Below are 56,919 nucleotides of genomic sequence, written 5' to 3'. Positions count from 1 at the left end.
GTGAGCATGGTGGCGAGCTGCAGTTCTTCGAGCGTACTGTGCGGGCTGACCAACGTGCCGATGCTCTGCGCGCCATGGTCGGCCTTGATCTGCTTCAGGCCGTTGGCAACGTACTCGAGCGCCGTCTGCCAGTCGACCTGCTGCCATTGGCCGCCCTGCTTCAGCATGGGCTGCGTCAGGCGTTCGGTGCCGTTGAGCGCTTCGTAGGAGAAGCGGTCGCGGTCGGCGATCCAGCATTCGTTGACGTCTTCGTTCTCGAGCGGCACCACGCGCATCACGCGGTTGTTCTTGACCTGGACGATCAGGTTGGCGCCGGTGGAGTCGTGCGGGCTCACCGACTTGCGGCGCGACAGTTCCCAGGTGCGGGCGCTGTAGCGGAAAGGCTTGCTCGTGAGCGCGCCGACCGGGCAGATGTCGATCATGTTGCCCGACAGCTCGGAATCGACCGAGTCGCCCACGAAGGTCTCGATTTCGGAGTGCTCGCCGCGATTCGACATGCCGAGCTCCATCACGCCGGCCACTTCCTGGCCGAAGCGGACGCAGCGCGTGCAATGGATGCAGCGGCTCATTTCTTCCATGCTGATCAGCGGGCCGACGTCCTTGTGGAAGACGACGCGCTTTTCCTCTTCGTAGCGCGAAGAGGAACCGCCGTAGCCCACGGCCAGGTCCTGCAGCTGGCATTCGCCGCCCTGGTCGCAGATCGGGCAATCCAGCGGGTGGTTGATCAGGAGGAACTCCATGACCGACTGCTGCGCCTTGATGGCCTTTTCGCTCTTGGTGCGGACGATCATGCCCTGCGTGACGGGCGTGGCGCAGGCCGGCATCGGCTTGGGCGCCTTTTCCACGTCAACGAGGCACATGCGGCAGTTGGCCGCGATGCTGAGCTTCTTGTGATAGCAGAAGTGCGGGATGTACGTGCCCGCCTTGTCGGCCGCATGCATGACCATGCTGCCTTCGGTCACTTCGACCTTCTTGCCGTCGAGTTCGATTTCGATCATGAGTATGTTTCTTCTCGCGCTCAGGCCTTGACGGGCGCCGTCGGAACGTGGCCCGGGATCAGGGCCTCGAACTCGTGACGGAAGTGCTTGATCATGGCGCGCACGGGCATGGCCGCGGCATCGCCGAGCGCGCAGATCGTGCGGCCCATGATGTCGCCGGCGACGGAGTCCAGCAGCTGCATGTCGCTGGGCTTGCCCTGCCCGTTGTGGATACGGTCCACCACGCGGTAGAGCCAGCCCGTGCCTTCGCGGCACGGCGTGCACTGGCCGCAGGATTCGTGCATGTAGAAATACGAGAGGCGCTTGAGCGACTCGACCATCGAGCGGCTGTCGTCCATGACGATCACCGCGCCCGAGCCGAGCATCGAGCCGGCCTTGGAGATGGAGTCGTAGTCCATCGTGCAGTCCATCATGATCGACGCGGGCAGCACCGGCGCCGACGAGCCGCCGGGAATCACCGCCTTCAACGTACGGCCCTTGCGCACGCCGCCGGCCAGCTCGAGGAGCTTGGAGAAAGGGGTGCCCATCGGGATCTCGTAGTTGCCGGGCATCTCGACGTCACCGCTCACCGAGTAGATCTTGGTGCCGCCGTTGTTCGGCTTGCCGCACTCGAGGTAGGCCTGGCCGCCGTTGCGGATGATCCAGGGCACCGCCGCGAAGGTCTCGGTGTTGTTGATGGTGGTCGGCTTGCCGTACAGGCCGAAGCTCGCGGGGAACGGCGGCTTGAAGCGCGGCTGGCCCTTCTTGCCTTCCAGCGATTCGAGCAGTGCGGTTTCCTCGCCGCAGATGTAGGCGCCGAAGCCGTGGGCCGCGTGCAACTGGAAGTTGTACGTGCTACCCATGATCTTGTCACCGAGGTAGCCGGCGGCGCGTGCTTCTTCGAGAGCTTCCTCGAAGCGGTCGTAGGTCTGAAAGATCTCGCCGTGGATGTAGTTGTAGCCAACGCTGATGCCCATCGCGTAAGCGGCGATGGCCATGCCTTCGATCACGATGTGCGGGTTGAACTGCAGGATGTCGCGGTCCTTGCAGGTACCCGGCTCGCCTTCGTCCGAATTGCAGACGAGGTACTTCTGGCCCGGGAACTGGCGGGGCATGAAGCTCCACTTCAGGCCGGTCGGGAAACCCGCGCCGCCACGGCCGCGCAGGCCCGAGGCCTTCACTTCGGCGATCACCTGGTCGGGCGTCAGACCCTCGGTGAGGATCTTGCGCAGGGCCTGATAGCCACCGCGCGCTTCGTAGTCGGCCAGGCGCCAGTTGGTGCCATTGAGGCCCGCATAGATCTGCGGCTCGATGTGGCGGTCGTGGAAGCAGGTCTGGACGCCAGTCGCCTGGAACTGCTGGAGAACTTGCTCGGGTGACATCAGGAAGCCTCCCCCTTGGTAGCCGGCACGGCGCCGCGCAGGCCGTCGATGAGCTGGTCGAGCTTCTCTTTGCTCATGAAACTGCACATGGTGCGGTCGTTGACCAGCATCACGGGCGAATCGGCGCAGGCGCCGAGGCATTCGCTCTGCTGCAGCGTGAACACGCCGTCAGCGGTGGTCTCGCCCATCTTGATGCCGAGCTTCTTCTCGAGGTGCACTAGGGCGGTGACGCCGTCGCGCAGCTGGCAAGGCAGGTTGGTGCACACGTTGAGCTTGAACTTGCCCACCGGGTGCTGGTTGTACATGTTGTAGAAGGTCGTCACTTCATGCACGGCGATGGGCGCCATGCCGAGGTACTCGGCGATCTCGCGTTCGCGCTGCAGGCTGACGTAGCCCTCGTCCTGCTGGACGATGGCAAGGCAGGCCATCACGGCAGACTGCTTGCCTGCTTCGGGGTACTTGGCCACCTCGCGCGCAAAGCGCTCGAGGATCGCAGGCTTCAAAGGGGAAGAAGGCGCCGAAGGCGCCGAGTGATGGTGGGTCGAGGAAGTCATTCGCTCTTTCTCACCTGTCGATCTCGCCGAACACGATGTCCATCGTGCCGATCACCGCGACAGCGTCGGCGATCATGTGACCGCGCGACATTTCGTCGAGGGCGGCGAGGTGCGGGAAACCAGGGGCGCGGATCTTCAGGCGGTACGGCTTGTTGGCGCCGTCGCTCACGAGATAGATGCCGAACTCGCCCTTCGGATGCTCGACGGCGGCATACGCCTCGCCTTCGGGCACGTGGAAGCCTTCGGTGAAGAGCTTGAAATGGTGGATCAGCTCCTCCATGTTCGCCTTCATCGATTCGCGCGCAGGCGCGGCCACCTTGTGGTTGTCGGTGATGACAGGACCGGGGTTGGCGCGCAGCCAGGCCGAGCACTGCTGGATGATCCGGTTGGCCTGGCGCATTTCTTCCACGCGAACCAGGTAGCGGTCGTAGCAGTCGCCCGTCTTGCCGACGGGCACGTCGAACTGCATCTGGCCGTAGACATCGTAGGGCTGCTTCTTGCGCAGATCCCATTCGATGCCCGAGCCACGCAGCATGGGGCCCGTGAAGCCGAGGTTCAACGCACGCTCCGGCGTGACCACGCCGATGCCCACAGTGCGCTGCTTCCAGATGCGGTTGTCGGTGAGCAGCGTCTCGTATTCGTCGACCATCTTCGGGAAGCGCTTGCAGAAGTCGTCGACGAAGTCGAGCAGCGAGCCCTGGCGGTTCTCGTTGAGCTTCTCGATGGCCTTCGCGTTCTTGATCTTGCTGACCTTGTACTGCGGCATCGCGTCAGGCAGGTCGCGGTACACGCCGCCCGGACGAAAGTACGCCGCATGCATGCGCGCACCGGACACGGCCTCGTACATGTCGAACAGGTCTTCGCGCTCGCGGAAGCAGTAGATGAGCATGTTCATCGCGCCGCAGTCCAGACCGTGCGCGCCGAGCCACAGCAGGTGGTTCAGCAGGCGGGTGATCTCGGCGAACATCACGCGGATGTACTGCGCGCGAATCGGCACTTCGAGGCCCATCATCCGCTCGATGGCGAGACAGTAGGCGTGCTCGTTGCTCATCATCGACACGTAGTCGAGGCGGTCCATGTACGGCAGCGACTGGATGAAGGTGCGCGATTCGGCGAGCTTCTCGGTCGCGCGGTGCAGCAGGCCGATGTGGGGATCGGCGCGCTGGATCACTTCGCCGTCCAGCTCGAGCACCAGGCGCAACACACCGTGCGCTGCAGGGTGCTGGGGACCGAAGTTGAGTGTGTAGTTCTTGATTTCGGCCATATCTGTCAGTGCAAACCGCCGCCGTAGTTGTCTTCGCGGATCACGCGCGGGGTGATTTCTCGCGGCTCGATCGATACCGGCTGGTAGACGACACGCTTCTGCTCTTCGTCGTACCGCATTTCGACATGACCCGACACCGGGAAGTCCTTGCGGAACGGGTGGCCGATGAAGCCGTAGTCGGTCAGGATGCGGCGCAGGTCATCGTGACCCTCGAACACGATGCCATAGAGATCGAAGGCTTCGCGCTCGAACCAGGTGGCGGCATTCCAGACGGGCTGCAGCGATTCGACCACAGGGAAGTCGTCGCTCGGCGCGAACACCTTGAGGCGCACGCGCTGATTCAGACTCACCGACAGCAGGTGCGAGACGACACCATAGCGATCGCCCTGCCACTCGCCTTCGCGGTAGTCGGAATAATCCATGCCGCAGAGATCGATCAGCTGCTCGAAACGGCAACCGGGCGCGTCACGCAACAGCAGCGCTGCCTCGATGTAGTCAGCAGCGCCAACCACGACAGTCACCTCTTCCAGGGCAACGGTCACGCTCCTGGCCTTGGCACCGAGCGTCTCGGCAATGGTGGCGCGCAGCACCTCCGGCGAAATTGCAAAGTCAGTCATCGTCGGCAATCCCTCAGGCGCGGGCAATGGTGTTGGTGCGGCGAATCTTCTGCTGCAACTGGATCACGCCATAGAGCAAGGCCTCGGCGGTGGGCGGGCAACCCGGAACGTAGACGTCGACCGGCACAATGCGGTCGCAGCCGCGCACGACCGAATAGCTGTAGTGGTAATAGCCACCACCATTCGCGCACGAACCCATCGAGAGAACCCAGCGCGGCTCGGGCATCTGGTCGTAGACCTTGCGCAGGGCCGGAGCCATCTTGTTGCACAGCGTACCGGCCACGATCATCAGATCGGACTGACGCGGGCTGGGACGGAACAGCATGCCGAAGCGGTCGATGTCGTAGCGGGCAGCGCCCGCATGCATCATCTCCACCGCACAGCATGCGAGGCCGAAAGTCATCGGCCAGAGAGAACCAGTCTTCGCCCAATTGACGACCGAGTCATAGGTCGTGGTGACGAAGCCTTCCTTGAGAACGCCTTCAATGGCCATCGTGTTTCTTCCTTGTCATTCCCAGTCGAGCGCGCCTTTTTTCCACTCGTAGGCGAAGCCCACGACGAGGATGGCGAGAAAGATCATCATGGCCCAGAAGCCGACAGCACCAATCTCCTTGAGCGCAATGGCCCACGGAAAGAGAAAGGCAATTTCGAGATCGAACAGGATGAAGAGAATCGCGACGAGGTAATAGCGCACGTCGAACTTCATGCGCGCATCCTCGAAGGCTTCAAAGCCACACTCGTAGGGAGCGTTCTTTGCGGCGTCGGGCCTGTTGGGGCCGAGAATGTATCCGATGACCTGAGGGGCGACGCCTACGCCGACTCCGACCAGAATGAACAAAAGGACGGGGAGGTAGGAGTCGAGATTCATCGAGAGTTTTTCACCGCTTGCCACCGGCAAGAAGAACCTCTGGATGAGGTTTTCTGCCGATGAGATTTGGTGCGGTCGGCGAGACTCGAACTCGCACAGCTTTCGCCACTACCCCCTCAAGATAGCGTGTCTACCAATTTCACCACGACCGCGGTTTTTTCTGTTCGGATGGCATGAGGTACCTGCAAGAGGAATTTGGCTTTCCGAACAGATTTAGAGTTTACCCTGAAATGGAGCCATTTCTCACGGGCAACTCATGAAAACGAGTTGATTACTTGCTCGGAATCTGGCCCGGAGCCGAAACAGGGGCTGCAGGAGCCGAAGCAGGCGCGCTGGGAGCCGCTGCACCAGGAATTTCGCCTGCTGCACCAGAAGAAGCCGGCGCTGCCGGCGCACCCACCGCGGCACGCTCCAGAAGGCTGCCGCCGCCCGCAGGACGTGCATGGCTGAAGTAGGCCAGCAGCAGCGTGCATGCGAAGAACACTGCGGCGAGCACAGCCGTGGTGCGCGAGAGGAAGTTGGCACTGCCGCTTGCACCGAACAGGCTGCCTGCACTACCGCTGCCGAAGGCCGCGCCCATGTCGGCACCCTTGCCGTGCTGGATCAGGATGAGGCCGATCATCGCGAGGGCTGCCAGCATCTGCACGCCGACCAGAAGATTGAGGACCAGGTTCATTCGTTCTTACTCCTAATTTGATACAGCCGTTGCGCGTTCAGCGCGCAGCGGCGGAAATGATCTGCAGAAAGTCGGGGGCCTTGAGCGACGCACCACCAATGAGGCCGCCATCGATGTCGGCCTGCGCCAGCAGCTCGGCGGCATTGGCCGCGTTCATGCTGCCGCCATAAAGAATCTTGATGCCGGCGGCATGCTCGCTCGCCGCGTGATGCAGCTGCGCACGCAGCACCGCATGCACCGCTTGCGCCTGCTCCGGCGTTGCCGTCTTGCCCGTGCCGATGGCCCAGACGGGCTCGTAGGCCACAACGATCTCGCTGATGCAATGGCCATTCACATGAATGACCGCAGCCAGCTGGCGCTTGACGACTTCTTCGGTCTGCCCTGCTTCGCGCTGCGCCAGCGTTTCGCCGACACAGACGATCGGCGTGATGCCGTTGGCCAGCGCTGCAGCCGTCTTGGCCGCGACCGCTTCATCGGTCTCGCCGTGGTACTGCCGACGCTCGGAGTGACCGACGATGGCATAGCGCACACCGAAGTCCTTCAGCATCGCAGCCGATTGCTCACCAGTGAATGCACCCTGCGGATGCGCCGAAATGTCCTGCGCACCGAGAGCCAGCGAAGACGAGCCCGCCAGCAGCGATTGCAGTTGTGCAAAGTACGGCGCAGGCGCACACAGCGCCACGTCGCAAGCCGCCGGGCTTGCAGCCAGCCCCTGCTGCAGGGCCTTCACCAGCGCTTCGTTGGCAGCAAGGCTGCCGTTCATCTTCCAGTTGCCGGCGATCAGCTTCTTCTTGGTTGTCATCGCGTTCTTCTTTTCGTCACTCACCATGTCAGCACGATCTTGCCGATGTGCTGGTTCGATTCCATCAGCGCATGGGCCTGGGCCGCGCCGCTTGGCTCACCCGCTGCAGCAAAAGTACTGTGGATCACGGGCTTGATCGCACCGCTTTCCAGCAGCGGCCACACCTTCTCGCGCAAGGCCTTGGCAATGGCGCCCTTGAACGCCACGGGCCGTGGACGCAACGTCGAGCCGGTGATGGTGAGCCGCCTGCGCAGCACGAGGCCCGCATTGATCTCGCTCTTCACACCGCCCTGCACCGCGATGATGACCAGACGGCCATCCTCGGCCAGGCACTCGACCTCGCGCGCCACGTAGTCGCCGGCAACCATGTCCAGCACCACATCCACGCCCTTGCCACCGGTGAGCTTCTTCGCCTCTTCGACGAAGTCGCTCGTGCGGTAGTTGATGGCGTGGTCGGCACCGAGCTTGCGGCAGGCTTCGCACTTGTCGTCGCTGCCGGCCGTGACGATCACGATGGCGCCGAGCGCCTTGGCGATCTGGATCGCCGTGACGCCGATGCCGCTCGAGCCGCCCTGGATCAGCAGCGTCTCGCCCTTCTGCAGGCGGCCGCGCTCGAACACGTTGCTCCAGACGGTGAAGAAGGTCTCGGGCAGCGAGGCTGCCTCGAGATCGCTCCAGCCCTTGGGCACCGGCAGGCACTGAGCCACGGGCGCCACGCACAGCTCGGCATAGCCGCCACCGGCGATCAGCGCGCAGACGCGGTCGCCGACCTTGAAGCCCGCCTCGGCCAGCGCCGCAGCGTCGCCCGAAACGATCTCTCCTGCCACTTCAAGGCCCGGCAGATCGGAGGCACCCGGCGGCACGGGGTAATGCCCCTTGCGCTGCAGCACGTCCGGACGATTGACACCACTTGCCGCAACGCGGATCAGCAGTTCGCCCGCGCCCGCCACCGGGTCGGGACGCTCCGCGACGCGCAGCACCTCGGGGGCGCCGTACGAAGTGATTTCAATGGCTTTCATGGTCTTTCGGCCTCCAACGCCCACAGATGGGGCGAAGCTTGACGTTCAAAAGATAGCAACGGCGGCCACGAGAGCCACCGCTGCGCCCTTCTTACTCCTGAGGCTCGCGCGGAGCTTGCTGCTGCTCGCCGGCCGGAGCCTCGCTGCGCGGCTGTTGCTGTTGCTCGTTGTTGAAGCGCGGTGCGCGCTCGCCACGGTCGCCACCACGGTCACCACGGTCACCCCGTTCGCGGCGCTCGCCACGGTCACCGCGGTCTTCGCGCGGCGGGCGCTCGCTGTATTCCATGCCGGCCGGACGCTCGGTCAGGGCCTTCATGGACAGCTTGACGCGGCCCTTCTCGTCCGTTTCCAGGACCTTGACCTTCACGATCTGGCCTTCGCTCAGATAGTCGGTCACCTTCTCGACGCGTTCGTGCGCGATCTGGCTGATGTGCAGCAGGCCGTCCTTGCCGGGCAGCAGGTTGATGAGCGCGCCAAAGTCCAGGATCTTCGTGACCGGGCCTTCGTAGACCTTGCCGATTTCGACTTCGGCCGTGATCTGCTCGATGCGCTTCTTGGCCAGCTCGGCCTTTTCCGGATCGGTCGAAGCGATGGTGATGGTGCCGTCTTCGTCGATGTTGATCGTCGTGCCGGTTTCTTCCTGCAGGCCGCGGATGACGGCGCCGCCCTTGCCGATCACGTCGCGGATCTTTTCGGGGTTGATCTTCAGCGTGGTCAGGCGCGGCGCGAACTGCGACACGTCGGACTTGGCTTCGCCCATCGCTTCCTGCATCTTGCCGAGGATGTGCATGCGCGCTTCCTTGGCCTGCGCCAGTGCGACCTGCATGATTTCCTTGGTGATGCCCTGGATCTTGATGTCCATCTGCAAGGCGGTGATGCCGTTGGTCGTACCGGCCACCTTGAAGTCCATGTCGCCCAGGTGATCTTCGTCGCCCAGGATGTCGGTCAGCACCGCGAAGCGGTTGTCTTCCTTGATCAGGCCCATGGCGATGCCGGCCACGTGCGCCTTCATGGGCACACCGGCGTCCATCATCGAGAGGCAGCCGCCACACACCGAAGCCATCGACGACGAGCCGTTCGATTCGGTGATTTCCGACACCACGCGAACCGTGTACGGGAACTCTTCCTTGTTCGGCAGCACGGCAACGAGTGCGCGCTTGGCCAGGCGGCCGTGGCCGATTTCGCGGCGCTTGGTCGAGCCCATGCGGCCCACTTCGCCGGTGGCAAAGGGAGGCATGTTGTAGTGGAACAGGAAGCGGTCTTCGTACTCGCCGGCCAGCGCGTCGATGCGCTGTGCGTCGCGCTCGGTGCCGAGCGTGGTGATGACCAGCGCCTGGGTTTCACCGCGCGTGAACAGGGCCGAGCCGTGGGTGCGGGGCAGCACCGAGTTGCGGATCTCGATGGGGCGCACGGTGCGCGTGTCGCGGCCATCGATGCGGGGCTCGCCCGACAGGATCTGGCTGCGCACGATCTTCGATTCGATGGCGAACAGCAGGTCGCTGACCTTGCCGGCGTCGAATTCGGCGCCTTCGGCCTTCAGTGCCTCGAGCACGCTGGCGTTGGCTTCACGCAGGGCTTGCGTACGGGCCTGCTTGCTGCGGATCTGGTACACAGCGCGCAGCTTGTCTTCGGCCAGGCCCTTGACCTTGGCGACGAAGGCTTCGTCTTCGGCGGGGGCCTTCCAGTCCCACACCGGCTTGCCGGCGTCGCGCACGAGTTCATGGATCGCGTTGATGGCGATGTTGGCCTGTTCGTGGCCGAACACCACGCCACCCAGCATGATTTCTTCGCTGAGCTGCAGGGCTTCGGATTCGACCATCAGCACGGCGGCTTGCGTGCCGGCGACGACGAGGTCCATCTGCGAATCCTTGCGGGCAGTCTGGCCTGGATTCAGCACGTACTGGCCGTTGATGTAGCCCACGCGGGCGGCACCGATCGGGCCGTTGAACGGCACGCCGGAGATCGACAGCGCGGCGCTCACGCCGATCATGGCGGCGATGTCGGCGTCGACTTCGGGGTTCAGCGAAATCGTGTGGATGACCACATGCACTTCGTTCAGGAAACCTTCGGGGAACAGCGGGCGGATCGGGCGGTCGATCAGGCGGCTGGTCAGCGTTTCATGCTCGCTGGGCTTGGCTTCGCGCTTGAAGAAGCTGCCGGGGATCTTGCCGGCGGCGTAGGTCTTCTCGATGTAGTCGACGGTCAGCGGGAAGAAGTCCTGGCCGGGCTTGGCCGACTTGGAGGCGACCACGGTCGCGAGGATGACGGTGCCGTCGATGTCGACGAGCACGGCGCCGCTGGCCTGGCGGGCGATTTCACCCGTTTCCATGACGACGGTCTTGTCGCCCCATTGGAACGACTTGGTGACTTTATTGAAGAGGCTCATGTTTTGCTCCTGTTTTGATAGCGAACTACACGGAGTCCGCAGGTGACGGAGGCTTCTCAGAACACGATGCCATTCCAGCGAAGCTCGGGGCGAACTTCATTGGAATGACACAGCTTCGCTCTGTTTGGGCACTCCGAAAGTGGATCGCGAAGTAAAAAACGCCTGAGCTAGCGGACTAACCCAGGCGTTTTTTCATGCGATTCGATTTACTTGCGCAGACCCAGCTTGGCGATCAGCGCGGTGTAACGGTCGGCGTCCTTGGACTTGAGGTAGTCGAGGAGCTTGCGGCGGCGGCTCACCATGCGCAGCAGGCCGCGACGACCGTGGTGGTCCTTGGCGTGCGTCTTGAAGTGAGGGGTGAGCTCGTTGATGCGGGCGGTCAGCAGTGCGACTTGCACTTCGGGGCTGCCGGTGTCGTTGGCGGCGCGGGCGTTGTCCTTGACAACTTCGGCCTTGATGGAGGCTGCGATCATGTTGATTTCCTTGTTCCGGGATGTTTGACTTGCGGTGTGCGCTGGAACTGCACCCACCGTGCGCCTTGCGGCATGCAAAGCCTTGGAATTATAGCCCGACCGTCCTGATCGGGCTTTCAGGCCCCTTTGAGGGCCTTCCATCGAGTGAAGCCAGCCCCACGGCGCCCAGCACGCAGGCCGCACCGCCGATCTGCGCCAGGCTGATGCTTTCGCCCAGCCAGAGCGCCGCCAGCACCAGCGCCGAGACCGGCAGAACGGCGGTGAAGAGCGCCGCCTCGGCCCCGTTCAGCCGGGAAGATCCGGCAAACCACAGCACGAAGCCCAGCACAGTGGGCACCAGGGCGTAATAGGCCACGCCGGCCAGTGCCTCCACCGGCACGAGATGCTCCCAGGCCCGCTCGAACAGGGCGGGCACCACTGAAAGCAGCAATCCGAAGGCCGTCATCAGCGTAGACAGCGCCAGTGGACGCACCGGCACCCGCAGGCGCTTGTTGAGCAGGATGAACATCGCCTCGCAGATGACCGCGCCCAGTACCAGCAGGTTGCCGGCCAGCGCCGCGGGGGATTTTGAGTCCCCCGCCGAAACCGCCCCCGCCCCTGGCCAACTGATCGCCAGCACCCCCGCCGTCGCCAGCACGATGCTGCCGATCAGGTACCGCCCCGGCCGCTCGCGCAGCGCGATCACCGCGACCAGCGCCGCCACCGCCGGCAAGGTGCCCGCCACCACGCCCGCGCTGGCGGCCGGCGCCCAGCGCACGCCGAGGATCAGCAGCACGGTGTAGCCCACGCTCCCCAGCCCCGCCTGGCACACCAGCAGCGCCAGATCGCGCCGGCCGGGCCGCGGCCACTGCGTGCGGGTCAGCCGCATCAGCACCAGGAACACCGGCAGCGCCATCGCGAACCGCAGTGCGGTCGCGGTGAACGGCGGCAGCCCGCCCGCGATGACCTTGCTGGCCACCACCGTGCTACCCACCGTGACCATTGCCAGCGCACACAGCGCCATGCCCTTCAACCGTTGCGACATCCAGGACCTTCCGCTTTCGAGAAAAGTCCTAGCTTCGCGGCCCGGGCGCGCCGCGTATTGAACGAAATTGCAGCCGACTCAGCCCTTGCCGGACTGCTGCTGCTCCGCCAGCCAGTTGCGCAGCCGCTCCACGCCCTTCACCAGCCGCTGCGGGTCTTTCGACGCGAAGCACCAGCGCAGCCAGCCCTGCGCCTCGGGCGCGAAGGCATTGCCCGGCGCGAGCCCGAGGCCCGCCTCGGCCACCAGCCGCTTGGCCACCTCGAGCGAATCGCCGAAGCCCTCGAGGCGGAAGAAGGCGTACATGCCGCCCTTGGCCGGAGCCACCTGCACACCCGGCAGAGCCGCGAGCAACGGCACCAGCGTGTCGCGGCACTGCTTCAGGTGAGCCACCACCCGCGGCGTGATCTCGGCCGTGTGCTCGATGGCTGCAATGGCGGCGCGCTGCGTGAACACGCTGGCGCACGAGGTGTTGAACTCGATCAGCTTGCCGATGCCGTCCACCATCGACGGCGGCAGCACCAGCCAGCCCAGGCGCCAGCCGGTCATCAGGAAGCTCTTGGAGAAGCTGTGCGTGACAACCAAGCGGTCGGCGGGCTTCGAGATATCGAGGAAGCTCGGCGCGCAGGCGTTGGGCGTCGGCTCGAAGTAGAGCCGCTCGTACACCTCGTCGGCCAGGATCCAGGTGCCGGTCTGGCGGCAATGGTCGAGCACGGCCTGCTGCTCCTCGCGGGTCATGGTCCAGCCCGTGGGGTTGTTCGGCGCATTGACGATCAGCAGCTTCGTCTTCGACGTGACGGCCGCGCGCAGCGCCTGCAGGTCGAGCGTCCACTGGCCGTTCACCGGCACCAGCGGCAGCGTGCGCACGCGTGCACCCATGATCGCGGGCTGCGCCGTGAGGTTGGGCCACACCGGCGTCACGGCGACCACCTCGTCTCCCGCGTCGACCAGCGCCTGCACCGCGAGCATCAGCGCGCTCACGCCGCCCGAAGTGACTGCAATGCGCGATGCATCGACCTTCGGATGCAGCCCGCTGGTGTAACGCGCGATGGCTTCGCGCAGCTCGGGCAGACCGAGGTTGTGGGCGTAGAAGGTCTCGCCGCGTCGCAGCGATTCGATAGCCGCCTGGCGGACCACCTCGGGAGTGACTTCGTCGCTCTCGCCGAACCAGAAGGCCAGCACGTCGTCGCGGCCCATGCCGGCGTTGGCAACTTCGCGGATCTTCGAGGCTTCCAGGTTGTGGATGGCTTCACGCATGTCTGATCGTCCTGTTCATCGTCATCAAGGTCTCTTCATCTTGCACGAGGTCGGCAGTTCGGCGCGTTCGGGGGCGATGGTCTTGACCACGCGGAAGCCGTAGCCGGAGCCCTCGACGTCGAACTGCACGCCCGGCTTGCCCTGCCTGTCCATCACGCCGACCACGAGCTGCTGCTGGAACTGGTGATCTGCCGCGCGCATGCGCCCGCGCTGGCCGTAGAGGCTCACGTCGGCCTGCTCCAACGCGCGCGCAACCGGCACCGCATCGGCGCTGCCCGCCCGCTCGATGGCCTGCACCAGCGCCTCGATCATCAGCTGCAACCGCATGTGCACATAGTCGTCGGCCGGTTTCGGAAAGCGCGTTCGGAAGGCCCGGTAGAAGGCTTCGGACTGGGCCGTCTGCACGTTCGGCAGCCAGTCGGCCACCGCGACCACGCGCCCGATGCCCGCGTCTCCGATGGCCGCCGGCGCGCCCAGCGCATTGCCGTAGAAGGTGTAGAAGCTGCCGTTGAAGCCCGCCTCGCGCGCGGCCTTCACCAGCAGCGTGAGGTCGTTGCCCCAGTTGCCCGTGACGACGGCTTGCGCGCCGCTCGCGATGATCTTGGTGGCATATGGCGCGAAGTCCTTCACCTTGCCCATCGGATGGAGTTCGTCGCCGACGATCTCCACGTCGGGCCGCTGCGCACCGAGCTGCCGGCGCGCTTCGCGCAGCACGGCCTGGCCGAAGCTGTAGTCCTGACCGATCAGGTAGACGCGCTTGAGCGCCGCGTCGTCCCTCACCACGTCCATCAGCGCGGCCATGCGCATGTCGGCATGCGCGTCGAAGCGGAAGTGCCAGAAGCTGCAGCGCTCGTTCGTGAGCGACGGATCGACCGCCGCGTAGTTGAGGAAGATCGCGCGCCGCGAAGGATCGCGCTCGTTGTTCTTGTCGATGGCATCGACCAGCGCCGCGGCCGTGGCCGACGAGTTGCCCTGCAGCACGATGCGCGCGCCATCGTCCAGCGCCGCACGCAGCGCGGAAAGCGCTTCCTCGTTCTGCCCCTTGCTGTCGTAGCGGTCGAGCTGCAGGGGCCGCGCGCCACCCGCCAGCTTGACGCCGCCACGCGCATTCACACGCTCCACCGCCCACAGCAGGTTGCGGAACACAGCCTCGCCGGTGTTGGCGAACGGGCCGCTCATGCTTTCGATGAGGGCCAGGCGGATGGGCGCCGGAGGCGTTTGCGCGAGCGCCGCGAAGGGCTTCGCGCATAGCGCCAGCACCGCGAATTTCAAGGCCTCGCGACGCAAATTAAAGGGGGGATTCATTGTCTTGAAACGCGTGCCGCTGCGCCTAGATGAGGTCTCAAGCGGCACTCACGATTGAACGGCCGCGCAGTGTAAGGGACACACATTCCTTGTCCCGATTGTGTTGATTCAGGAGTTCTTCATCATGTTTTTCGCCCCTACCCTTCGCACCGCCCGCTTTGCTCCCCGCGCCTATGACCGCGCATTCGAGCGCTTCGCCGCGGAGGCCCTCGCCGGCACCCGCCGCTCGCCCCTCGTGGAGCAGGACGAAAAGAGCTGGACCCTCTCGCTCGACGTGCCGGGCTTCGCACGTGAAGACCTCGCGATCAGCATCGAAGGCGCCGTGCTGCGCATCGACAGCAAGGCCGAAGCCAAGCGCCAGTTCAAGGCCGCCTACGAGCTGCCGCAGGACATCGACGTGGCCGCGAGCGAAGCAAAACTCGAGAACGGCGTGCTTACGCTGAAGCTCGGCAAGCTGGTGCCCGTGAGCCAGGCCACGCAGTTGCAAATCAACTAATTCGGCCTATGCCCACAAGAGGAAAATGTTAGTTAAGGCCTCGTTTTGACTTTAAACGAGCACCTTATTCACAATAGCGCTGGATAACGTCACATGATGTGACGTTTTCTTAGAACTTTCTTCTTCGTGGGCGTCTTGTAAACGCACTGAACTAGCTACGGTGCGGTTCGGGTGCCCCCAAAAGGCACCATGAAAACGCACCTTCAACCCGCCAATCCCAACGAACAGTCCGACACGCTCCTGGTGTTCCTCCCCGGGGCATATCTGAAGCCCGACGAGTTCGAACGCGAGGGATTCATCGCCGCAGTGCGCGAACGTCACCTGGCGGCCGACGCCCTGCTGGTGGACGCGGACGTCTCCTACTACTACGAGCAGACGCTGAGCGATCGCCTGCACACCGAAGTGATCGAGCCGCAGCGCGCCAAGGGCTACAAGTCGATCTGGCTCGTCGGCATTTCCATCGGCGGCTTCGGCGCGCTGATCCACGAACTGGCACGGCCAGGCTCCGTGGACGGCATCGTGGCCCTCGCACCCTACCTGGGTCGCCGCGTGCTCGGCGCGGAAATCAAGAAGGCCGGCGGCCTTCGCGCCTGGCAGGCGCCTACCGGCCCCCAGCCCGACGAGGAGCCCGACCGCAAGCTCTGGCCCTTCTTCCAGCAGTACCTGTCGGCCAAGCCTTCGAAGAACCTGCCGCGGCTCTACCTGGGCTTCGGCCTGGATGACCGCTTCGCCAGCAACCACAAGCTGCTCGCCGACGCGCTGCCGCCGGAGCAGGTCTTCACGATCGAGGGTGGCCACGACTGGCCGCAATGGCGCCAGCTCTGGCGCAACGTGCTGGACGTGCTGCCGCTGCCAGCCATCGGCCGGCCGTCAAAGCAAACGATTACGCAGTCTCAGGTAACGCGGCCTCAGGCAGCGAAAGCGACGCCATGGGCCATCGCGGCCTGACGTCGAAGGCATAGCGCTCGCTAGCCTGCGACAGGCCCGACTGCAGGCGCATCGCGGCGGCCATGGCGATCATGGCGCCGTTGTCGGTGCACAGGTGCAGCTCGGGGTAGTGCACGCGCACCTTGCGCTTCGCACACGCGGCATTCAGTTGCTCGCGCAGGCTCCTGTTGGCCCCCACCCCACCGGCCACCACCAGCCGCTTGAGGCCGGTCTGGTCGAGCGCGGCAAGCGATTTCTTCAGCAGCACCTCGACGATGGCCGCCTGCGTGGACGCGGCCAGGTCCGCCTTGCGGGCCTCGAGCTGGTCGCCGAGCTTCTTGGCCTGCGTGAGCACGGCCGTCTTCAAGCCGGCAAAGGAAAAATCGAGATCGCCGCTGTGCAGCAGCGGACGCGGCAGCTTGAAGGCCACGGCATCGCCGCCTTCAGCCAGCTTCGCCAGCCACGGCCCGCCGGGATACGGCAGGCCCATGAGCTTGGCGCTCTTGTCGAATGCTTCGCCAGCAGCATCGTCGATGGTCTCGCCAAGCAGCTCGTAGCGGCCCACGCCGTCCACGCGCATCAGCTGCGTGTGGCCGCCCGAAACCAGCAGCGCGACGAACGGAAACTCCGGCGGATCGGCGCTCAGGAACGGCGACAGCAGATGCCCTTCGAGGTGATGCACTCCAAGCACCGGCTTGCCCAGCGCAACGCCCAGCGCGCAGGCCACGCCGGCGCCCACCAGCAGAGCGCCCGCCAGCCCGGGCCCGCGCGTATAGGCCACCACGTCGATCTCTTCGAGCGAGCGCCCTGCTTCGGCCATGACGGCCTCGGTCAGCGGCAGCACGCGACGGATGTGGTCGCGGCTCGCCAGTTCGGGCACCACGCCGCCGTAGGCCTGGTGCATGGCGATCTGGCTGTGCAATGCGTGCGAACGCAGCAGCGGCAGCGCGTCGCCTTGCGACTCGACCAGCGCCACGCCGGTTTCGTCGCAGGATGATTCGATTCCCAACAAGAGCATGCCGCCGAGTGTAGGCGGCACCCCCTGCCGGCGCCCGCGAAGGGGCAAGCGACGACGATTTCCGCGTCCCGAGGCACGGATGTTGCAGTGACGGAGCCAGAGCCCCGCGCCCCCACCATGAAATCCGGACTGAGCTTCCTCATCGCTGCCCGCCGCTGCGAAATCGACGAGCTGGACCGGCTCGCCCGCACCAGCGAGCTGGTGGGCGTGATCGGCCGGCTGGTTCACGCGCTGCAGCGCGAGCGCGGCATGTCGAACATGTTCCTCACCTCGCGCGGCGGCCGCTTCGCCGACCAGCGCGGCCCGCAGATCGCCGAATGCATGGCGCTCGAGCAGGAGGTCCGCACCTGCTTCGACCAGCTCGAGGCCGACAACTACCACCGCGGCTCGGACGCGGGCAACAACGCACGCCTGTTCAGCCGAATCGCCTGGGTGCTGCCGGGCCTGGACGCCCTGCCCGGCCTGCGCCGCCGGATCGATGCGTTCGAGCTGAAGCCGGCGCAGTCGACCGCTGCCTTCGCCAAGCTCGTCGCCGGCCTGCTCTCGGTGGTGTTCGAGGCGGCCGACGGCGCCACCGACCCCGAGATCTCGCGCCTGCTGGTCGCGATGTTCAACTTCATGCAGGGCAAGGAGTTCGCCGGCCAGGAGCGCGCCTTCGGTGCCGCCACGCTCGCCCTGGGCCGCAGCGAAGACGCGCAGCGCCTGCAATGGCTGCACCTCATCGAATCGCAGGAGCGCTGCTTCCAGGTGTTCACCGATTTCTCGGGCGAGGCCGTGCTCGCGCTCTGGCGCGAAAGCCAGCCCGACACCGAAGTGGCCGAGCTCGAGCGCATCCGCCGGCGCGGCACCGTCTCCGCGCCGGCCGACGTGCCGCTCAGCCAGGCCTGGTTCGACTGCTGCACCCGCCGCATCGACGCCATGAAGACCGTCGAGGACCGCCTGGCCGCCGACCTGCGCGCGCTGTGCGAGCACAAGACCGCGCAGGCCCGCAGCGAGTTGCGCGAATACCGGCAGCTGCTCGACACGCTGACGCCGCAGGCCGGCGCCCTCTTCTTCGACGATGCCGACGCGCAGGCGGCCGCGCCCGCCCAGTTCGGCCGCCACCTCGAGCGCTCGGTGCTCGACATGGTCCAGGAGCAGTCGCACCGCCTGCAGGCCATGAGCGACGAGCTCGAGACCGTGCGCGCCTCGCTCAACGAACGCAAGATCGTCGAGCGCGCCAAGGGCCTGCTGATGGCGCATCGCCGCCTCAGCGAGGAAGAAGCCCACAAGATGCTGCGGCAGACCGCCATGAACCAGAAGCGCCGCCTGGTCGACGTGGCCGAGTCGATGCTGGCGATGGCCGACTACCTGCCCATGCTCGACCGCGCACCGCCGCGTTGAGGCGGCCGCGCCGTTCAACTTGGTGCACCGCACAACAACCGTGCCATCGGCACCTGCCGGCCCGATCGGTCCTTCACCCGCGAAGCCCTGCCGCATCCAGCTACTTTCCTGATAGCAGCCGGTATATCGCAGAGCTGGCACACCGCTTGCAAGCAACAAGTTCACAGGCCCTCGATGGGCCTTCAGGCAGGCGGCACCCAACGGCGGGTGTCTCCCACCGAACCGGACAAAGGCGTCCCCATCCCGCAAGGGCTCGTTTTCGAGCAGCCCCTGCGCGGTGCGGACGCCTTTTCGTTTTTGCATTTCTTGTTTGTTGTTTGTCTTCAACCGGAGCCCCGCCCCATGACCGACCTGCTCAAAACCCGCCTCAGCCGACGCCGCGTCCTGCAAGCCGCAGCCATCGGCGCAGTGGGCATCGATCCCGCCCTGCGCGCGGCCGTCTGGGCCCAGGGCTCGGACAAGCCCGAGAAGGAAGAAGTGAAGATCGGCTTCATCCCGCTGACCGACTGCGCCAGCGTGGTGATGGCCTCGGTGCTGGGCATCGACAAGAAGTACGGCGTGAAGATCGTGCCCAGCAAGGAAGCCAGCTGGGCCGGCGTGCGCGACAAGCTGGCCAACGGCGAGCTGGATTTCGCCCACGTGCTCTACGGCCTGGTCTACGGCATGCACCTCGGCCTGAGCGGCCCGAAGAAGGACATGGCCGTGCTCATGACCCTCAACAACAACGGCCAGGCCATCACGCTGTCGAAGAAGCTCGCAGACAAGGGCGCGGTCGATGCGGCCTCGCTCGCCAAGCTCATCGCCAGCGAGAAGCGCGAATACACCTTCGCGCAGACCTTCCCCACCGGCACGCACGCCATGTGGCTCTACTACTGGCTCGCGTCGGCCGGCATCGACCCGTTCAAGGACGTGAAGAACATCACCGTGCCGCCTCCCCAGATGGTGGCCAACATGCGCGTGGGCAACATGGACGGCTACTGCGTGGGCGAGCCCTGGGGCCAGCGCGCCATCATGGACGGCATCGGCATCACGGCCATCACCACGCAGGACATCTGGAAGGACCACCCCGAGAAGGTGCTCGGCACCACGGCCGAGTTCGCGAAGAAGTACCCGAACACCGCACGCGCCGTGACCGCCGCCATCCTCGAGGCCAGCAAGTGGATCGACGCCGGCCTGCAGAACAAGAACAAGATGGCCGAGACCATCGCCGACAAGAGCTACGTCAACACCAGCGTGGACGCCATCAACCAGCGCATCCTGGGCCGCTACACCAACGGCCTCGGCAAGAGCTGGGACGACCCCAACCACATGAAGTTCTACAACGGCGGTGCCGTGACCTTCCCGTACCTGTCTGACGGCATGTGGTTCCTCACGCAGCACAAGCGCTGGGGCCTGCTGAAGGAGCACCCCGACTACCTGAAGGTGGCCACCGAGATCAACCGCATCGACATCTACAAGCAGGCCGCCGCCGCCACGCAGACGCCGGTGCCCAAGGAAGTCATGCGCACCAGCAAGCTGTTCGACGGCTCGGTCTGGGACGGCAAGGACCCGAAGAAGTACGCCGAGTCGTTCAAGCTCCATGCATAGGGAGAACACCATGGTCAGCGCAGTCTTTCACTCACCGCTGGAGGTAGCCGCCGCACAGGTGGCCCCTTCCGTCGCGGCCAGGCCGGCAGCCCCTGTTGCGGCCGCCCCCCAGCCCACGCCCGCCCCGGCACCCGAGCCGCGGACGCGCACACCCATCGACCTGCGCGCCTTCTGGATGTGCGTGCTGCCGCCGCTCGCCGGCTTCGGCCTGCTGCTGCTGATCTGGGAGGTGGTGGCCATGAAGAGCACCACCGGCTTCCCCACGCCCGCAGCCACCTGGCAGCAGGCCGTGACGGTGTTCAGCGACCCGTTCTACAGCAAGGGCCCCAACGACCAGGGCGTGGGCTGGAACGTGCTCTCGTCGCTGCAGCGCGTGGCGCTGGGTTTCGGGCTCGCGGCGCTGGTCGGCATTCCGGCCGGCTTCGCCATCGGACGCTTCGAGTTCCTCTCGCGCATGTTCAATCCGCTGATCAGCCTGCTGCGCCCCGTGTCGCCGCTGGCCTGGCTGCCCATCGGCCTGCTGGTGTTCAAGGGCGCCAACCCGGCGGCCATCTGGACCATCTTCATCTGCTCGATCTGGCCGATGGTCATCAACACCGCCGTGGGCGTGCAGCGCGTGCCCACCGACTACATGAACGTGGCCAAGGTGCTGAACCTCAGCGAATGGAAGATCCTCACCAAGATCCTCTTCCCCGCCGTGCTGCCCTACATGCTGACCGGCGTGCGGCTGGCCGTGGGCACCGCCTGGCTGGTGATCGTGGCGGCCGAGATGCTCACCGGCGGCGTCGGCATCGGCTTCTGGGTGTGGGACGAGTGGAACAACCTCAACGTCGCCAACATCATCATCGCGATCTTCGTGATCGGCATCGTGGGGCTGGTGCTGGAGTTCGCGCTCATCAAGCTGGCAACGGCATTCACGTTCGAAGAGGTGAAGTCATGACCGACGACAGCAAGTACATCGAGATCCACGGCGTCGAGCAGGCTTTCAAGACGCCCAAGGGCCGCTTCGTCGCACTGCGCGACGTGAACCTGAACGTGGCCAAGGGCGAGTTCATCACGCTCATCGGCCACTCGGGCTGCGGCAAGTCGACGCTGCTGAACCTGATCGCCGGGCTCACCACGCCCACCGAAGGCTCGCTGTTGTGCGCCAACAAGGAGATCAAGGGCCCCGGCCCCGAGCGCGCGGTGGTGTTCCAGAACCACTCGCTGTTGCCCTGGCTCACCTGCTTCGAGAACGTCTACCTCGCGGTCGAGCGCGTGTTCGCGGCCACCGAGAGCAAGGCGCAGCTTCGTGCTCGCACCGACGCCGCGCTGGCGCTGGTCGGCCTCACGCCCGCCGCGCAGAAGCGCCCCGGCGAAATCTCCGGCGGCATGAAGCAGCGCGTGGGCATTGCGCGCGCGCTGTCGATGGAACCCAAGGTGCTGCTGATGGACGAGCCCTTCGGCGCGCTCGACGCACTCACCCGCGCCAAGCTGCAGGACGAGCTGCTGGCCATCGTGCAGAAGACGCACAGCACTGTCGTCATGGTCACGCACGACGTCGACGAGGCCGTGCTGCTGAGCGACCGCATCGTGATGCTGACCAACGGGCCGGCAGCCACCATCGGCGAGGTGCTTTCGGTGGACATTCCGCGCCCGCGCAACCGTGTCGAGCTGGCCGAGGATCCGGTCTACGTGCACGCCCGCAAGGCGGTGATCGACTTCCTCTACACGCGCCAGACGCACGTGGAGAAGGTCGCGGCCTGACGCTGTACGCGCGCCAGCACCAACGGCGTCAAGACATGATGACCTGGAGGCTGTGCTCGTACGACGCCGTAAGGCGCTCGAAGGTGTCGACCAGCACCTCGCTGGAACGCACCAGCGTGGCGCGGCCGTCGGCGCTGTCGAGTGCCTGCACGCCGCCGACCAGCCGCAGCCATTCGTCGCGGGCGCTGGCCAGCGCGGCGCGGATCTCGGTGGTGCTGAGCGGCGCGTGCTCCAGTTCGAGCAACGCGGCCTCGAACTCGGCCATGGTCGGCACCAACCGCGCGTTCGCGGCTTTCTCTTTCAGCGCGGCGGCCAGCAGCGCGTCCTTGGCCAGCCGCTGCGCACGCATGCGCTGCCGCCCGCAGATGTTGACGATGCGCAGCGCGCGCCGCGCCCCCGAGGTTTCGAGCGCCTCGGTCAGGGCTTCGGCGGCGGCCAGCAGCACGTCGGCGCGCCGGTCGATGTCGGCCAGCCCTTCCGCCGTGGGCCGTGCCGTCAGCGCGGCGGCGAGCCCGCTCCATGCCGCTTGCGCTTCCTCGAGCGCCTGCGCACCAGCCGCACCGAGCCCGAGGGTCGCCAGGTGATCGAGGTTCTGCTGCACCCGCTCGGCCGACTGCGTGCGCAGCACCCTCGCCCGCTGCGCATCGATGCCGCCCAGCAGTTGCGCAGCCACGCGCACCAGCCGCTGCGAGAGCATGCGCAGCTGCCCGGCGCGGTTGATCGCATCGGCCCACTGCGCCGCCTCGATGACCGAGCGCGACACCTCGCCAAGCCGCAGGTTGGCATGCATCGCGGCGCCACGCAGCAACCCGAAGGCCTCGTCCTCTCCGATGCCGCGCGCGGACATCAGCAGGCCCTTGGCGCGGTCGACCCACTTGCGTTCGTCCATGCGGGTGCGCAGGCTCTCCAGTTCGGTGCGCAGGGCGGCCTCGCGCTGCCAGCGAGCTTGGGCGCGGGCGGTCAAAGCGGCGATCGATCCGGCATCGAAGGCGTCGATCTGCATCCACGCATCGACGCCGAGCCCGACCAGTTCTTCGTGCTGGGCACCGCTCAATGGCGCGCTGGCAAGGCTCAGCGCGCACGGCGGCAGGCCGGACCATGCTCGCAAGGCATCGAGCAACGCAGGCGTAACCACGGGCAACCAGATCAGCGCCTGCCGGGGAGCCAGCGCCTCGACCTGCCGCGCGAAGCCGCCGCAGTCCGCAAGGCCCAGCACCTCGAGCCCGGCGCCGGACAGCGCCTGCGCAAGCGCCTCTGGCAGCACGAGGCCGGCGGGTTCATCGGGCAGGACAACAAGAAGCGACATCTTCGTGGGAAAGCGGTGTGGGAACGCACCGCGAGCATAGGCCACGCCAGCGCGAACCCGCGGGCACGCCTCTTGCATGAAACAGGGCGCGGTGTAACGAAGCACCGCTTTGGTGAAGAGGCTGCAGGCTCCTGCATCCGGCTCGGTCTTGCACAGGCCGCGCGCACCTCCACGCCGACAGCGTCCGCTGCCGGCACTCCGCCCCCAACCCCGTCCGTCGACACGACCTCTCCAGGGTCGCGCCGCGGCTTTTCGCATCTTTGAACGCCATGTCCGGTTTCAGGAATTTCTTGCAGTCAGGCCACAGTCCGACACTGTTCGCGGCCTTCCTGTACTTCTCGTTCTCCTGCTGCATCTGGGTGCTGAACGGCGCCATGGCGCCCTTCATCGGCGAGACCTTCAACCTCTCGCCGGCGCAGAAGGGCCTGATGCTGTCGGTGCCGATCATCGCGGGCGCACTCATGCGCTTTCCGCTGGGCATCCTCTCGCAGTACATCGGCCGCAAGAAGGCCACGCTGGTCGAGATGGCGCTGATCGCGGTGGCGATGCTCTTCGGCTTCTTCTTCGTCAAGAGCTTCAACGACCTGCTCGCCATGGGCGTGCTGCTGGGCATCGCGGGCGCGAGCTTCGGCGTGGCGCTGTCGCTGGGCTCGGGCTGGTTCCCGCCGCAGCACAAGGGCCTGGCCATGGGCCTGGTGGGCGCGGGCAACGTGGGCACGGCCGTGTCGGTGCTGGTGGCGCCGCCGCTGGCGAACTGGCTGGGCTGGCAGGCGGTGTACGGCGTGGCCGCCATCGCCATCCTCATCCCGATGGTGGTGATGGTGCTCTTCGCCAAGGAGCCGCCGGATGTGAACGCCCATTCGAGCTTCCGCGAGCACATCGCCTGCCTGTTCGAGAAGGACGGCTGGGTGTTCAGCCTGATCTACGGCGTGACCTTCGGCGGCTTCATCGGCCTCACGACCTTCCTGCCCTCGTACTACTACGACCAGTTCGGCGTGAGCAAGGTGCAGGCGGGCCAGCTGACCATGCTCGCGGCCTTCATGGGCGCGGCGGTGCGCATCGTGGGCGGCTGGATCTCCGACCGCTGGGGCGGCGTCAACACGCTCACCGTGGTGCTGCTGGTAGTGGCCGTGAGCCTCGTGCTGGTGGGTTTTTCTTCAGGCTCGCTGACCGTCACCACGCTGGTGCTCATCGTGTGCTTCGCCGCGCTGGGCGCGGGCAACGGCGCGCTGTTCCAGCTGGTGCCGCTGCGCTGGCCCGCGAGCACGGCGGTGGCCGGCTCGATGATCGGCGAGATCGGCGCGCTGGGCGGCGGCCTCGTGCCCAACGCCATGGGCCTGTCGAAGCAGTACCTGGGCAGCTACCTCTGGGGCTTCGTCTTCTTCGCGGCGCTGTCGCTGGTGATGCTGGGCGTGATGCGCGTGATGCAGATCCGCTGGACCCGCACCTGGGCCGAGAAGGGTGGCCGTGCGCGCGTCGCTCCGGCGCACAGGCCCGGTTCGCAACCTGCGAGGCGCTCCGCATGAATCCGCGTGCCCCTATGCCAGGAACACCGTGGAACCGGCTTTGCCGGGCCACCGGTGTTGCCCCCGGCGAGGGGGGTGGCGGCCACACGCAGTGGGCAAGCCTGGGGGTGAGCTCAATGCGGCAGGAACAGCAGCCACACGATGAGCAGCACGTTGAACAGCACGGACACGCCCAGCGCCAGCTGGTAGAGCGCCAGCGGATCGCGGCGGATCAGCGGCGTGGCGGCGGGCGCGCTCACCGGGCGGGATGCACCGCGTTCGAGCGCGAGCAGAAGCTCCTCGGCGGTCTCGAAGCGTTCGCGCGGATCGCGGGCCACGGCCTTGCGCACCAGATGGTCGAGCCAGATCGGCACGTCGGGTCGCAGGCGCGAGAGCGCGACCGGGTCGCGTCGGTAGCGCGCCACCTGGTAGGGCTCGATCTCTCCGTAGGGCAGATGGCCGGTGAGCCACTGGTACAGCGTCACGCCGAGCGCGAACAGGTCGCTTCCGGCGTCGGCTGTGCCGCCCTCCTCCCACTGCTCGGGGTTGATGTAGCTGGGCGTGCCCGCATGCAGCTCTCGCTGGGCCGCGCCCTCCCGGCCGGACAGCGCCACGCCCAGGTCGAGGATGCGCCAGCGCCCGTCTTCGCCCAGGTGCAGGTTGCCGGGCTTGATGTCGCGGTGGATCACGCCCTGCCGGTGCAGCCGGCCGAGCGCACGGCTCAGCTCGATGCCGGCGGCCACCACCTCGGCCACCGCGCCGCGCGGGTTGGCCTTGCGCAGTTGCTCCAGCGTGCGTCCGCCGTGCCAGTCGAACACGATGTACAGCGCGCTCGCGTTCTCGGCGCGCTCGTGCACGCGGACGAAGCCACCGCCGCCAACACCTCCGACACGCAGCCCCAGCCACGCCTCGTGCGCCAGCATCGCGCGTTCCTGCGGGTCACCGGCGCGCGAGGGATGCAGCGTCTTCAGCGCGACCAGCTCTCGCGTAACAGGATGGCGCGCCTGGTAGAGCAGGTGCACGCCGGTGTCGGCCACCAGCGCGGTGACGGCGTAGCCGTCGAGCAGGTCGCCCACCTTCAGCGCGGGCGGCGGTGCGAGCCGGCGGCCGTCGCCGAGTTCGTCGTCGAGCTGTCGGGCGTCGAGCCCCACCACGCGAATGACCAGCGCGGTCGCGTTGTCGCGCGTGCCGGCATCGAGCGCCGCATTCACCAGCGCCTCGCTGGCCGCCTCGGCGTCGCCCTGCAGGGCCAGCGCGGCCACCTGCTGCGGCTTGAGCACGCCGTGCACGCCGTCGGAGCTCAGCACGAAGCAGTCGCCCACGCGGACATCGCCCTGCACGTAGTCGACGCGCACCTGGTCGTCGAGGCCGATGGCGCGCGTCAGCCGGCTGCGCATGTCGGGATGGTCGAAGGCATGGTCCTGCGTGAGCGGCACGGCCGGCTCGCCATCGGCGCGCACGCGCCAGGCGCGGGTGTCTCCCACGTGGGCGAGCGTGTAGCTCTGGCCGTGCAGCACCAGCGCGGTGAGCGTGGTGAGCGCGGTGCCGCCCTCTTCCCTGCTCTGGCGGCGGCGGTTGTGATCGGCCAGCCAGCCGTTCTGCGCGGCGATCAGCCGGTCGAGCGCGGCGGTCGGCTCCCATGTGGCGGGCGTGGCGAAGTAGTCGGCCAGCAGCCCCATCACCGTGGTCTGCGCCGCCTCGCGGCCGTGGCCGCCGCTGGACACGCCATCGGCAATGGCCGCGATGAGCCCGCGCGCCTCGTCGCCCGGCGGTGCATGCACCGCACCGGCGAAGTCTTCGTTCACCTCGCGCGGTCCGCGCCGGCTGCTGTAGCCGATGTCCACTTCAAAGCTCATGGCGCGATTCTCCACGCGCGCCGCGGGCACACGTTTGCTTGATTCCAGGAAAGGCGGAGCCCCATGAAGAAAATGAAACTCGTGATGGTCGGCAACGGCATGGCCGGCGTGCGCACGCTCGAAGAGCTGCTGAAGATCGCGCCCGACCTGTACGACATCACCGTCTTCGGCGCGGAGCCGCACCCCAACTACAACCGCATCCTGCTGTCGCCGGTGCTCGCGGGCGAGCAGACCATCGACGAGATCGTGCTCAACAGCTGGGAGTGGTACTCGGAGAACAACATCACGCTGCACGCAGGCAAGAAGGTGGTGGAGGTCGACCGGGTCAAGCGCATCGTGCGCGCCGAGGACGGCACCGAGGCCGCCTACGACCGCCTGCTGATGTGCACCGGCTCCAACCCCTTCATGCTGCCGGTGCCCGGCAAGGACCTGAAGGGCGTGATCGCCTACCGCGACATCGCCGACACCGACTACATGATCGAGACCGCGCGCACGCACAAGAACGCGGTGGTCATCGGCGGCGGCCTGCTCGGCCTGGAGGCCGCCAACGGCCTGATGCTGCGCGGCATGAACGTGACGGTGGTGCACGTCATGCCCTGGCTGATGGAGCGCCAGCTCGACGACGTGGCGGGCAAGCTGCTGCAGAAGTCGCTGGAAGACCGGGGCCTGAAGTTCCTGATGGGCGCGCAGACGCAGGATCTGGTCGGTGGTGAAGACGGCCGCGTCAAGACCATCCGCTTCAAGGACGGCACCGAAGTCGCGGCCGACCTGGTGGTGATGGCCGTCGGCATCCGCCCCAATGTGGAGCTGGCCGAGAAGATGCGCCTGCACTGCAACCGCGGCATCGTCGTCACCGACACCATGCAGACGGTGACCGACGCGCGCATCTACTCTGTCGGCGAATGCGCGGCGCACCGCGGCATCGCCTACGGGCTGGTGGCTCCGCTGTTCGAGCAGGCCAAGGTGGCGGCCAACCACCTGGCGCAGTTCGGCATCGGCCGCTACCTGGGTTCGCTCACTTCCACCAAGCTGAAGGTGACGGGCATCGACCTGTTCTCGGCCGGCGAGTTCATGGGCGGCGAAGGCACCGAAGAGATCGTCATGAGCGACCCCTTCGGCGGCGTCTACAAGAAGCTGGTGATCAAGGACGACAAGCTCGTGGGCGCCTGCCTCTACGGCGACACGGTGGACGGCAGCTGGTACTTCAAGCTGCTGCGCGACGGCCGCAGCGTGCACGACATCCGCGACAAGCTGATGTTCGGCGAATCGAACATCGGCGACACCGGCCACGAGGGCCACAACAAGGCCGCGAGCATGCCCGACGACGCCGAGGTCTGCGGCTGCAACGGCGTGAACAAAGGCACCATCTGCAAGGCCATCAAGGAAAAGGGCCTGTTCACGCTCGACGAGGTGAAGAAGCACACCAAGGCCAGCGCGAGCTGCGGCTCGTGCACCGGGCTGGTCGAGCAGATCCTGATGTTCACCGCTGGCGGCGACTACTCCGCCACGCCGAAGAAGAAGGCCGTGTGCGGCTGCACCGACGCGAGCCACCAGGACGTGCGCGACGCGATCCGCAAGGAGCACTACCTGACGCACGACGAGGTGTACCGCAACCTCGGCTGGCGCACGCCCAACGGCTGCGCCACCTGCCGCCCGGCCATCAACTACTACCTGATCAGCACCTGGCCCAAGGAGGCGAAGGACGATCCGCAGAGCCGCTTCATCAACGAGCGCAGCCACGCCAACATCCAGAAGGACGGCACCTACTCCGTCATTCCGCGCATGTGGGGCGGCCACACCACGCCCGACGAGCTGCGGCGCATCGCGGATGCGGCCGACAAGTACAAGATCCCGACCGTCAAGGTCACGGGCGGCCAGCGCATCGACCTGCTGGGCGTGAAGAAGGAAGACCTGGAGAACGTCTGGAAGGACATCGGCATGCCCAGCGGCTTCGCCTACGCCAAGTCGCTGCGCACGGTGAAGACCTGCGTGGGCAGCGAATGGTGCCGCTTCGGCACGCAAGACTCCACGCAGATGGGCAAGGACCTGGAGCGCGCGCTGTGGGCCATGTACTCGCCGCACAAGGTCAAGCTGGCCGTCTCGGGCTGCCCGCGCAACTGCGCCGAGGCCGGCATCAAGGACGTGGGCGTGATCGGCGTCGATTCGGGCTGGGAGCTCTACGTGGGCGGCAACGGCGGCATCAAGACCGAGGTGGCGCAGTTTCTCGTGAAGGTGAAGACCGCCGAGGAAGTGATGGAGTATTCGGGCGCCTTCCTGCAGCTCTACCGCGAGGAAGGCTGGTACCTGGAGCGCACGGTGCACTACATCGGCCGCGTGGGCCTGGACTACGTGAAGAAGAAGATCCTGGAAGACGCCGAAGGCCGCAAGGCGCTGTGGGAGCGCCTGCAGTTCGCACTCGACGGCGAGCCCGATCCGTGGTTCGAATCGGCGCAGGCTTCGGTGGACGTGCGGCAGTTCACGCCGCTGGCCGTATGAAGCGCAGGGCCTTCGTCGCTTGCGCGGCCGCCGCCGGCATGGGCGTCGGCTTGCGCGCGAATGCCCAGATCGCCGACCTCAACGACGCGATCAACAAAGCGGGCCGCCAGCGCATGCTGTCCCAGCGCACGAGCAAGGCCTACCTGGCGCTGGTGCAGAAGGTGGAGTCGCGCAACGCGCAGCAGGTGCTCGACAGGTCGATCGCGCTGTTCGAGCGCCAGCTGGGCGAGCTGAAGGCCTTTGCGCCCAGCCCGGCCATCCGCGCTACCTACGAGTCGCTCGAAGGCGCCTGGAGCGCGTTCAGGAACGAACTCACCGACGCCGCGCCGGGCAAGGAAGAAGCGGCCCGGGTCGTGAAGCTCGACGCCACGGTGCTCGCGCTGGCCAACCAGGGCACCGGGCAGTACGAAGCCGCATCGGGCAAGCCCGTGGGCAGGCTGGTCAACATCGCGGGGCGCCAGCGCATGCTGTCGCAGCGCATGGCGAAGTTCTACCTGGCCACGGCGATGCAGATCGACCCCACCGGCAGCACGGCCGAGATCGGCAAGTCGCGCACCGAGTTCGTGGCCGCGCTCGAAGTGCTGCGCAACGCGCCCGAGGCCACGGCGCAGATCAGGCAGGAGCTGGTGCTGGCCGACGCGCAGTGGATCTTCTTCAACCGCGGCCTGCAGCGGCTCGAAGGCGCCGGGGCTTCGCCCGCGCTGATGTCCGACGTGTTCGTCGCCAGCGAGAACCTGCTGGCGATCATGGACCGCGTGACCGGCCTGTATTCCGAAATCAAGTCTTAGAGAAAAGAAGAGAGCCCCACCATGAGCGATTGGAAAGTCATCTGCCGCATCGACGACATCCCCGTGCTCGGCGCGCGCCGCGTGGCACGGCCTGCCGGCGTGGACGTCGCCGTGTTCCGCAACGCCGAGAACGAAGTGTTCGCGCTGCTCGACCGCTGCCCGCACAAGGGAGGCCCGCTGAGCCAGGGCATCGTGTTCGGCACCAGCGTGGCCTGCCCGCTGCACAACTGGGCCATCGGGCTGGACGACGGGTGCGCCAAGTCGCCCGACGAAGGCTGCACGCCGAAGTTCGCGGTGAAGGTGGAAGACGGCGTGGTGCACCTGGACGCCGCCGAGCTGGCGACGCATGCCATCGACCTGGAGCGCCCGGTCGCCGGCCCGAAGCCTTTTGCAGTGCTGTCGGTTCTTCCGCTGGAATAACCCATGACGCAGGAGACCCGGTCCACCTGCCCGTATTGCGGCGTCGGCTGCGGGGTGATCATCGAGTCGACCGGCGACGAGATCACCGGCGTGCGCGGCGACCCGGAGCACCCGGCGAACTTCGGGCGGCTGTGCACCAAGGGCTCGACGCTGCATCTCACGGCCAGCGCCACGGTCACGCGGCAGACGCGGCTGCTGCAGCCCATGCAGCGCCTCGTGCGCGGCGAAGCGCCCTTGGTGGTGAGCTGGGACACCGCGCTGGACAACGCCGCCGGCAAGTTCGCGCAGGTGATTCGCGACCACGGCCCGGACTCGGTCGGCTTCTACGTGTCGGGCCAGCTGCTGACCGAGGACTACTACGTCTTCAACAAACTCGCCAAGGGCCTGGTCGGCACCAACAACATCGACACCAACTCGCGCCTGTGCATGAGCAGCGCCGTGGCCGGCTACAAGCAGACGCTGGGCGCCGACGCGCCGCCGGCCTGCTACGACGACCTGAAGGACGCGCAGTGCCTCTTCATCGTGGGCAGCAACACGGCTTGGGCGCACCCGATTCTTTTCCGCCGCATCGAGGACGCGAAGGCGGCGAACCCGGCGCTGAAGATCGTGGTGGCCGATCCGCGCCGCACCGACACGGTGGAAATCGCCGACCTGTTCCTGCCCATCCAGCCCGGCACCGACGTGATGCTGTTCAACGGCATGCTGCACCTGATGCTGTGGGAGGGCTGGATCGACGCGAAGTACATCGCGGCGCACACCAGCGGCTTCGACGCGCTGAAGGCCACGGTGCGCGAGTGCACGCCGGAAAAGGTGGCGCAGGTCTGCGGTATCTCGAAAGACGACCTGCTCGAAGCGACGCGGCTCTTCGCCACCTCGCCCGCCACGCTCAGCCTGTACTGTCAGGGGCTGAACCAGTCGTCGAGCGGCACGGCGAAGAACGCGGCGCTCATCAACCTGCACCTGGCGACCGCGCAGATCGGCCGCCCCGGCGCGGGTCCGTTCTCGCTGACCGGCCAGCCGAACGCGATGGGCGGGCGCGAGGTGGGCGGCCTCGCCAACCTGCTGAGCGCGCACCGCGACCTGGGCAACCCCGATCACCGCGCCGAGGTGGCGGCGCTCTGGGGCGTGCCTTCCGTGCCGGAGAAGCCGGGCAAGACCGCAGTGGAGATGTTCCAGGCGGCGGCCGACGGCGAGATCCGCGCGCTATGGATCGCCTGCACCAACCCGGCGCAATCGATGCCCGACCAGGCGACGGTGCGCCGTGCGCTGGAGCGCGCCGAGTTCGTGGTGGTGCAGGAGGCCTTCTCCACCACCGCCACCTGCGCTTTCGCCGACCTGCTGCTGCCCGCCACCACCTGGGGCGAGAAGGAAGGCACCGTGACCAACAGCGAGCGCCGCATCTCCCGCGTGCGTCCGGCCGTGCCGGCACCGGGCGAGACGCGCAACGACTGGTCGATCGCGGTGGCCTTCGCGCACCGGCTCGAACGGCAGATGGGCCGCGCCTTCACGCTGTTTCCGTACGAGACGGCCGAATCGGTCTGGAACGAGCACCGCGAATCCACGCGCGGTCGTGACCTCGACATCACCGGCATGAGCTACGCGATGCTGGAAATCGCCGGCCCGCAGCAATGGCCGCTGAAGGAAGGGGAAAGCACCGGCCGCGTGCGTCTCTACGAAGACGGCGTGTTCCCCACGGCGGACGGCCGCGCCCGTTTCGTCGACACCGTCTACAAGCCTGTGGCCGAGGCGCGCGAGGCGCGCTATCCCTTCTCGCTGAACACCGGCCGGCTGCGCGACCAGTGGCACGGCATGAGCCGCACCGGCACGGCCGGGCGCCTGTTCGGCCACGTGCCCGAGCCCGTGGTGCAGATGAACGCGCAGGACATGGCCCGCCGCCAGATCCGTGAAGGCGACCTGGTGCACCTGACCTCGAAGCGCGGCTCGATCATGCTGCCCGCGCGCGCCAGCGCCGAAGTGGGGCTGAGCCAGGCCTTCGTCGCCATGCATTGGGGCGAGGAATACCTCAGCGGCTGCTCGTCGAGCGGAACGAGGCTCGCGGGCATCAACGCGCTGACCACGCCGGCCTTCTGCCCGACCTCCAAGCAGCCGGAGCTGAAGCACACGCCGGTGAAGATCCTCAAGGCCGAGCTGCCCTGGTCGCTGCTGGCCATGGCCTGGCTGTCCCCCGGCGAGGCGCTGGCCGCGCACCGCGAGCTGCAGCAGACGATGGCGCTGTTTCCTTTCGCGACCTGCGTGCCGTTTTCCGGCAACACGCAGGGAACCGAACGCACCGGGCTCCTCTTCCGTGCCGCCGCGCACGATGCGCCCGACGACGCGCTGGTCGAGAAGATCGAGACACTGCTCGGCCTGCAGGCCGCCGACGCACTGCGCTATGCCGACCGCCGCCGGGGCCAGCGCCGCTCGGCCCGGCTGGTGCGCCGTGCCGACGGCAGCGCGGGCCTCGAAGCCTTCCTGCTCGGCGGCGACACCAGCGCCGAGGCGTGGATCGCCACCCTGCTGCGCGAGGAACTGCCCGCGCAGAGCTACGGCCGCCTGCTGCTGTCGCCGGGCTCGAAGGCGCCGGTGGCGGTGCAGTCGCGCGGCAAGACGGTGTGCACCTGCTTCAACGTGGCGGACGTGGCGATACAGACCGAACTGGCCCGCTGCACCGGCAACGCCGACGAGCGGCTGGCCAAGCTGCAGGGCGCGCTGAAGTGCGGCACCAACTGCGGCTCGTGCATTCCCGAACTGAAGCGCATGGTGCGGGCGACGCCGGCCGAAGCCATGGCGGAGGCCCCGTGACTGCCCTGGGCATAAGCCGAATGACGTTTCGGCATAAGCCTTGCGGGACAATCCGCCTACCCATGGGAATCAGCCAATACATCAAGGAAATCGGCCGCGGCGCGCGAGGCGCCAGGCCGCTCACGCGCGAACAGGCCACCGACCTGTTCGGCCAGGTGCTGGACGGCACCGTGACCGACCTCGAAATCGGCGGCTTCTGCCTTGCCATGCGCATCAAGGGCGAGACGCCCGAGGAGATGGCCGGTTTTCTCGATGCCACCCACGCACGGCTGAACCTCGTTCCCGCCGGCGACCGCCCGCTGGTCGTGCTGCCGAGCTACAACGGCGCGCGCAAGCTGCCGGTGCTCACGCCGCTGCTGGCGCTGCTGCTGGCGCGCGAAGGCCTGCCGGTGCTGGTGCACGGCAGCGCGAGCGAAACCTCGCGCGTGCTGGCGTCGAACGTGCTCACGGCGCTCGACCTGCCGCCCATGACCGCCATCCGCCCCGTCGCAAATGGCGAGGTGGCCTTTGCGCCCACCGAGCTGCTGAACCCCGCGCTCAAGCGCCTGCTCGACGTGCGCCGCGTGGTCGGCCTGCGCAACCCCGGCCACAGCGTGGTGAAGCTGATGCAGCCCACCGCCGGCCCCTGCGTCGTGGTGGCCAGCTATACGCACCCCGAATACGCCCGCGTCATGGGCGAGACCTTCGAGCTCACCGGCATGACCGCCCTGCTCTCGCGCGGCCTCGAGGGCGAAGTGGTGTCGGACCCGCGCCGCACCGCGCAGATCGACGGCTTCGTGCGCGGCGTGCGCACCGAACTGCAGTCGCAGGAGGCCGGCACCGCATCCGAAGTGCCGGGCCTGCCGAAGGAAATCGACGTCGCCACCACCGCCGACTACACGCGCCGCGTGCTGGCCGGCGAGCTTCCCGTGCCGGAGGCGATCGCGACGCAGGTCAGGCACATCACGCAACTGGCATTGGCATCCCACGCATGAACAACGACAACCCCACCTCCCTCATCGCCGGCCGCTGCACGCTGGTGGGCGCCGGCCCCGGCGACCCCGAGCTGCTGACCATCAAGGCCGTGAAGGCGATCCAGGCCGCGACGGTGCTGCTGGTCGACGACCTCGTGAACGACGAGATCGTGCAGGCCTACGCCCGCCCCGGCGCACGCATCGTGCACGTGGGCAAGCGCGGCGGCTGCAAGAGCACGCCGCAGGCCTTCATCGAGCGGCTGATGATCACCGCCGTGCGCGAAGGCGAGACCGTGGTCCGCCTCAAGGGCGGCGACCCGTTCATCTTCGGCCGCGGCGGCGAGGAGGTCGAGCACCTGCGCGAAGCGGGCATCGAATGCGCGGTGGTCAACGGCATCACCGCCGGCCTCGCGGCAGTGACCGCGCTGGGCGTGCCGCTCACTCACCGCGACCATGCGCAGGGCGTGGTGTTCGTCACCGGCCACGCCAAGACCGGCGCCGGTGCTGCCGAAGACCCGACCGACTGGCGTGCGCTGGCCGCGACGGCGTACAACGCGCGGCTCACGCTGGTGATCTACATGGGCGTGTCGGGCGCGGCGCACATCGAGCGCGAACTGCTGCAGGGCCTGCCGGGCGACACGCCGGTGGCGGTCATCCAGCACGCGAGCCTGCCGCACCAGAAGCACATCGCGACCACGCTGGGCAAGCTGCAGGACGGCATCGCCGAAGCCGGGCTGGCAAGCCCGGCGGTGATCGTGGTGGGCGACGTGCTGCGCGGGCTGGCCGCGGCGGCGCTTCCGGTGCCGGCCTCGCTGGACGCGGGGCGCTTCGGGACCTGAGCGCCGCGTCGCTCACCCGAAGTACGGATGCTCGGCGGGAAACAACGCCCGCTTGACGAACCTGCGCCACTGCACGGGCGCGCGATCACCCAGCACGATCAGGCCGGCGCAATAGGCCTGGGCCCGGTACTGCGCCGTCAGGCCCTTGATCGCCTCTTCGGCCATGCGCGCATCCCGTGTGGTCTTGAGCACGGTCACGAATTCGCGCACCTTCCGTGCGTCTTCGGGTGACATGTACTTGAACAGCTCCATCGGCTTGTCGGTAGGCCGCCCGTGCTTGACCGCAAGCCCGATGGCGGGAAGCAAGGCATCGAAGTCGTTGACCGTGACAGCTGCGTAGGATTCGAGCGCCTTGGCCACCTGCTTCTGACTCGCCCCGTCGGACGCGCCGATCAGCACAAGCAGCCGCACCGGGGGTTGCGTCCCCGAGGTGGCGATCCCGAAGGCCTTGTCCAGCTGGCCCCGGCTCATGGCGATGTAGCCGAACGCGGAACTGTCCGGTGGAATGTCCTTGCCGGTCTCCAGCATCTGCTGGATCTGCAGGAAACTCGACTTCGCCCGGAGGTCGTCGAGCGATGCGCCCTCACCCTGCTCGATGCGCCGGATGCGGGCAAGCTCGTCCGTGGTGATGCTGCCGAGCAGCGGTGCCTTGGCGCCTGCCCTTTCATAGGCGCGGCGCGCTTCGGGCCAGGCCTGCTCGCCAGCCCACACATGCCCCGCGGCGTAGGACAACCAGGCGCTGTCGGGGTGCTCCGCGGCGCCCTTCTTGAACGCGGCGTCCTTGGCAACCTGGTCATTCATGCAACGCACCACCAGATAGCCCAGGTCGCTCACGCCCGGATTCGCCTTCGCCAGCGCGCGATGCCGTTCGCAGACGCTCTCGCGCTCCTCGGGCGAGCCTGCAAGGTTCTGCTGCTCGCGCAGCGTTGCAACCTCGAGCGGCGCACGCGCCACACGCTCGGCAACGATCTGCGCATGCATCTCGGGCGCCTGCTGCTCGGCGGCCGCCAACCATTCGAGCAAGTAGACGGACTGGCCCGCATCCCACTTGCCGTGCGCCTCGATCAGCGCCTTGCGGTAGCTCGCGTCGTCCACCATGTTCAGGTTGTTGGTGGCGGAGCGGGTCTCGGGCCCGCTGATGACCGAGCGCGTGCCGCCACTGCCCTTGCGGGTGCTGATCTGCTGCGGCGGAGCCTCGAAGAGCACGTCGGCCGATTGCATCGACCAGCGGGGCGCACCCAGTTGCCTTTCGGGCTGCGGCGTGCCGGGCCCATATACCGCCGTCCAGGCCATCATCGGCGCAGCGCCGGCCACGTTGTAGACATAGCGCGTCCCGGTCAGCTCGGGATTGGCCGAGAAGGACTCGATCTCCTGCCCTTCGGTCGTCCGCGCACTCAGCCTGACAGGCTTGTCGGCCTCCACCTCGAAGCTGCTCCTCCCACCCGGTGCGAGTGTCGCGGAGCTGCCGCCCACGCGAACCTTCACTTCGCGGTCGAGCCCGTTGTAGGCGATCACGCTGGCGCTGCCGAGCGAGGTGCTGATGCCCATGAGGCTCGCGATCACGCCGCCGGCCACGGCGAGTCGCGCGGCGCCGGCCCACCAGCCGTCCGCGGTCTGGAAGCGCGACCAGGCATCGAGCTTCTTCTGGCGCGGACGTTCGCTTCCGTTCGTCAGCGTGGCATGGGTGCCCGGCACCACGGGAGCGGCCGGCGGTTCGCCTGCGGGTGCATGCGACAACGCGACCTCGGCCAGTTGGGCTTCGGTGCCCAGCAACTGGTCGAGCGCCGCCCTGCGCAGGCTGCCCAGCGCGCGCACCATGGGCCGCACCCAGCTGTCCGAAGCCCGGAGCCATTCGTTGATGTTCTCGCGTGTCGGGTAGCCGAAGTTGAATTCACCCACCATCGCCGACCAGCTCTCGCTGCCCATCAGCGCCAGCGCCACCGGGCCGGCCTGTACGCCCGGCGCGTCCCTGGCGATCTCGGCCATGCCGCTGAAGAGCGCACTCGCGTTCGCCAGCACGCGCTGGGCCTCTGCCTCGTTGGTCTTTCGCTTGGCAGTGACCATGGCGAAGGTATTGAGCATCGCCGACTGCAGATCGATCAGGTCCGCCTCGACGTTCTCGGCGTAGTGCAGCAGGCGCAGTTGGGCCAGCCAGCCGGCCTCCCATTCGGGGCCCGAGACCACGGCCAGCGCGTGCAGCGTGGAGCGGCAGCGGCGGTCATGCGCTTCGAGGTCGCTCTCGATCGCGGTGATGTCGCGCGCGACTTCGTCGATGGCGCCCGGCAGGTCGCGCTTCCTGATCGCCCGGCCGCGATGCTCCAGGCGCGGTCCTTCGCTCTTGGCGATGCCGTCCTGCACCGCAACCAGCGCGGCCCGCTCGTGCTTCAGCGCGTCGAGCCGTTCGAGCGCCCCCGAGAGCGACTCCGGGTAGAGCCCCGGCAATGCGGCGGCTGCCTCCGCCGCGCCGATGCGGTCGAACAGTTGCTCGGCCGTGTGCTGCGTGCGAGTGACGCTGCGCCCCAGGTACACGCCGCGATAGCGCCGCTTGTACGACTCGCGGTCGTATTCGACGTCGAGCGCCTGCGACGCGGCCTCGGGCGTGAGGGCCTCGGGCGGGGGGACGATGTGGCTTATCAGGGCGCCGCAGATGCGCTGGCGAAAGGCCGGCGCATCGTCGAACAGTTCCCAGGCGGAGCTTTCGCGGGTCTCGGCGCGCAGGTAGATCTTCTTCGCGTTCTCTTCGCGTTCGTGACTGGCGGGATGGGTAGCCCACATGCGCGACACCGACACCCTGTCGCGCTTGAAGATGCGATGGGCCGCATGGCCGTCCGCAGGCGCCGGAGGCGGTACGCCGTAGCCCGGGTCGTCGAAGATCACGCGCAGCTTCCGGATGACCTGGGACTGGATGTCGTACAGGTCGGGCACGGCGTGGCCCTTGTGCAGCTGCTGGTTGGCGAAATCGAGGGCCCGGTCCCATGCGGCATCGGCTGCCTGCATCTTGTAGAGCGCATCGATCAGCGCGTCGCTGCCCGCGAGGCTCACCGACACGCGGTCGGCCTGGAACTCCATTTCCCGCGACAGGGCGCGGTCGGCCAGCACCACGACGCGAAACAGGCTGTCCACCACCGAACGGATCGACCACACCAGCAGCGAGAACAGCCAGCCGATCCAGGCGATCCGGATATCGGTGCGCGAGAGCCCTTCCAGGAAGCGATCGAGCCCGTCGCGCTTGGCCACGATATGGGCCGCGATCTGCTGCGACAGGTAGACCCAGCGGCCCACGGCCATGCTGCGCTGCGCAAAGTGACCGAATTCGTGCGCGAGCACCGCCTTGAATTCCGAAACGGTCAGCACGTTGACCAGCGGCAGCCCGATCTCCAGGTTCTTCTTCGAGGGAAAGAAGAAATTGAGCAGCGACAGGTCGTAGAACACCGCCGCGTTGACCCGTGAGGACACGTAGACCTTCGCCGGGCGAGGCGCCCGGGCTTCGTCCGCGAGCCGATGGAGAAAGGCGAAGAGCCGGGGTTGCTCGGCCGGGGTGATCTCGGTCAGACCGCCCAGTTCGCCGCGCCGCACGAACACAAGGGCCTTCAGCATGAACACCGCGAGGAACGCGGCCCCCAGGCCCACCAGGGTCAGCAGCATCCCGTCGCGCGAGCCGTAGTACACGGCCCGCAGGGAAAGGTACGCTTTCCAGGCCAGCCAGCCCGAAAACAGCAGGTAGGCCCCCACGAAAACCAGCAGCGCCACCATCGCCAGCCATGCCTGCCGCCTGTAGGCGGGCGATGCCTTCGCCAGCTGACTTCCCGCACCAGCGGGACCCGCTGGATAAAGTTGATCCACCATGTTGTTCCCTCTTCCTCGGACGATTCGCTGTTCTTCGAGCCGGCGGGCTACACCCATCGGCCCATGACACCGATAATTCCACTTCGATGTGTGCGGATTCTTACATTCGCAAAAGAAACAAATAGAGGGAAAAAGTGCTCGAGAAACTCAATGAATTCACGGAAAGCCACGGTGAATTGCGCCGCGGCAAAGGCCTGGTCACCGGAACCATCGCGCTGAGCCTGGGCATCCTGTGCTTTCTCGGCGTACTGGCCTTCCACTTTCCGCAGTACCTCACGACGCCCGAGTTGCGCAAGAGCTACAACGTCGACGTGATGCGCGTCATCCTGCTGGCGGCGCTGGTCGTCGCGGGCGGGCTGTCGCTGGTCAACATCATCTTCAACCGCTCGCGCTGGCTCTCCTCGGCGGCGTTCCTGCTGGTGGCGGTCTCGGCGCTGCTGGGCGGGCACAAGGTGCCGGTACATGACTTCGCCGACCACACGCCGTACATCGGACTCGACTGGTTCATCCTCGACCTGCTGGGCTCGTCGCTGATCTTCATCTTCATCGAGAAGCTGTTCGCGCTGCGAAAGGACCAGCCGGTGTTCCGCGAGGAGTGGCAGACCGACTTCCACCATTTCGTGGTGAACCACATGATCGTGGGCTTCGTGCTGCTGGCCACCAACCTGATGGTGCACAAGCTCTTCGGCTGGGCCGCCAACGACGGCATCCGGGGCTGGGTGGGCAACCTGCCGTTCTGGGCCGGGCTGCTGCTGATCATCCTGGTGGCCGACCTCGTGCAGTACTGGACGCATCGTGCCTACCACGAGGTGCCCGTGCTGTGGCGCCTGCACGCGGTGCACCACAGCGTGAAGAGCATGGACTGGATGGCGGGCTCGCGCCAGCACATCCTCGAGCTGCTGATCACGCGCACGCTGGTGCTGGCGCCCATCTACGTGCTGGGCTTCAGCAAGGACGTGATCGACGCCTACATCGTGGTGGTGGGCTTCCAGGCGGTGTTCAACCACTGCAACGTGAGCGTGCGGCTGGGCCCGCTGCGCTACCTGATCGTGACGCCCAACTTCCACCACTGGCACCACAGCCAGGACCAGGAGGCGCTGGACAAGAACTACGCGGCGCACTACGCCTTCCTCGACTACATCTTCGGCACGGCCGTGAAGAGCACCAAGCTCTGGCCCGAGAAGTACGGCGTGCTGGGCGACTACGTGCCCAACGGCTTCTTCAAGCAGTTGAAGTTCCCGTTCATCTGGAAAGGCTGATGCGTATCGCCTTCCGGGCCGCCGCGGCCATCGTTGCCGCGGGCGCCGCATTGCTGCTGGCGGGTTGCGCCACCCGCCTCGACCTGCCGACCAAGGACACCGGGCTGCGCCTGCGCGTGCAGAGCTCTGTGATTGCGCCGGGCAACGGCGGCGAACTCATCGCCGCCGACGCGCTGGCGCCGGGCGACATCCTGCTGACCTCCATCGCCACGGTGAACTCCTTCGGTATCCGGCTGGGCACCTTCTCGCCGGTGAGCCACGCGGTGCTGTACCTGGGCGACGGCCAGATCGCCGAGGCCGTGGGCACGGGTGTGCGCGCGCGGCCGCTCGCCGAAGTGGTCGACGAAGAACAGATGGTCGTGGCCTTCCGCGTGCCGGGCGTGGACGACGCCGGTGCCGCGCGCATGCGCGAATGGGCGATGTCGCAGGTCGGCGTTCGCTACAACACCGTGGGCGTGCTGCTGAACGCGCCCTTCGTGCTGAACCGCCGGCTGTGCGAACTGCCGCTGATGCCTACTGCCGTGAGCCACTACTGCATGAGCGGCATGGCCATGGTGCAGCTGGGCGCGAGCCGCGACGACCAGTTCTTCTGCTCGCAGTTCGTGCTGGAGGCCTACAGGCAGGCCGGCCTGCCGATCACCAGCGCCGACCCGCGCTGGGTGAGCCCGGCCGACCTGCTGCACATGCGCGAGGGCGACGTGCCCTCCATCGCCGCCACGCAGCCGCTGCGCTACGTCGGCCACCTGAAATACAACCCGCCGCCGCTGCTCGCGGCCGATGGCCCTTGAGCGCGGACGTTTCTTCCGCGTCGCGCTTCGACGTCGTCGTGATCGGTGCCGGGGCCGCGGGGCTGTTCTGCGCCGGCGTGGCAGGCCAGCGCGGGTTGAAGGTGCTGGTGCTGGACCACAGCGAGAAGGTGGGCGAGAAGATCCGCATCTCGGGCGGCGGGCGCGCCAATTTCACGAATCGCGACCTCGACGTGCGCGCGCCGCAGCGCCACTTCATCGGCGACAACCCGAATTTCTGCCGCTCGGCGCTGTCGCGCTATGCACCGCAGCAATTCATCGAACTGGTGCAGAAGCACGGAATCGCCTTCCACGAGAAGCACAAGGGGCAGCTGTTCTGCGACGGCTCGTCGCAGCAGATCGTCGACATGCTGCTGGCCGAATGCGCGGCGGGCGGGGTCGAGCGGTGGCAGCCGTGCAAGGTCGGAAAAATCGTATCGGCAGGCCCTGGCAGCTATCAAATCGAGAGCAGTCGCGGACTGATCGAGACGCCGAAGATCGTGGTCGCTACCGGCGGCCTGTCGATTCCGCAGATCGGCGCCAGCGACTTCGGCTATCGCATCGCGGAGCAATTCGGCCTGCGGATCGTCACGCCTCGACCGGCGCTGGTGCCGCTGACCTTCGGCGGCGACGCCTGGGCACCGTATGCCGAGCTGGCCGGCCTGGCGCTGCCGGTGCGCATCGAGACCGGCGCCAAGAAGGAAAAGATGGCTTTCCTCGAAGACCTGCTCTTCACCCACCGGGGCCTGTCGGGCCCGGCAGTGCTGCAGATCTCGAGCTACTGGAAGCCCGGCGCCCCGCTGACGCTCGATTTCGCCCCGGGCGTGAACGTGGCCGAGTCACTGGGCGAAGCCAAGTTGCGATCGAAGAAACGCATCGCCAACGAGCTCGCCACGCTGGTGCCCTCCCGGCTGGCCGACGCCTGGGTCGGGCAGGACCCGGCCCTGCAGCGCCCCGTCAACGAAGCGGCCGACAAGGCGCTGGCGGCCCTGTCGGAGCGCGTCGCCCGCTGGCAGATCGTCCCGAGCGGCACCGAGGGCTACAAGAAGGCCGAGGTCACGGCCGGCGGCGTCGACACCCGCGACCTGTCGTCCCAGACCATGGAATCCAAGCAGCCGGGCCTGTATTTCATCGGCGAAGTGGTCGATGTGACCGGCTGGCTGGGCGGATACAACTTCCAGTGGGCCTGGGCGAGCGCCCACGCGTGCGCCCAAGCCCTCTGAGCAACCCTGAGGCCCCGTCCAGGGACACCGAGGAACCGGCTCCGCCGGGCCTCCGGTGTCGCCCCCGGCGAGGGGGAAGGCGAAGCGACACGAAGTGCGCGCAGCCTGGGGGAGTGCTATACTCGCGGGCTAACTCTTGGCCTTACCTCAACGGCCGCAATGTTTTTCAGTTGAGGAACCCCGGCTTGGGGCCTCGATCTCTCCAAGCCAAATTCATTTCAACGATTCATCAATGACCACCATCCGCGTTAAAGAAAACGAGCCCTTCGACGTCGCACTGCGCCGTTTCAAGCGCACCATCGAAAAGCTCGGCCTGCTGACCGACCTGCGTGCCCGCGAGTTCTACGAAAAGCCGACCGCCGAGCGCAAGCGCAAGAAGGCCGCCGCGGTCAAGCGCCACTACAAGCGCGTGCGCAGCATGCAGCTGCCCAAGAAGCTGTACTAAGCAACGCCCCGGGCGGCAGGCTCCAGACGAAAGTCAGCACAGCCGCTCCGTTGCCTCAGCCGCGCCAGGGAAACCTGCCGCGGCTTTTGTTTTTTCCGAAAGGTTGCCGAAGAATGACTATCAAAGAACAGATCACCGAAGACATGAAGACGGCGATGCGCGCCAAGGAATCCGAGCGCCTTGCCACCATCCGCCTGCTGCTCGCAGCCATGAAGCAGAAGGAAGTCGACGAGCGCGTGGAGCTCGACGACACCATGGTCGTCGCCATCGTCGACAAGATGGTCAAGCAGCGCAAGGACTCGATCGCTGCCTTCACCACCGGCGGCCGCACCGACCTCGCCGACAAGGAAGCCGCCGAGATCAAGGTGCTGGAGGTCTATCTGCCCCAGCGCATGAGCGCCGATGAAACGGCGGCCGCGGTGAAGGCCATCGTGGCCGAACTGGGTGCCAGCGGCCCCGGCGACATGGGCAAGGTAATGGGCGTGGTCAAGACCCGCCTCGCCGGCAAGGCCGACATGGGCCAGGTCAGCGCAGCGGTCAAGGCCGCTCTCACGGGCGCCTGAAGATGACGAACAACACCGGCAGCCCCTCCGCCACCATCCCCAAGGCCTGCGCCTGCCTGGTCGACGCGCGGGGCCGGCTGTTGGTGTTCCGCCATCCCGAGGATGGCGGCATGCAGCTCCCCAAGGGCACCATCGAGCCCGGCGAATCGCCCGAAGTGGCGGTGCGCCGTGAGCTGCTCGAGGAATCCGGCATCGACTACGCCGGAGCACTTCAGTCGCTGGGCACGCTGGATCGCGAATGCGAAGCCGGCGTCGAAGGCAACACGCACCGCCATCCGCAGCTGTGGCACATCTTCCTGATGCGCGCCGAGGGCACGCTGCCCGAGAGCTTCACGCACACGGCAACGGGCAGTCCCGAGGAAGAAGGCCTGGTGTTCCTGTTCAGCTGGCTCGAAGCCGGCGACGCGCTCGACGACTTCGCCCTGCCCTACCGCCAGACCATCGAGCGCGTACGCTCGACGCTGCTGCTCGCCGCAGCCTGAGCCATCGTCGTCACAGCCCGGCGCGTGCGGCCATGTACAGGCCCAGCAGCGCCAGCCCGATCAGGAAGCAGCGCCTGAACACCGCCACCGACAGCCTCTTGCGCAGCCAGGTCCCGAGCACCATGCCGCCGATGGCCGGCGCCAGCATCGCGACCGAGCCTCCGATCACCGACATCGGATAGCCCCCGTTCCCGGCCAGCCCGATGGCCAACACCACCGTCGAGGTGGTGAACGAAATCCCCATCGCCTGGATCAGCGAATCGCGCTGGAACCCCAGCGCCTGCAGGTACGGCACCGCCGGCACCGCGAACACTCCCGTCACCGCCGTGACCAGCCCCGTGACGATGCCCACCAGCGGTCCCACCCAGCGCGCCTGCGCGTCGGTCACATGAAGCTGCCGCCCGGTCAGCCCCCAGACCGCGTAGACGACCAGCGCCACCCCGAGCGCAATCGTCACCCACGCCCCCGCAGGCACGCCCAGCCAGAACGCGCCGCCCAGCGTGCCGACCACCACGCCCGCCTGCATCCCGCCGATGCGCCGCAGCACCGGCATGAAGCTCGCGCGCGGCCCGGTCTGCCAGATGTTGGTGACGAGCGAGGGCACGATCAGCAGCGCGGCCGCCTGCGCCGGCGTCATCCACAGCGCGAGCAGCCCCATCGACACCGTCGGCAGCCCGAGGCCGACCACGCCCTTGATCACGCCGGCCAGCAGGTACACGGCCGTGGCGGCGGCCCAGAAAGTCATCGCGTCGTTCGTTGGCATCGTCATCGCGGCCGAGTCTGCCGGGGAAGCCCGCACCCGGAAATGCGGCATTCGCGCAGCCGGCCTCAGGCTGGGACTGAGGCTCCTGGTGCACACTCCGGCGGATCATGCGATTCGATCTCACCGACCTGCGGCTCTTCCTCAACGTGGTCGAAGCCGGCAGCCTCACCGGCGGCGCCGCACGCTCGCACATGACGCTGGCCTCGGCCAGCCAGCGCGTGCGCGGCATGGAAGACGCGCTCGGCTCCCCGTTGCTCACCCGCCATGCGCAGGGCGTTCGCGCCACCGAAGCAGGCCGCACGCTGCTGCACCATGCACGCGTCGTGCTGCAGCAGATGGAACGGCTGCGCGGCGAACTCGGCGAATACGGCCAGGGCCTCAAGGGCCATGTGCGCTTCATGTGCGGCACCTCGGCGCTGACCGAGCACCTGCCCGAGGTGCTGAGCCGCTTTCTCGCCGAGCACCCGCGCATCTCGGTCGACCTGGAAGAGCGCCCCAGCCCCGACACCGTGGAAGCGCTGCGCGCCGGCCTGTGCGACATCGGCATCGTCTCCGACGCCATCGACAGTGAGGGGCTCGAATGCCATCCCTTCCGGCGCGACGACCTCGTGCTCGTGATGCCGCGCGGCCACGCGCTCGCCGGGCGCCGACGCCTGCGGCTGGCCGAGGTGGTCGACAGCGAGTTCGTGGGCCTGCCCGCTGACAGCGCCCTGCAGCTGCTGATCACGCAGCACGTGCGCGCCCTCGGCAAGCACCTCGCCTACCGGGTGCGCGTGCGCAACTTCGAGGCTGTGTGCCGCATGGTGGAGTACGGCATCGGCGTCGGCATCGTCCCGCAGACCGCGGCCGAACGCTGCGCCCGCTCGATGAAGATCGCGCGCGCCTCGCTCGCCGACGCCTGGGCCGAACGCACGCTGATGGCCTGCGTGCGCTCGTCGGCCGACCTGCCGCTCAATGCCCGGCGCATGCTCGACCACCTGATCGCGCCGGCGGAAGAAATCAGGAAGAAGTGACCGGCCGCCCCTGGTGCGCGCGCGCCGCCACGAAAGCGTCGAAGGCTTCGCTGCTGGTCTTGCGCGGAACGTAGCCGAAGCGCTCCTTCAGCGCCGTGTTGAGCAGCACCGGCCGGTAGCGCAGGAAGTCGAGCTGCTCAGGGCCGTAGCGGCTCACGCCAAGCGCCGAGCCAACCGACAGTGCTGTCTTCAGCACACCGGCCGGCCAGTCGACCGCATGCTTGCCGAGGCGCGAGGCGATCTCGTGGATGGTAAGCGCGCCATCACCCGCGAGGTTGTAGCAGCCGGGCTGCGCGCCGCCGAGCGCATGCGCGATGGCACCCGTCACGTCCTCGTCCCACACGAACACGAAGGGGCTCGCGCTGCCGCGGATGGCGATCAGCCGCTTCTTCTCGAACAGCGCCGTGATCTGGTTGTCCACCCGCTCGCCGAGGATCGTGCCGATGCGCAGCACCGTCTGCGCCAGTGCCGGATGCCGCTCGCGACAGCCGGCCAGCATCTCCTCCACCTGCCGCTTGTGATCGGCATAGGCGAACACCACGTTGCCGCGCAGCGGCTGCGACTCGTCGATCCATGCCGGGTTGTCTGCGTGGTAGCCATAGGCCGCGCCGCTCGACGACACCACGATGTGCCGCACCCCTTTCGCCACGCAGGCTTCGAGCACGTTGCGCGTGCCGCCCACGTCGACCGAATGCTCGAAGGCGCGATCCGAGTCCTTGCCCGGCGTGACGATGGAGGCCAGGTGCACGACGGTGTCGATGGCATGGTCGGCGATGGTCTCGGCGATGCGCGAATCGCGCACGTCCAGCCGCTGGTAGGTCACGCCCATCAGGCGGCGGTCCGCGGGCACCTCGCGCACATCGACCGCAACCAGCGCCTGCAGCATGCCCTGCTCCGCCAGCGCCGCGAGCACGCTGCGCCCCAGGAAGCCGTCGGCCCCGGTCACCAGCACGCGCCGTGCGACGAACCCTTCGTTCATGGCTTCACGGGCCTGCGCCCCCACCAGCTCGCCAGCGCCAGGCCCGCGATGATGTCCCAGAAGCCCCACACGCCCGCAACCACGGCCATGCCGCCGAGCCCGCCGAAGAAGCTGAAGATGAGCACCAGCCCGAGCCCCGAGTTGCGGATGCCCACCTCGATGGACACCGCGCGCCGGTCGTAGTCGCCCAGCCCCGAGAGCCGCGCGCACAGGTAGCCCGTGCCGAAGGCCAGCGCGTCGTGGATCACCACAGCCAGCAGCACCAGCCCCACGTAGTCGAGGAAGAAGCGCCAGTTGCCCGCGATGGCGCCGATGATGAACACGATCAGCGCGACGAAGCTCAGCACGCCCACCGGCTTCTTGATGCGCGCCGTGAGCGCCGGCAGCCTGTGCGCGCACGCCACGCCCAGCACGAAGGGAATGCCGATGATCATCACGATGTGCCCCAGCATGTCCAGCGGATCGAGCGCGATGGTCTTCAGCAGCGCCGATGCCGTCGGATGCAGGCCGCCCCAGAATGCGAAGTTCAGCGGCATCACGACGATGGAGATCGCGTTCGAGATCGCCGTCATCGACACCGACAGCGCCACGTTGCCGCGCGCGCGGTGCGTGAGGATCTGCGAGATGTTCCCCGGCGGGCAGCAGGCCACCAGGATCATGCCCAGCGCGATGCTCGGGCCGGGCTTGAGGATCAGCGTGAGCACATAGGTGACGGCCGGCAGCACGATGAACTGCGCGCCTATGCCCACGGCCATGGCGCCTGGCATGCGCGCCACGCGCCTGAAGTCTTCGATGCGCGTGTCCAGCGCGATGCCGAACATCAAAAAGCCCAGCACCACGTTGAGCAGCACCAGCGAGGCCGGATTGAAGTGAAGGCGTATCTCGTCGACGGGCAGCATGCGCGGGGCTTCCTTCGTTCTTCGTCTTCAGGCGGGGGCGGCCAGCGCCGCGGCCGCGTTGCGCACGGCCGCGCGGTAGGTGTCCTTGTGCACGTAGTACGCCATGCGCTCCAGCTGCAGGTACTTGAAGCCGCCCGACAGGTCGGGTATCGGCCCCTGTGCGGCCGTGCGCAGCGCGGCGGCGCACGGCAAGCCGGCCGCCTGCGCGCGGAAGTAGCGAGCCACCAGCTCGGCCTGCTCGTACCGCCCCTGCCATCCGATGCCGCTCGCCTCGATCATCCCGAGCACCGCGATGTTCTCGAAGCGCGGCGAGAAGATGTTGAGGTACAGCCGTGGCGCCATGCCCTGCCAGTTCAGCAGCTCGCGGTCGATGAACGGGTAGTGCAGCGCATAGCCGGTGGCCGCCAGGATCAGGTCGTAGTCGCGCGCGCTGCCGTCCCTGAAGTGCACCGTGCGTCCGTCGAGCCGCGCGACGTCGGCGCGCACGCCGATGTCGCCGTGGCCCACATGGTGCAGCACCAGCGAGTTCACGATGGGGTGCGACTCGTACATCCGGTAGTCGGGCTTCGGAAAGCCGAATCGCACCGGATCGCCGGTGAACCACTTGAGCACCGTGGAGTCGATGCGCTGCTTGAGCCACGGCGGCAGCGGCCGCTTGCCACCGAGCGTGTCGGCCGGCTTGCCGAACACGTACTTGGGCACGAAGTAGTAGCCGCGCCGCACCGAGATGTCGACGCTCTTCGCGTAATGCACCGCATCGACCGCGATGTCGCAGCCCGAGTTGCCCGCGCCGACGATCAACACGCGCTTGTCCTTGAAGAGTTCCGGGTGCTTGTAGTCGCTGGTGTGCAGCAGCTCGCCATCGAAGTTGCCGTCGAAGCTCGGCCGCTTGGGCTCGGCAAGCGTGCCATTGGCAATGACCACGCCCCTGTACTCGGCCGTCTCGACGGTGCCCTCCCCGTCCTCGGTGGTGACGAGCCAGCGCGTATCGGGCGCGTCGCTCGCCGGCTCCACACGCAGCACGCGCGTGCCGAAGCGGAAATGTTCGCGCAGACCGAACCTATCCGCGAAGTCGCTGAAGTAGCTGCGCAGTTCGCGGTGGCTCGGGTAGTCGGCCACGCTGTCGGCCATCGGGAACTCGGTGAACTCGGTGGTGTGCTTGCTGGAGATCAGGTGCGCCGAGTGGTAGACGGTGGAGCGCGGATTGGCGATGTCCCACAGGCCGCCCACGTCACCGTGCGCCTCGAAGCCCTGGAACGGCACGCCGTGCTTCTGCAGGTTGCGCGCACCGGCAAGGCCGGAGGGGCCGGCGCCGATCAGTGCGATCTGTTCGTGGGTCGGTACTGCTGCTGCGTTGGACGTCATCGGGGCGGAGGCTCCTTCGAAAGACCGGGAATGGCAGTGGCGCCCGCCTCGCCGATGCGCGGCTTGCGCGGCTGGCCACGCAGCAGGCGGTCGTGCAGTTTCTCCGGCAGCAGGTCGAGCGCCTTCGACAGCCAGCCGATGCGGCGCGGCAGCACGATCTTCTCGCGCCCCGCCGCCACGGCCGCCAGCAGCCGGTGCGCGGCATCGTCGGCCTCGAGCAGCCCCGGCATCGCGAAGCGGTTGCCGGCTGTGAGCGCGGTGCGGATGTAGCCGGGGCTGACCGTGTGCACCGTGAGCCCCGTCTCGCGCAGCTCGGCGCGCAGGCTTTCCAGGTAGCGGATCAGCCCGGCCTTGCTCGCGCAGTAGGCGCCGTTGCCCGGCATGCCGCGCCAGCCGGCGATGCTGGCCACGCCGACCAGCGCGCCGCGTCGCTGCGCGCGCATCGCGCTCACGAAAGGCTGGAAGGTGGTGGCCGCGCCCAGCAGGTTGATTTCGAGCATGCGGCGGAACACCGCGAGGTCGCCGGCCTCGGCGGTGTCGTAGCCGCCCGCGACGCCGGCGTTGGCGATCACGAGGTCCGGCACGCCGGCCCGCGCCGTCCAGTCGACGGCCACGGCCTGCATGGCGGCGCCTTGGGATACGTCGGGGGTGTAGACCGAGCAGCGGTCCGGCGCGAGCGCGGCCAGTTCGGCGAGCCTGCCGGTGTCGAGCCCCACCAGCGCCACGCTCGCCCCGTTGCCGATCAGCTCGCGCGCCAGCGCCTGTCCCAACCCGCCGCAGGCACCGGTGAGGACGACGTTTCGGAACGGCAAGGGCATTGGCGCGAGGGCTCCGGGTGGCAAAAACCCGGCCACTTTATCCGCGCATGCGCGCCGCGCCCCCCGGCATTTCCCCTTGCCCGGCGCCCTTGCGTCGAAGGATTGCCCGAGCCGTCAGGCGGCCACAGGCTCCGGAAACTCGATCTGGATCTTCACGTCCGTCGCGCGGCCGGCCGCCGCTTCCTCGAAGGCCTTGATGCCGTCCTCGAACGCGAAGGTGCGCGAGATGAATGGCTTCACGTCGACCTGCCCCGAGGCGATCAACGCCAGCGCGCGCGGGAAGATGTTGGCGTAGCGGAACACCGACTCGATGCGCGCCTCCTTCGCCTGGATGGCCACGATGTCGAAGGCCACCTTGTCGGCGGGTATGCCCACCATCACCAGGCAGCCGCCGGGGCACAGCAGGTCGAAGATGCCGTCGAAGGCGCGCGCGCTGCCGCTGGCCTCGAACACCACGTTGGCGCCCCAGCCGTCGGTCAGCGACTTCACGGTGTCGGCAAGCTTGCCGTTGCGCACGTCGACCGTGGTGACGGCCGGGTTGCCGGCGAAGAGCGCCAGCTTCTCCGGCACGAGGTCCGCGAGGATCACGCGCGCCGCGCCGCCCGCGAGCGCGGCCAGCGCCGTCATCGCGCCGATGGTGCCGGCGCCGATGACCACCGCCACGTCGCCCGGCTTCAGCGCGGCCTTCTTCGCGGCCTGCAGGCCGATGGCCAGCGGCTCGACGATGGCGCCCTCGCCGAAGCTCACGTTGTCGGGCAGGCGGAAGGTGAAGGCCGCCGGGTGCACCACGAAGGGCGTAAGGCAACCATGGATCGGCGGCGTGGCCCAGAAGCGCACGGCAGGGTCGAGGTTGTAGATGCCCTCGAGCGTGGCGCGCGAATCCATGCGCGGGATGCCGGGCTCCATGCACACGCGGTCGCCCGGCTTGAGGTGCGTGACCTCGGCGCCCACCTCGGCCACGATGCCCGAGGCCTCGTGGCCCAGCACCATGGGCTCTTCCACAACGTAGGGGCCGATGCCGCCGTGCTGGTAGTAGTGCACGTCGCTGCCGCACACGCCCACGGTGTGCATGCGGATCTTCACGTCGCGCGGCCCCATGTCCAGGGGAAGCTCGACGTCGCGCAGCCTGAGCTCGTGCGCTTTTTCCAGAACCAGTGCTTTCATTTTCTTGAGTCCTTGAAGGAGTGTTGTCGGTATGTCGTCAGTGCAATGAGGCCTCGGCGCGCAGCAGCGAGGCGCCGGAGTCGATGTCGAAAATGTGGACCTGCGCCGGGTCGGCCACGAAGCGCACGCGATCGCGCAGCGCCGGGCACTGCGCGGAAGGCATCAGCGCGGCGATTTCGCTCTCGCCCTGGCCGAAGCTCACCAGCACCTCGTTGCCGAGGTACTCGATGAGCTGCACCTCGCCGGCGAAGCCGCCGTCGCGGCCGTCCTGCGCGTCGGCCTGCAGGTGCGCGGGCCGCACACCCAGCGTCACACGCTGCCGGCCCTCGAGCGCAAAGCGGCGCGGATCCACGCGCACCATGCCCTCGCGGCCCGAGAGCTCGAAACAGCCGCCCGCGTCACGCACCTGCATCTCGACGAGATTCATCGGCGGCGTGCCGATGAAGCCTGCCACGAAGGCGGAGCGCGGCCGCTCGAAGATCTCGCGCGGCGAGCCGACCTGCTCGATGCGTCCGTCGCGCAGCAGCACGATGCGATCGGCCAGCGTCATGGCCTCGTGCTGGTCGTGCGTGACGTAGACCGTGGTGGTCTTCAGCGCCTGGTGCAGCCGGGCGATCTCGATGCGCATGTGGTTGCGCAGCTTGGCGTCGAGGTTCGACAGCGGCTCGTCGAAGAGGAACACCTTGGGCGTCTTGATCATCGCCCGCGCGATCGCCACGCGCTGCTGCTGCCCGCCCGACAGCTCGGTGGGCTTGCGCTGCAGGTAGCGCTCAAGCCCCAGCGTGTCCGACACCTCCTTGATGCGCGCGTCGATCTCCGCCTTGGGCACCTTCAGCCGCTTGAGGCCGAATGCGATGTTGTCGCGCACGCTCATGTGCGGATAGAGCGCGTAGTTCTGGAACACCATGGCGATGCCGCGCTCCTGCGGCGGCAGGTCGTTCACGCGCTGGCCGCCGATCATGAGGTCGCCGTCGGAGATGTCCTCCAGGCCCGCGAGCATGCGCAGGATGGTCGACTTGCCGCAGCCCGAGGGGCCGAGGAACACGACGAACTCGTTGTCGGACACGTCGAGGTCGAACTGGTGGACGACCTGCGTGTCGCCATAGCGCTTGATGATCTTGTGACAGCTGATTGCAGACATTTCGTTGTTCCGGGAAAGGGGGCCCTTTGGGCTCATGCCGCGTCGCGCTTGCGCTTGAACGCCGCGTTGAGAAAACCGCTGAGCACGCCGACCATGAGCAGCGGCGGCAGCGAAAGCAGGATGACGGACGCATTCAAAATGCCCCAGGGCACGTCGCGCCCGAGCTGGCTCAGCTCCGACGCCACGATGGGCAGCGTCTTGGCGTCCGAGGTGGTGAGCATCAGCGCGATGAGGAACTCGTTCCACACCAGCACGAAGCCGAAGGCGATGGCACCGATCAGCGAGCGCGCAGCGATCGGCAGCGCCACCTTGAAGAAGATCGCGTAGGGGCCGTAGCCGTCGACGCGGCCGGCCTCCTCCACCTCTTTCGGCACGGCCCTGAAGGCGGGTATGGCGAGCCAGATCACGGTGGAAAGCGTGAGCAGCGTGTAGGTGACGATGAGCGCGATGCGCGTGTCGTACAGCTCCAGCTGCAGCCAGATCACCATCAGCGGAATGGCCACCGCCACCGGCGGCAGGAAGCGCATCGAGAGCACGAAGAACTGGATGTCGTCGGCCCAGCGCAGCGGATAGCGTGCGAGCGCATAGGCGGCCGGCAGCCCGAGCACCGCGCCGGCGATCACCGCCGCGCCCACCACCACGACGGAGTTGAGCAGCCCCTGCGCCACCGCCTCGCGGCTCAGCACGTAGATGTAGTTCTCCAGCGTGGGCGTGAAGAAGAACTTGGGCACCGCCGAGACGATGTCCACCCGGTTCTTGAACGAGTTGAGAAAGGTCCAGAGCACCGGCACCAGCGCCGAGAGCCCGGCCGCGATCAGCACCAGCCGCGCGAGCAGCGTGCCAATGGAAATCTTCTTCTTTGCGGCAGCGCTCATTTCGGTCGCGTCCATTTCCAGATGTAGGTGAACGCCACGGTCGAGGCGACCATCATCAGCACCGCCATGCCCGAGGCATACGAGATGCGGCCCGACTCGATGAAACCCTGCGAGAAGGCGTACATGTCCAGCGTCTCGGTCGAGATGCCGGGGCCGCCGCGCGTCATCACGTAGATGAGGTCGAAGGCGCGCAGCGACTCCACCATCTTCACGAAGCACAGGCTGACGAGCGGCGCCTTGAGCATCGGCAGCGCAACGTAGGCGTAGACCTCCCAGGTCTTCGCATGGTCCATGCGCGCGGCCTCGAAGGGCTGCGGCGGCAGGGTCTCGAGCAGCTTGAGCACGATGACGGCGAAGAACAGGCCCCACTGCCACACGTCGACAAAGGCCACGGTGAGCAGCGCGGTGACCGGGCTGGCCAGCAGGTCCAGCGGCTCGCCGGTGATCGCCTTGTACGGCCAGGTCAAAAGGCCGAACAGCGGATGGAAGGCGAACTTCCACACGAAGGCCGCCGACACGCGCGGCAGCAGCACCGGCACGATGAACAGCATCGACAGCAGGTTGCGCCAGCGCGTGGTGGTGCACTGGAACAGCAGCACGCCCAGCAGCACCGCGAGGCCCATGGTGGCGCTGACGGTCAGCACCTCCCACACCAGCGACACGCGCACGGAATTGAGGAAACGCCGGTCGGAAAAGAGCTGGATGTAGTTCGAGAACCACACCCAACCCGTGTCCGCCTGCCCCAGCTCGCGGTCCTGCAGCGAGATGCAGATCGCGAAGAGCGTGGGCACCAGTGCCAGCACAGCCAGCACCAGCAGCCCGGGGCCGATGAAGACGAGAGGCAGCCTCGTCGTCTTCTTTTTCTTCTCCCTGAGCGTCATTTACTTACTTCTTGCGCCGCGCGACCAGTTGCTTCGCGTAGGCATCGAGTTCGTCGAGGCCGGCCTTGATGTCGGTGCGGGAGCCCGTGATCAGCTCTTCCAGGATGATCCCCCAGCGATCGCCGAGGTCGGGCCAGGCCGGGTCCTGCCAGAAGTTCACGGCCGTGACCTTGCCGGTGTCGGCCAGCGCCTTGCCGAGATCGGCGCCATAGCGCTTGGAGAACTCGGGGCTGGCCAGCACGCTGGTGCGGTTGAGCTCGCCGAACTGGCCCTCGGCGAGGCGGCGCTGCTCCTGCTTCTTGGAAGTGGCCCAGGCGACGAACAGGCCCGCGCACTTCTTCGCTTCCTCGGTCTTGTTGGCCTTGGCGCCGATGGCCAGGCCGTGGCCGTAGCCGCCGCCGGTCAGCGGCGTGGGCGGCGGCAGGTAGGCGACCTTGCCGATCACGGTCGACATCTTCGGGTCGAGCGCATTGCCGGCCAGCGGAGTCGACTCGACCAGCATCGCCACCTTGCCGGCAAGGAAGGCGCCGGTGGATTCGTCCCAGCCGCCTGTCTTGGTGCCGGGCGCCGAGTACTTGAACAGGTCGAGGTAGGTCTGCGTGGCCTTCACCGCGGCGGCCGAATCGAACACGGGCTTGTCGCCGTCGAACCACTGGCCGCCATAGCCGCGGAAGAACGGCATCCAGCGCCACACGTTGGCACCCGAGCCGCGCTGGCCGCGCAGTGCCACGCCGTAGACGCCGTTGGCCGGGTCGTTGAGCTTCTTCGCGGCCTCGACGAATTCGTCGAGCGTGGTCGGCGGCTTGATGCCGGCCTTCTCCAGCAGGTCCTTGCGGTAGACCAGCAGGTCGCCACCGCCGGTGAGCGGCGCGAACCAGACCTGGCCGTCGAAGGTCGCGACCTTCTGGCGACCGGGGTCGAAGTCGGCGTAGTCGTAGTCGGCGGGGTAGTACTTGGCCAGCGGCACGATCCACTTCGACTGGGCGAACAGCGGCACGTTGGCCTCGTCGACGTAGTACACGTGGTACTTGCCCACGGTCGAAGCGTCCGCGCGGGTCTTGGTGCGGCGGTCGTTCTCGTTGAGGTTGTCAATGTTGAACGAGGCGCCGCTGAGGGCCTTGAACTCGTCCTTGTACTTCTCGAGCAGGGTCAGCCCGTCGCGGGGCTGGGACAGGACGCGCAGATCCTCCTTGCAGACCTGCTGCGCCTGGGCCGCGCCACCCCATGCGGCCAGTGCCGCCAGCAGCATCGCGCAACCCGTCTTCAGGTGCCGGTTTTCTTGAACAGCCATCGCTTTTGTCTCCTTTGAGCCTGTCGTGGATTGCCGGCAAATCGCGGCGGAAACAGGTGGGACGAAGCGTAGGCACCGGCGGCCCGGCGCCGCGTACACGCGAGCCGGGGCACTGGTATTTTCATGACCAGCCGGCTCGGGGTTTTGCCGGGGGCAGATGCGTATCGGTTGCCCGGCTGTCCGAACAACCCGCATAGGGTTTGCCCGATGCGTTGCCTTCCATCGCGCCAGTACCCCCTTCGTATCGATAGCAAAACGAAGGTGTGAAGGCCGCCCGCGCGCACGCGGAAATTCCTCCGGATCGACTACTTCCCGCGTATCGACGCTCCGTTGCATCCCGGCTCTAATGCGCCCGGCCAATGGCCGCTGCCACAAGCGTCGGTCGGGCCGGTATGTGTCTACCCCTTACATCACCTTTCAAGGAATGCCTATGAAGACCAGACTCAGAGTTCTCGTAGTGGCAGTGCTGACCGTGGCGGGGCATGTCGCCCTCGCCGCCGAGGCGGACCGACAAGCCGCGATCGACCGCGCGCTGGAGCTGATCCAGAGCAACCCGTCGAGCTTCAGCGTCGCGGCGCCCGCGGCCGCCTCTCAGGGCCGCGCGGCGGCATCAGGTGCGGCGAGCAAGACCGCGCTGCCTTCCGGCGGCGACCAGTTCAAGGCGCGCGACGTGATCGTGGACAAGGACGGCACCGAGCACGTGCGCTTCGACCGCTACCACGACGGCCTGCGCGTGATCGGCGGCGACGTGATCGTGCATTCGAGCAAGGGCCGGCTGCTGCAGTCCGACCTGACGCAGAAGAGCGCCATCGCGCTGCCCGAGACGCTGGCCAAGGTCGACGGGCGCACCGTGATCCGGAACGCGCCCGACATCGGCGCCGAGCGCGCGAAGAGCATCGCGGCGCAGAACTTCGCCAGCGCGGTAACGCGCTACGGCACGCCCGAGCTGGTCGTCTTCGCGCGCGACGAGGCGCCGGTGCTCGCCTATGCGGTGCGCGTGTATGGCAGGGCCACCGCCGCGCACGGAAGCGCCGTCGTCTACTACGTCGACGCGCACGACGGCAGGCTGCTGGACTCCGAAGACCTGATTCACACCGCGGCCGCAACCGGCACCGGCAAGTCGCTGTACTACGGCGAGCTGCAGATCACCACCGACCAGACCGGCAACAACGCCTATCGCATGGTCGACCCGACACGCGGCAGCGGCGAGGTGATCGACGGCCGCGACGCCGTGTACACCGACCTCGCGGACTCGCCTGACCTCGCGCCCTTCACCAGCCCCGACAACAAGTGGGGCAACGGCAGCACCACCGATCGCAAGACCGTGGCGGTCGACATCAACTACGGCCTGGCCAAGACCTGGGACTACTACAAGACCACCCACGGCCGCAACGGCATCTTCAACGACGGCAAGGGCGTGCAGAGCTACGCGCATGTGCTGTTCCTCAACCGCGACGGCTCCACCACCGGGGCGAATGCCGCGTGGCTGGGCGAGTACCGCATGATGGCCTACGGCGACGGGGAACCGGGCACCGCGCTGCCGAAGCCCGTGGTGTCCATCGACGTCGCCGGGCACGAGATGAGCCACGGCGTGAACCAGGCCACCGCGAACCTCGCGTACTCGCGCGACGCGGGCGGGCTGAACGAGGCGAACTCCGACATCTTCGGAACCCTCGTCAAGTTCCATGCGAACAACGCGAACGATCCGGGCAACTACGTCATCGGCGCGAGGATCCTGGCCGGCGGCCTGCGCAAGATGTACAAGCAGGATGTCGACGGGCGTTCGTACGTCTGCTATCCGCAGGGCGGGTTCAAGAGCACGCAGGTGAATCCCCGCCACGACCCGCACCTCACCTCCGGCGTGGGCAACCGCTTCTTCTACCTGCTGGCCGAAGGTGCGGTGGTGCCCGCGGACGAAAGCAGGCTGACGAAAAACGACCTGGTGTGCAACGGCGATACGAGCCTGTCGGGCATCGGCCGCGACAAGGCCGGCCGGATCTGGTACCGCACGCTGACGGTGTACCTGAACTCCAGCTCGACATACCCGAACGCCCGTGCCGCATCGATGCGGGCCGCCGCGGATCTTTACGGTGCCAACTCCGCGGAGCAGGCCGCAGTGGGCCGCGCGTGGAGCGCGGTGTCGGTTCAGTGAGCTGAGCTGACGCGGTGAACCGGAAGCCGGCGCGCCACGGTGCCGGCCTCCTTCTTCCCGACGCCATGAACGCAGCCTCTTGCTGCATGGCTTGGCCGTTTCCCCTTATCGGTTGCAACATAAAACCAGATCGATAGAATCCGCCTGGTCTTTTTTTGAAACCACAACCGCCATGACCACCCACTACCGCACCACCACCATCGACGGCCTGAAGGTCTTCTATCGCGAGGCAGGCGACCCCAGGCTGCCCGC

Annotated in this window: 51 protein-coding genes and 1 tRNA gene (2 of these 52 running past the window's edge); 22 read left to right on the top strand and 30 right to left on the bottom strand. The window is 67.2% G+C overall.

The window, feature by feature from the left end:
* The 16 genes from nuoG to EJO71_RS16280 all read right to left on the bottom strand — a co-directional run.
* A protein-coding gene (nuoG, locus tag EJO71_RS16355; RefSeq protein ID WP_125950013.1) for an NADH-quinone oxidoreductase subunit NuoG crosses the window boundary here: on the bottom strand, positions 1-998 show its 5' end (the start). The gene continues 1,174 nt to the left of window position 1, outside the view; the window shows 998 of its 2,172 coding nt (coding positions 1-998); its start codon is at positions 996-998; the stop codon falls past the left edge of the window.
* Positions 999-1,018: 20 nt separating this feature from the next.
* On the bottom strand, positions 1,019-2,359 hold the full coding sequence (nuoF, locus tag EJO71_RS16350) for an NADH-quinone oxidoreductase subunit NuoF (protein WP_125950014.1): 1,341 nt from the start codon (positions 2,357-2,359) through the stop codon (positions 1,019-1,021).
* On the bottom strand, positions 2,359-2,913 hold the full coding sequence (nuoE, locus tag EJO71_RS16345) for an NADH-quinone oxidoreductase subunit NuoE (protein WP_171022531.1): 555 nt from the start codon (positions 2,911-2,913) through the stop codon (positions 2,359-2,361). The genes nuoF and nuoE overlap by 1 nt, the downstream gene beginning before the upstream one ends.
* A gap of 10 nt (positions 2,914-2,923) precedes the next feature.
* On the bottom strand, positions 2,924-4,177 hold the full coding sequence (locus tag EJO71_RS16340) for an NADH-quinone oxidoreductase subunit D (RefSeq protein WP_125950015.1): 1,254 nt from the start codon (positions 4,175-4,177) through the stop codon (positions 2,924-2,926).
* Between the two features lie 5 nt (positions 4,178-4,182).
* Positions 4,183-4,794 (bottom strand): NADH-quinone oxidoreductase subunit C, encoded by a 612-nt coding sequence (locus EJO71_RS16335; protein WP_125950016.1) that lies wholly within the window; start codon positions 4,792-4,794, stop codon positions 4,183-4,185.
* 13 nt (positions 4,795-4,807) lie between these two features.
* Entirely contained in the window at positions 4,808-5,287 is a 480-nt protein-coding gene (locus EJO71_RS16330; protein ID WP_007837763.1) for an NADH-quinone oxidoreductase subunit B, read from the bottom strand.
* Between the two features lie 15 nt (positions 5,288-5,302).
* Positions 5,303-5,662, bottom strand: coding sequence for an NADH-quinone oxidoreductase subunit A (locus EJO71_RS16325; protein WP_012748607.1), 360 nt, complete (start codon positions 5,660-5,662; stop codon positions 5,303-5,305).
* A gap of 67 nt (positions 5,663-5,729) precedes the next feature.
* A tRNA-Leu gene (locus tag EJO71_RS16320) sits at positions 5,730-5,814 on the bottom strand.
* A gap of 119 nt (positions 5,815-5,933) precedes the next feature.
* On the bottom strand, positions 5,934-6,338 hold the full coding sequence (secG, locus tag EJO71_RS16315; protein WP_125950017.1) for a preprotein translocase subunit SecG: 405 nt from the start codon (positions 6,336-6,338) through the stop codon (positions 5,934-5,936).
* 37 nt (positions 6,339-6,375) lie between these two features.
* Positions 6,376-7,167: a triose-phosphate isomerase gene (gene tpiA, locus EJO71_RS16310; protein WP_125950018.1), complete on the bottom strand. Its 792-nt coding sequence runs from the start codon at positions 7,165-7,167 to the stop codon at positions 6,376-6,378.
* Entirely contained in the window at positions 7,161-8,159 is a 999-nt protein-coding gene (locus EJO71_RS16305; RefSeq protein ID WP_125950019.1) for an NAD(P)H-quinone oxidoreductase, read from the bottom strand. Before EJO71_RS16305 ends, tpiA begins: the two co-directional genes overlap by 7 nt.
* A gap of 91 nt (positions 8,160-8,250) precedes the next feature.
* Positions 8,251-10,545, bottom strand: coding sequence for a polyribonucleotide nucleotidyltransferase (gene pnp / locus EJO71_RS16300; RefSeq protein WP_125950020.1), 2,295 nt, complete (start codon positions 10,543-10,545; stop codon positions 8,251-8,253).
* Between the two features lie 206 nt (positions 10,546-10,751).
* On the bottom strand, positions 10,752-11,018 hold the full coding sequence (gene rpsO, locus EJO71_RS16295) for a 30S ribosomal protein S15 (protein WP_007837783.1): 267 nt from the start codon (positions 11,016-11,018) through the stop codon (positions 10,752-10,754).
* Between the two features lie 88 nt (positions 11,019-11,106).
* Complete coding sequence (locus EJO71_RS16290; protein WP_125950021.1) at positions 11,107-12,042, bottom strand: DMT family transporter; 936 nt, start codon at positions 12,040-12,042, stop codon at positions 11,107-11,109.
* A gap of 78 nt (positions 12,043-12,120) precedes the next feature.
* Positions 12,121-13,296 (bottom strand): pyridoxal phosphate-dependent aminotransferase, encoded by a 1,176-nt coding sequence (locus EJO71_RS16285; protein WP_125950022.1) that lies wholly within the window; start codon positions 13,294-13,296, stop codon positions 12,121-12,123.
* Between the two features lie 24 nt (positions 13,297-13,320).
* A complete protein-coding gene (locus EJO71_RS16280) occupies positions 13,321-14,601 on the bottom strand; it encodes a branched-chain amino acid ABC transporter substrate-binding protein (protein ID WP_125950023.1) in 1,281 nt (426 codons plus the stop codon).
* Positions 14,602-14,725: 124 nt separating this feature from the next.
* Here EJO71_RS16280 and EJO71_RS16275 point away from each other — a divergent pair, with 124 nt between their 5' ends.
* Positions 14,726-15,097: an Hsp20/alpha crystallin family protein gene (locus tag EJO71_RS16275; RefSeq protein WP_125950024.1), complete on the top strand. Its 372-nt coding sequence runs from the start codon at positions 14,726-14,728 to the stop codon at positions 15,095-15,097.
* A gap of 189 nt (positions 15,098-15,286) precedes the next feature.
* Complete coding sequence (locus tag EJO71_RS16270) at positions 15,287-16,045, top strand: alpha/beta fold hydrolase (RefSeq protein ID WP_125950025.1); 759 nt, start codon at positions 15,287-15,289, stop codon at positions 16,043-16,045.
* Here EJO71_RS16270 and tsaD read toward each other — a convergent pair.
* Positions 15,981-17,042, bottom strand: coding sequence for a tRNA (adenosine(37)-N6)-threonylcarbamoyltransferase complex transferase subunit TsaD (gene tsaD, locus EJO71_RS16265; protein WP_125950026.1), 1,062 nt, complete (start codon positions 17,040-17,042; stop codon positions 15,981-15,983). The two genes, EJO71_RS16270 and tsaD, sit on opposite strands and share 65 nt — an antisense overlap.
* A gap of 117 nt (positions 17,043-17,159) precedes the next feature.
* Between tsaD and EJO71_RS16260 the strand changes: the two genes are divergently transcribed.
* The 4 genes from EJO71_RS16260 to EJO71_RS16245 all read left to right on the top strand — a co-directional run bounded on the left by EJO71_RS16260 (position 17,160) and on the right by EJO71_RS16245 (position 21,758).
* Positions 17,160-18,425, top strand: coding sequence for a nitrate regulatory protein (locus EJO71_RS16260; RefSeq protein ID WP_125950027.1), 1,266 nt, complete (start codon positions 17,160-17,162; stop codon positions 18,423-18,425).
* A gap of 342 nt (positions 18,426-18,767) precedes the next feature.
* On the top strand, positions 18,768-20,012 hold the full coding sequence (locus EJO71_RS16255) for a CmpA/NrtA family ABC transporter substrate-binding protein (protein ID WP_125950028.1): 1,245 nt from the start codon (positions 18,768-18,770) through the stop codon (positions 20,010-20,012).
* 10 nt (positions 20,013-20,022) lie between these two features.
* A complete protein-coding gene (gene ntrB / locus EJO71_RS16250; protein WP_125950029.1) occupies positions 20,023-20,952 on the top strand; it encodes a nitrate ABC transporter permease in 930 nt (309 codons plus the stop codon).
* The gene (locus EJO71_RS16245) at positions 20,949-21,758 is read left to right on the top strand and encodes an ABC transporter ATP-binding protein (protein ID WP_125950030.1); all 810 of its coding nucleotides are present in this window, start codon (positions 20,949-20,951) and stop codon (positions 21,756-21,758) included. The genes ntrB and EJO71_RS16245 overlap by 4 nt, the downstream gene beginning before the upstream one ends.
* Positions 21,759-21,786: 28 nt before the next feature.
* Here the strand turns inward: EJO71_RS16245 and EJO71_RS16240 are convergent, their stop codons facing one another.
* Positions 21,787-23,064, bottom strand: coding sequence for an ANTAR domain-containing protein (locus tag EJO71_RS16240; protein WP_240651439.1), 1,278 nt, complete (start codon positions 23,062-23,064; stop codon positions 21,787-21,789).
* A 269-nt stretch (positions 23,065-23,333) separates the two neighbouring features.
* On the opposite strand from EJO71_RS16240, the gene EJO71_RS16235 reads away from it, so the two are divergent.
* Complete coding sequence (locus tag EJO71_RS16235) at positions 23,334-24,590, top strand: MFS transporter (RefSeq protein WP_125950032.1); 1,257 nt, start codon at positions 23,334-23,336, stop codon at positions 24,588-24,590.
* A 113-nt stretch (positions 24,591-24,703) separates the two neighbouring features.
* Here the strand turns inward: EJO71_RS16235 and EJO71_RS16230 are convergent, their stop codons facing one another.
* Positions 24,704-26,425, bottom strand: coding sequence for a bifunctional protein-serine/threonine kinase/phosphatase (locus tag EJO71_RS16230; RefSeq protein WP_125950033.1), 1,722 nt, complete (start codon positions 26,423-26,425; stop codon positions 24,704-24,706).
* 63 nt (positions 26,426-26,488) lie between these two features.
* Between EJO71_RS16230 and nirB the strand changes: the two genes are divergently transcribed.
* From nirB to cobA, 6 genes are all read left to right on the top strand, one after another.
* Positions 26,489-28,921 (top strand): nitrite reductase large subunit NirB, encoded by a 2,433-nt coding sequence (gene nirB, locus EJO71_RS16225; RefSeq protein ID WP_125950034.1) that lies wholly within the window; start codon positions 26,489-26,491, stop codon positions 28,919-28,921.
* Entirely contained in the window at positions 28,918-29,709 is a 792-nt protein-coding gene (locus EJO71_RS16220) for a type IV pili methyl-accepting chemotaxis transducer N-terminal domain-containing protein (protein WP_125950035.1), read from the top strand. The genes nirB and EJO71_RS16220 overlap by 4 nt, the downstream gene beginning before the upstream one ends.
* 21 nt (positions 29,710-29,730) lie before the next feature.
* On the top strand, positions 29,731-30,129 hold the full coding sequence (gene nirD / locus EJO71_RS16215; RefSeq protein WP_125950036.1) for a nitrite reductase small subunit NirD: 399 nt from the start codon (positions 29,731-29,733) through the stop codon (positions 30,127-30,129).
* A gap of 3 nt (positions 30,130-30,132) precedes the next feature.
* Positions 30,133-32,931 carry a nitrate reductase gene (locus EJO71_RS16210; protein WP_125950037.1) on the top strand — a complete coding sequence of 933 codons (2,799 nt, stop codon included), beginning with the start codon at positions 30,133-30,135 and terminating at the stop codon, positions 32,929-32,931.
* A gap of 62 nt (positions 32,932-32,993) precedes the next feature.
* On the top strand, positions 32,994-33,905 hold the full coding sequence (ybiB, locus tag EJO71_RS16205) for a DNA-binding protein YbiB (RefSeq protein ID WP_125950038.1): 912 nt from the start codon (positions 32,994-32,996) through the stop codon (positions 33,903-33,905).
* The gene (gene cobA, locus EJO71_RS16200) at positions 33,902-34,723 is read left to right on the top strand and encodes a uroporphyrinogen-III C-methyltransferase (protein WP_125950039.1); all 822 of its coding nucleotides are present in this window, start codon (positions 33,902-33,904) and stop codon (positions 34,721-34,723) included. The genes ybiB and cobA overlap by 4 nt, the downstream gene beginning before the upstream one ends.
* Before the next feature lie 12 nt (positions 34,724-34,735).
* Here cobA and EJO71_RS16195 read toward each other — a convergent pair whose 3' ends face one another.
* Entirely contained in the window at positions 34,736-38,569 is a 3,834-nt protein-coding gene (locus tag EJO71_RS16195) for a M48 family metallopeptidase (RefSeq protein ID WP_164546848.1), read from the bottom strand.
* 134 nt (positions 38,570-38,703) lie between these two features.
* Here EJO71_RS16195 and EJO71_RS16190 point away from each other — a divergent pair, with 134 nt between their 5' ends.
* The 6 genes from EJO71_RS16190 (at position 38,704) to EJO71_RS16160 (ending at position 43,326) form a co-directional block, all read left to right on the top strand.
* Complete coding sequence (locus EJO71_RS16190) at positions 38,704-39,828, top strand: sterol desaturase family protein (RefSeq protein WP_125950041.1); 1,125 nt, start codon at positions 38,704-38,706, stop codon at positions 39,826-39,828.
* Positions 39,828-40,616: a YaeF family permuted papain-like enzyme gene (locus EJO71_RS16185; RefSeq protein ID WP_125950042.1), complete on the top strand. Its 789-nt coding sequence runs from the start codon at positions 39,828-39,830 to the stop codon at positions 40,614-40,616. The genes EJO71_RS16190 and EJO71_RS16185 overlap by 1 nt, the downstream gene beginning before the upstream one ends.
* Positions 40,613-41,836, top strand: a complete 1,224-nt coding sequence (locus EJO71_RS16180) for an NAD(P)/FAD-dependent oxidoreductase (RefSeq protein ID WP_125950043.1) — start codon at positions 40,613-40,615, stop codon at positions 41,834-41,836. The genes EJO71_RS16185 and EJO71_RS16180 overlap by 4 nt, the downstream gene beginning before the upstream one ends.
* 232 nt (positions 41,837-42,068) lie before the next feature.
* Positions 42,069-42,281: a 30S ribosomal protein S21 gene (gene rpsU, locus EJO71_RS16170; protein WP_007833691.1), complete on the top strand. Its 213-nt coding sequence runs from the start codon at positions 42,069-42,071 to the stop codon at positions 42,279-42,281.
* Positions 42,282-42,394: 113 nt separating this feature from the next.
* Positions 42,395-42,844, top strand: coding sequence for a GatB/YqeY domain-containing protein (locus EJO71_RS16165; protein WP_125950044.1), 450 nt, complete (start codon positions 42,395-42,397; stop codon positions 42,842-42,844).
* A 2-nt stretch (positions 42,845-42,846) separates the two neighbouring features.
* Positions 42,847-43,326: an NUDIX domain-containing protein gene (locus tag EJO71_RS16160; protein WP_125950045.1), complete on the top strand. Its 480-nt coding sequence runs from the start codon at positions 42,847-42,849 to the stop codon at positions 43,324-43,326.
* Between the two features lie 10 nt (positions 43,327-43,336).
* Here EJO71_RS16160 and EJO71_RS16155 read toward each other — a convergent pair whose 3' ends face one another.
* A complete protein-coding gene (locus EJO71_RS16155; RefSeq protein ID WP_171022532.1) occupies positions 43,337-44,095 on the bottom strand; it encodes a sulfite exporter TauE/SafE family protein in 759 nt (252 codons plus the stop codon).
* Positions 44,096-44,196: 101 nt separating this feature from the next.
* On the opposite strand from EJO71_RS16155, the gene EJO71_RS16150 reads away from it, so the two are divergent.
* Positions 44,197-45,102 carry a LysR family transcriptional regulator gene (locus tag EJO71_RS16150; RefSeq protein WP_125950047.1) on the top strand — a complete coding sequence of 302 codons (906 nt, stop codon included), beginning with the start codon at positions 44,197-44,199 and terminating at the stop codon, positions 45,100-45,102.
* Here the strand turns inward: EJO71_RS16150 and EJO71_RS16145 are convergent.
* From EJO71_RS16145 to EJO71_RS16105, 9 genes are all read right to left on the bottom strand, one after another.
* Positions 45,089-46,081, bottom strand: coding sequence for an SDR family oxidoreductase (locus tag EJO71_RS16145; RefSeq protein ID WP_125950048.1), 993 nt, complete (start codon positions 46,079-46,081; stop codon positions 45,089-45,091). The two genes, EJO71_RS16150 and EJO71_RS16145, sit on opposite strands and share 14 nt — an antisense overlap.
* Positions 46,078-46,980, bottom strand: coding sequence for a bile acid:sodium symporter family protein (locus EJO71_RS16140; RefSeq protein ID WP_125950049.1), 903 nt, complete (start codon positions 46,978-46,980; stop codon positions 46,078-46,080). The genes EJO71_RS16145 and EJO71_RS16140 overlap by 4 nt, the downstream gene beginning before the upstream one ends.
* A gap of 27 nt (positions 46,981-47,007) precedes the next feature.
* Complete coding sequence (locus EJO71_RS16135; protein WP_125950050.1) at positions 47,008-48,345, bottom strand: NAD(P)-binding domain-containing protein; 1,338 nt, start codon at positions 48,343-48,345, stop codon at positions 47,008-47,010.
* Positions 48,342-49,163, bottom strand: coding sequence for an SDR family oxidoreductase (locus tag EJO71_RS16130; protein ID WP_125950051.1), 822 nt, complete (start codon positions 49,161-49,163; stop codon positions 48,342-48,344). The genes EJO71_RS16135 and EJO71_RS16130 overlap by 4 nt, the downstream gene beginning before the upstream one ends.
* 114 nt (positions 49,164-49,277) lie before the next feature.
* Positions 49,278-50,327 carry an NAD(P)-dependent alcohol dehydrogenase gene (locus EJO71_RS16125; RefSeq protein ID WP_125950052.1) on the bottom strand — a complete coding sequence of 350 codons (1,050 nt, stop codon included), beginning with the start codon at positions 50,325-50,327 and terminating at the stop codon, positions 49,278-49,280.
* Positions 50,328-50,364: 37 nt separating this feature from the next.
* Positions 50,365-51,468, bottom strand: a complete 1,104-nt coding sequence (gene ugpC / locus EJO71_RS16120) for a sn-glycerol-3-phosphate ABC transporter ATP-binding protein UgpC (RefSeq protein WP_125950053.1) — start codon at positions 51,466-51,468, stop codon at positions 50,365-50,367.
* Between the two features lie 32 nt (positions 51,469-51,500).
* On the bottom strand, positions 51,501-52,313 hold the full coding sequence (locus tag EJO71_RS16115; protein WP_206169030.1) for a carbohydrate ABC transporter permease: 813 nt from the start codon (positions 52,311-52,313) through the stop codon (positions 51,501-51,503).
* A gap of 26 nt (positions 52,314-52,339) precedes the next feature.
* Positions 52,340-53,224, bottom strand: a complete 885-nt coding sequence (locus EJO71_RS16110; RefSeq protein ID WP_125950054.1) for a sugar ABC transporter permease — start codon at positions 53,222-53,224, stop codon at positions 52,340-52,342.
* 4 nt (positions 53,225-53,228) lie between these two features.
* Positions 53,229-54,473, bottom strand: a complete 1,245-nt coding sequence (locus EJO71_RS16105; protein ID WP_171022534.1) for a sugar ABC transporter substrate-binding protein — start codon at positions 54,471-54,473, stop codon at positions 53,229-53,231.
* A gap of 472 nt (positions 54,474-54,945) precedes the next feature.
* On the opposite strand from EJO71_RS16105, the gene EJO71_RS16100 reads away from it, so the two are divergent.
* Together EJO71_RS16100 and EJO71_RS16095 are read left to right on the top strand one after the other, a co-directional pair.
* Complete coding sequence (locus EJO71_RS16100) at positions 54,946-56,667, top strand: M4 family metallopeptidase (RefSeq protein ID WP_125950056.1); 1,722 nt, start codon at positions 54,946-54,948, stop codon at positions 56,665-56,667.
* 172 nt (positions 56,668-56,839) lie between these two features.
* Positions 56,840-56,919, top strand: the 5' portion of a protein-coding gene (locus EJO71_RS16095) for an alpha/beta hydrolase (RefSeq protein WP_125950057.1). It continues 787 nt past the right edge of the window; the window shows 80 of its 867 coding nt (coding positions 1-80); its start codon is at positions 56,840-56,842; the stop codon falls past the right edge of the window.

Origin of the sequence: Variovorax sp. 679 (genome assembly GCF_003952185.1) — a bacterium.
Lineage (GTDB): Bacteria > Pseudomonadota > Gammaproteobacteria > Burkholderiales > Burkholderiaceae_C > Variovorax.
Note: the sequence above shows the minus strand (reverse complement) of the source record. Positions and strands in the feature narration are given on the sequence as shown.

Bases quoted from the DNA above. Each gene is read 5' to 3' on its own strand.
- tsaD (WP_125950026.1), bottom strand. From the start codon at position 17,042: ATGCTCTTGTTGGGAATCGAATCATCCTGCGACGAAACCGGCGTGGCG.
- EJO71_RS16270 (WP_125950025.1), top strand. From the start codon at position 15,287: ATGAAAACGCACCTTCAACCCGCCAATCCCAACGAACAGTCCGACACG.
- nirB (WP_125950034.1), top strand. From the start codon at position 26,489: ATGAAGAAAATGAAACTCGTGATGGTCGGCAACGGCATGGCCGGCGTG.
- pnp (WP_125950020.1), bottom strand. From the start codon at position 10,545: ATGAGCCTCTTCAATAAAGTCACCAAGTCGTTCCAATGGGGCGACAAG.
- EJO71_RS16220 (WP_125950035.1), top strand. From the start codon at position 28,918: ATGAAGCGCAGGGCCTTCGTCGCTTGCGCGGCCGCCGCCGGCATGGGC.
- rpsO (WP_007837783.1), bottom strand. From the start codon at position 11,018: ATGATCGCAGCCTCCATCAAGGCCGAAGTTGTCAAGGACAACGCCCGC.
- EJO71_RS16255 (WP_125950028.1), top strand. From the start codon at position 18,768: ATGACCGACCTGCTCAAAACCCGCCTCAGCCGACGCCGCGTCCTGCAA.
- EJO71_RS16340 (WP_125950015.1), bottom strand. From the start codon at position 4,177: ATGGCCGAAATCAAGAACTACACACTCAACTTCGGTCCCCAGCACCCT.
- ugpC (WP_125950053.1), bottom strand. From the start codon at position 51,468: ATGTCTGCAATCAGCTGTCACAAGATCATCAAGCGCTATGGCGACACG.
- EJO71_RS16155 (WP_171022532.1), bottom strand. From the start codon at position 44,095: ATGACGATGCCAACGAACGACGCGATGACTTTCTGGGCCGCCGCCACG.
- rpsU (WP_007833691.1), top strand. From the start codon at position 42,069: ATGACCACCATCCGCGTTAAAGAAAACGAGCCCTTCGACGTCGCACTG.
- EJO71_RS16165 (WP_125950044.1), top strand. From the start codon at position 42,395: ATGACTATCAAAGAACAGATCACCGAAGACATGAAGACGGCGATGCGC.
- EJO71_RS16100 (WP_125950056.1), top strand. From the start codon at position 54,946: ATGAAGACCAGACTCAGAGTTCTCGTAGTGGCAGTGCTGACCGTGGCG.
- EJO71_RS16325 (WP_012748607.1), bottom strand. From the start codon at position 5,662: ATGAATCTCGACTCCTACCTCCCCGTCCTTTTGTTCATTCTGGTCGGA.
- EJO71_RS16185 (WP_125950042.1), top strand. From the start codon at position 39,828: ATGCGTATCGCCTTCCGGGCCGCCGCGGCCATCGTTGCCGCGGGCGCC.
- EJO71_RS16160 (WP_125950045.1), top strand. From the start codon at position 42,847: ATGACGAACAACACCGGCAGCCCCTCCGCCACCATCCCCAAGGCCTGC.
- EJO71_RS16145 (WP_125950048.1), bottom strand. From the start codon at position 46,081: ATGAACGAAGGGTTCGTCGCACGGCGCGTGCTGGTGACCGGGGCCGAC.
- EJO71_RS16330 (WP_007837763.1), bottom strand. From the start codon at position 5,287: ATGGCCATTGAAGGCGTTCTCAAGGAAGGCTTCGTCACCACGACCTAT.
- EJO71_RS16280 (WP_125950023.1), bottom strand. From the start codon at position 14,601: ATGAATCCCCCCTTTAATTTGCGTCGCGAGGCCTTGAAATTCGCGGTG.
- EJO71_RS16125 (WP_125950052.1), bottom strand. From the start codon at position 50,327: ATGAAAGCACTGGTTCTGGAAAAAGCGCACGAGCTCAGGCTGCGCGAC.
- EJO71_RS16130 (WP_125950051.1), bottom strand. From the start codon at position 49,163: ATGCCCTTGCCGTTCCGAAACGTCGTCCTCACCGGTGCCTGCGGCGGG.
- nirD (WP_125950036.1), top strand. From the start codon at position 29,731: ATGAGCGATTGGAAAGTCATCTGCCGCATCGACGACATCCCCGTGCTC.
- EJO71_RS16195 (WP_164546848.1), bottom strand. From the start codon at position 38,569: ATGGTGGATCAACTTTATCCAGCGGGTCCCGCTGGTGCGGGAAGTCAG.
- EJO71_RS16235 (WP_125950032.1), top strand. From the start codon at position 23,334: ATGTCCGGTTTCAGGAATTTCTTGCAGTCAGGCCACAGTCCGACACTG.
- EJO71_RS16335 (WP_125950016.1), bottom strand. From the start codon at position 4,794: ATGACTGACTTTGCAATTTCGCCGGAGGTGCTGCGCGCCACCATTGCC.
- EJO71_RS16150 (WP_125950047.1), top strand. From the start codon at position 44,197: ATGCGATTCGATCTCACCGACCTGCGGCTCTTCCTCAACGTGGTCGAA.
- EJO71_RS16285 (WP_125950022.1), bottom strand. From the start codon at position 13,296: ATGCGTGAAGCCATCCACAACCTGGAAGCCTCGAAGATCCGCGAAGTT.
- ybiB (WP_125950038.1), top strand. From the start codon at position 32,994: ATGGGAATCAGCCAATACATCAAGGAAATCGGCCGCGGCGCGCGAGGC.
- EJO71_RS16105 (WP_171022534.1), bottom strand. From the start codon at position 54,473: ATGCTGCTGGCGGCACTGGCCGCATGGGGTGGCGCGGCCCAGGCGCAG.
- tpiA (WP_125950018.1), bottom strand. From the start codon at position 7,167: ATGGTGAGTGACGAAAAGAAGAACGCGATGACAACCAAGAAGAAGCTG.
- EJO71_RS16305 (WP_125950019.1), bottom strand. From the start codon at position 8,159: ATGAAAGCCATTGAAATCACTTCGTACGGCGCCCCCGAGGTGCTGCGC.
- EJO71_RS16290 (WP_125950021.1), bottom strand. From the start codon at position 12,042: ATGTCGCAACGGTTGAAGGGCATGGCGCTGTGTGCGCTGGCAATGGTC.
- EJO71_RS16140 (WP_125950049.1), bottom strand. From the start codon at position 46,980: ATGCTGCCCGTCGACGAGATACGCCTTCACTTCAATCCGGCCTCGCTG.
- secG (WP_125950017.1), bottom strand. From the start codon at position 6,338: ATGAACCTGGTCCTCAATCTTCTGGTCGGCGTGCAGATGCTGGCAGCC.
- EJO71_RS16275 (WP_125950024.1), top strand. From the start codon at position 14,726: ATGTTTTTCGCCCCTACCCTTCGCACCGCCCGCTTTGCTCCCCGCGCC.
- cobA (WP_125950039.1), top strand. From the start codon at position 33,902: ATGAACAACGACAACCCCACCTCCCTCATCGCCGGCCGCTGCACGCTG.
- nuoF (WP_125950014.1), bottom strand. From the start codon at position 2,359: ATGTCACCCGAGCAAGTTCTCCAGCAGTTCCAGGCGACTGGCGTCCAG.
- EJO71_RS16260 (WP_125950027.1), top strand. From the start codon at position 17,160: ATGAAATCCGGACTGAGCTTCCTCATCGCTGCCCGCCGCTGCGAAATC.
- EJO71_RS16210 (WP_125950037.1), top strand. From the start codon at position 30,133: ATGACGCAGGAGACCCGGTCCACCTGCCCGTATTGCGGCGTCGGCTGC.
- EJO71_RS16240 (WP_240651439.1), bottom strand. From the start codon at position 23,064: ATGTCGCTTCTTGTTGTCCTGCCCGATGAACCCGCCGGCCTCGTGCTG.
- EJO71_RS16110 (WP_125950054.1), bottom strand. From the start codon at position 53,224: ATGACGCTCAGGGAGAAGAAAAAGAAGACGACGAGGCTGCCTCTCGTC.
- EJO71_RS16245 (WP_125950030.1), top strand. From the start codon at position 20,949: ATGACCGACGACAGCAAGTACATCGAGATCCACGGCGTCGAGCAGGCT.
- EJO71_RS16135 (WP_125950050.1), bottom strand. From the start codon at position 48,345: ATGACGTCCAACGCAGCAGCAGTACCGACCCACGAACAGATCGCACTG.
- nuoE (WP_171022531.1), bottom strand. From the start codon at position 2,913: ATGACTTCCTCGACCCACCATCACTCGGCGCCTTCGGCGCCTTCTTCC.
- ntrB (WP_125950029.1), top strand. From the start codon at position 20,023: ATGGTCAGCGCAGTCTTTCACTCACCGCTGGAGGTAGCCGCCGCACAG.
- EJO71_RS16230 (WP_125950033.1), bottom strand. From the start codon at position 26,425: ATGAGCTTTGAAGTGGACATCGGCTACAGCAGCCGGCGCGGACCGCGC.